This is a genomic window from Streptomyces sp. NBC_01775 (assembly GCF_035917675.1).
Taxonomy (GTDB): Bacteria; Actinomycetota; Actinomycetes; order Streptomycetales; family Streptomycetaceae; genus Streptomyces.
The window spans coordinates 1,015,680-1,073,070 of record NZ_CP109104.1; the positions used below are offsets into that span (position 1 = coordinate 1,015,680).

46 protein-coding genes and 1 pseudogene (2 of these 47 only partly in view) are annotated in these 57,391 nt (G+C 72.7%); 20 read left to right on the forward strand and 27 right to left on the reverse strand.

Annotation, left to right across the window (positions count from 1 at the left end):
• The 5 genes from OHB04_RS04895 to OHB04_RS04915 form a co-directional block, all read left to right on the forward strand.
• Positions 1-93, forward strand: partial view of an ABC transporter substrate-binding protein gene (locus OHB04_RS04895; RefSeq protein ID WP_326806879.1) — the 3' end only. It extends 1,284 nt beyond the left edge of the window; only the last 93 of its 1,377 coding nucleotides appear in the window; its start codon lies off the left edge, out of view; its stop codon occupies positions 91-93.
• Positions 90-1,076 carry a carbohydrate ABC transporter permease gene (locus OHB04_RS04900; protein ID WP_326686445.1) on the forward strand — a complete coding sequence of 329 codons (987 nt, stop codon included), beginning with the start codon at positions 90-92 and terminating at the stop codon, positions 1,074-1,076. Before OHB04_RS04895 ends, OHB04_RS04900 begins: the two co-directional genes overlap by 4 nt.
• Entirely contained in the window at positions 1,073-1,984 is a 912-nt protein-coding gene (locus tag OHB04_RS04905; RefSeq protein WP_326686446.1) for a carbohydrate ABC transporter permease, read from the forward strand. Before OHB04_RS04900 ends, OHB04_RS04905 begins: the two co-directional genes overlap by 4 nt.
• Positions 1,981-2,970: a zinc-dependent alcohol dehydrogenase family protein gene (locus tag OHB04_RS04910; protein WP_326686447.1), complete on the forward strand. Its 990-nt coding sequence runs from the start codon at positions 1,981-1,983 to the stop codon at positions 2,968-2,970. Before OHB04_RS04905 ends, OHB04_RS04910 begins: the two co-directional genes overlap by 4 nt.
• A 97-nt stretch (positions 2,971-3,067) precedes the next feature.
• The gene (locus OHB04_RS04915) at positions 3,068-3,820 is read left to right on the forward strand and encodes an alpha/beta hydrolase (RefSeq protein WP_326806880.1); all 753 of its coding nucleotides are present in this window, start codon (positions 3,068-3,070) and stop codon (positions 3,818-3,820) included.
• A gap of 41 nt (positions 3,821-3,861) precedes the next feature.
• Here OHB04_RS04915 and OHB04_RS04920 read toward each other — a convergent pair whose 3' ends face one another.
• From OHB04_RS04920 to OHB04_RS04935, 4 genes are all read right to left on the reverse strand, one after another.
• Entirely contained in the window at positions 3,862-5,895 is a 2,034-nt protein-coding gene (locus tag OHB04_RS04920; protein ID WP_326686449.1) for a CocE/NonD family hydrolase, read from the reverse strand.
• Positions 5,896-5,979: 84 nt separating this feature from the next.
• Positions 5,980-7,287 (reverse strand): ATP-grasp domain-containing protein, encoded by a 1,308-nt coding sequence (locus OHB04_RS04925; RefSeq protein ID WP_326809402.1) that lies wholly within the window; start codon positions 7,285-7,287, stop codon positions 5,980-5,982.
• A gap of 357 nt (positions 7,288-7,644) precedes the next feature.
• A complete protein-coding gene (locus tag OHB04_RS04930; protein ID WP_326686450.1) occupies positions 7,645-8,724 on the reverse strand; it encodes a PLP-dependent cysteine synthase family protein in 1,080 nt (359 codons plus the stop codon).
• A gap of 11 nt (positions 8,725-8,735) precedes the next feature.
• Positions 8,736-9,416: a TetR/AcrR family transcriptional regulator gene (locus OHB04_RS04935; RefSeq protein WP_326806881.1), complete on the reverse strand. Its 681-nt coding sequence runs from the start codon at positions 9,414-9,416 to the stop codon at positions 8,736-8,738.
• 238 nt (positions 9,417-9,654) lie between these two features.
• Between OHB04_RS04935 and OHB04_RS04940 the strand changes: the two genes are divergently transcribed.
• Positions 9,655-11,172 carry an FAD-dependent monooxygenase gene (locus tag OHB04_RS04940; protein ID WP_326806882.1) on the forward strand — a complete coding sequence of 506 codons (1,518 nt, stop codon included), beginning with the start codon at positions 9,655-9,657 and terminating at the stop codon, positions 11,170-11,172.
• 74 nt (positions 11,173-11,246) lie between these two features.
• On the opposite strand, the gene OHB04_RS04945 is transcribed toward OHB04_RS04940, so the two are convergent.
• From OHB04_RS04945 to OHB04_RS04990, 9 genes are all read right to left on the reverse strand, one after another.
• Positions 11,247-12,461 carry an acyl-CoA dehydrogenase family protein gene (locus OHB04_RS04945; protein WP_326686453.1) on the reverse strand — a complete coding sequence of 405 codons (1,215 nt, stop codon included), beginning with the start codon at positions 12,459-12,461 and terminating at the stop codon, positions 11,247-11,249.
• A gap of 44 nt (positions 12,462-12,505) precedes the next feature.
• On the reverse strand, positions 12,506-13,663 hold the full coding sequence (locus OHB04_RS04950; protein ID WP_326692590.1) for a CaiB/BaiF CoA transferase family protein: 1,158 nt from the start codon (positions 13,661-13,663) through the stop codon (positions 12,506-12,508).
• A gap of 136 nt (positions 13,664-13,799) precedes the next feature.
• Positions 13,800-15,488, reverse strand: a complete 1,689-nt coding sequence (locus tag OHB04_RS04955) for an acyl-CoA dehydrogenase family protein (protein ID WP_326806884.1) — start codon at positions 15,486-15,488, stop codon at positions 13,800-13,802.
• Between the two features lie 79 nt (positions 15,489-15,567).
• Positions 15,568-16,974, reverse strand: coding sequence for an MFS transporter (locus OHB04_RS04960; protein ID WP_326806885.1), 1,407 nt, complete (start codon positions 16,972-16,974; stop codon positions 15,568-15,570).
• Between the two features lie 250 nt (positions 16,975-17,224).
• Positions 17,225-18,127 carry a LysR family transcriptional regulator gene (locus OHB04_RS04965; protein ID WP_326806886.1) on the reverse strand — a complete coding sequence of 301 codons (903 nt, stop codon included), beginning with the start codon at positions 18,125-18,127 and terminating at the stop codon, positions 17,225-17,227.
• Between the two features lie 417 nt (positions 18,128-18,544).
• Positions 18,545-18,838, reverse strand: coding sequence for a hypothetical protein (locus tag OHB04_RS04975; protein ID WP_326686457.1), 294 nt, complete (start codon positions 18,836-18,838; stop codon positions 18,545-18,547).
• A gap of 236 nt (positions 18,839-19,074) precedes the next feature.
• On the reverse strand, positions 19,075-19,395 hold the full coding sequence (locus OHB04_RS04980) for a DUF7677 family protein (RefSeq protein WP_326686458.1): 321 nt from the start codon (positions 19,393-19,395) through the stop codon (positions 19,075-19,077).
• Positions 19,396-19,545: 150 nt separating this feature from the next.
• Entirely contained in the window at positions 19,546-20,631 is a 1,086-nt protein-coding gene (locus OHB04_RS04985) for a phage baseplate protein (protein ID WP_326686459.1), read from the reverse strand.
• A gap of 113 nt (positions 20,632-20,744) precedes the next feature.
• On the reverse strand, positions 20,745-21,419 hold the full coding sequence (locus tag OHB04_RS04990; RefSeq protein ID WP_326806887.1) for a TetR/AcrR family transcriptional regulator: 675 nt from the start codon (positions 21,417-21,419) through the stop codon (positions 20,745-20,747).
• Positions 21,420-21,503: 84 nt separating this feature from the next.
• Here OHB04_RS04990 and OHB04_RS04995 point away from each other — a divergent pair, with 84 nt between their 5' ends.
• Positions 21,504-22,676, forward strand: coding sequence for an FAD-dependent monooxygenase (locus OHB04_RS04995; RefSeq protein ID WP_326806888.1), 1,173 nt, complete (start codon positions 21,504-21,506; stop codon positions 22,674-22,676).
• Positions 22,677-22,728: 52 nt separating this feature from the next.
• On the opposite strand, the gene OHB04_RS05000 is transcribed toward OHB04_RS04995, so the two are convergent.
• Positions 22,729-23,571: an MOSC domain-containing protein gene (locus tag OHB04_RS05000; protein WP_326686462.1), complete on the reverse strand. Its 843-nt coding sequence runs from the start codon at positions 23,569-23,571 to the stop codon at positions 22,729-22,731.
• A gap of 208 nt (positions 23,572-23,779) precedes the next feature.
• Here OHB04_RS05000 and thiI point away from each other — a divergent pair, with 208 nt between their 5' ends.
• A complete protein-coding gene (gene thiI, locus OHB04_RS05005; protein ID WP_326692591.1) occupies positions 23,780-24,961 on the forward strand; it encodes a tRNA uracil 4-sulfurtransferase ThiI in 1,182 nt (393 codons plus the stop codon).
• On the opposite strand, the gene OHB04_RS05010 is transcribed toward thiI, so the two are convergent.
• The 3 genes from OHB04_RS05010 to OHB04_RS05020 all read right to left on the reverse strand — a co-directional run bounded on the left by OHB04_RS05010 (position 24,951) and on the right by OHB04_RS05020 (position 26,457).
• Positions 24,951-25,766 carry an SAM-dependent methyltransferase gene (locus tag OHB04_RS05010; protein ID WP_326686463.1) on the reverse strand — a complete coding sequence of 272 codons (816 nt, stop codon included), beginning with the start codon at positions 25,764-25,766 and terminating at the stop codon, positions 24,951-24,953. The genes thiI and OHB04_RS05010 overlap by 11 nt on opposite strands.
• A gap of 142 nt (positions 25,767-25,908) precedes the next feature.
• Positions 25,909-26,238 carry an ANTAR domain-containing protein gene (locus tag OHB04_RS05015; RefSeq protein WP_326686464.1) on the reverse strand — a complete coding sequence of 110 codons (330 nt, stop codon included), beginning with the start codon at positions 26,236-26,238 and terminating at the stop codon, positions 25,909-25,911.
• Between the two features lie 90 nt (positions 26,239-26,328).
• Positions 26,329-26,457 carry a hypothetical protein gene (locus OHB04_RS05020; protein WP_326806889.1) on the reverse strand — a complete coding sequence of 43 codons (129 nt, stop codon included), beginning with the start codon at positions 26,455-26,457 and terminating at the stop codon, positions 26,329-26,331.
• A gap of 143 nt (positions 26,458-26,600) precedes the next feature.
• Here OHB04_RS05020 and OHB04_RS05025 point away from each other — a divergent pair, with 143 nt between their 5' ends.
• Positions 26,601-27,767, forward strand: coding sequence for a PP2C family protein-serine/threonine phosphatase (locus tag OHB04_RS05025; protein ID WP_326686465.1), 1,167 nt, complete (start codon positions 26,601-26,603; stop codon positions 27,765-27,767).
• Between the two features lie 97 nt (positions 27,768-27,864).
• Here OHB04_RS05025 and OHB04_RS05030 read toward each other — a convergent pair whose 3' ends face one another.
• Complete coding sequence (locus OHB04_RS05030) at positions 27,865-28,371, reverse strand: MarR family winged helix-turn-helix transcriptional regulator (protein ID WP_326686466.1); 507 nt, start codon at positions 28,369-28,371, stop codon at positions 27,865-27,867.
• A 309-nt stretch (positions 28,372-28,680) separates the two neighbouring features.
• On the opposite strand from OHB04_RS05030, the gene OHB04_RS05035 reads away from it, so the two are divergent.
• From OHB04_RS05035 to OHB04_RS05060, 6 genes are all read left to right on the forward strand, one after another.
• Entirely contained in the window at positions 28,681-29,760 is a 1,080-nt protein-coding gene (locus tag OHB04_RS05035; protein WP_326686467.1) for a methyltransferase, read from the forward strand.
• 472 nt (positions 29,761-30,232) lie between these two features.
• A complete protein-coding gene (locus OHB04_RS05040) occupies positions 30,233-31,339 on the forward strand; it encodes an enoyl-CoA hydratase/isomerase family protein (RefSeq protein ID WP_326686468.1) in 1,107 nt (368 codons plus the stop codon).
• 157 nt (positions 31,340-31,496) lie between these two features.
• On the forward strand, positions 31,497-34,268 hold the full coding sequence (lanKC, locus tag OHB04_RS05045) for a class III lanthionine synthetase LanKC (protein ID WP_326806891.1): 2,772 nt from the start codon (positions 31,497-31,499) through the stop codon (positions 34,266-34,268).
• A gap of 47 nt (positions 34,269-34,315) precedes the next feature.
• Positions 34,316-34,438 carry a SapB/AmfS family lanthipeptide gene (locus tag OHB04_RS05050; protein WP_016471140.1) on the forward strand — a complete coding sequence of 41 codons (123 nt, stop codon included), beginning with the start codon at positions 34,316-34,318 and terminating at the stop codon, positions 34,436-34,438.
• A 64-nt stretch (positions 34,439-34,502) separates the two neighbouring features.
• On the forward strand, positions 34,503-36,293 hold the full coding sequence (locus tag OHB04_RS05055) for an ABC transporter ATP-binding protein (RefSeq protein ID WP_326806892.1): 1,791 nt from the start codon (positions 34,503-34,505) through the stop codon (positions 36,291-36,293).
• Positions 36,286-38,181, forward strand: a complete 1,896-nt coding sequence (locus OHB04_RS05060) for an ATP-binding cassette domain-containing protein (protein WP_442814781.1) — start codon at positions 36,286-36,288, stop codon at positions 38,179-38,181. The genes OHB04_RS05055 and OHB04_RS05060 overlap by 8 nt, the downstream gene beginning before the upstream one ends.
• A 15-nt stretch (positions 38,182-38,196) precedes the next feature.
• Here the strand turns inward: OHB04_RS05060 and OHB04_RS05065 are convergent, their stop codons facing one another.
• The 3 genes from OHB04_RS05065 to OHB04_RS05075 all read right to left on the reverse strand — a co-directional run bounded on the left by OHB04_RS05065 (position 38,197) and on the right by OHB04_RS05075 (position 40,876).
• Entirely contained in the window at positions 38,197-38,808 is a 612-nt protein-coding gene (locus OHB04_RS05065; protein ID WP_326686471.1) for a response regulator transcription factor, read from the reverse strand.
• Positions 38,809-39,003: 195 nt separating this feature from the next.
• Positions 39,004-39,615, reverse strand: coding sequence for a DUF2165 domain-containing protein (locus tag OHB04_RS05070; protein WP_326686472.1), 612 nt, complete (start codon positions 39,613-39,615; stop codon positions 39,004-39,006).
• Between the two features lie 22 nt (positions 39,616-39,637).
• On the reverse strand, positions 39,638-40,876 hold the full coding sequence (locus OHB04_RS05075) for an MFS transporter (RefSeq protein ID WP_326686473.1): 1,239 nt from the start codon (positions 40,874-40,876) through the stop codon (positions 39,638-39,640).
• A gap of 54 nt (positions 40,877-40,930) precedes the next feature.
• Here OHB04_RS05075 and OHB04_RS05080 point away from each other — a divergent pair.
• Positions 40,931-41,671: pseudogene (locus OHB04_RS05080) on the forward strand (AraC family transcriptional regulator); the annotation flags it as partial.
• A gap of 309 nt (positions 41,672-41,980) precedes the next feature.
• Here OHB04_RS05080 and OHB04_RS05085 read toward each other — a convergent pair.
• From OHB04_RS05085 to OHB04_RS05100, 4 genes are all read right to left on the reverse strand, one after another.
• Positions 41,981-42,640, reverse strand: a complete 660-nt coding sequence (locus OHB04_RS05085; protein WP_326686475.1) for a DUF5709 domain-containing protein — start codon at positions 42,638-42,640, stop codon at positions 41,981-41,983.
• Positions 42,641-42,812: 172 nt separating this feature from the next.
• The gene (gene ligD, locus OHB04_RS05090) at positions 42,813-43,829 is read right to left on the reverse strand and encodes a non-homologous end-joining DNA ligase (RefSeq protein ID WP_326692592.1); all 1,017 of its coding nucleotides are present in this window, start codon (positions 43,827-43,829) and stop codon (positions 42,813-42,815) included.
• Positions 43,826-44,434: a DNA polymerase ligase N-terminal domain-containing protein gene (locus OHB04_RS05095; protein WP_326686476.1), complete on the reverse strand. Its 609-nt coding sequence runs from the start codon at positions 44,432-44,434 to the stop codon at positions 43,826-43,828. The genes ligD and OHB04_RS05095 overlap by 4 nt, the downstream gene beginning before the upstream one ends.
• A gap of 223 nt (positions 44,435-44,657) precedes the next feature.
• A complete protein-coding gene (locus tag OHB04_RS05100) occupies positions 44,658-45,263 on the reverse strand; it encodes a hypothetical protein (protein WP_326686477.1) in 606 nt (201 codons plus the stop codon).
• Positions 45,264-45,498: 235 nt separating this feature from the next.
• On the opposite strand from OHB04_RS05100, the gene OHB04_RS05105 reads away from it, so the two are divergent.
• On the forward strand, positions 45,499-46,578 hold the full coding sequence (locus OHB04_RS05105; protein WP_326806893.1) for an NUDIX hydrolase: 1,080 nt from the start codon (positions 45,499-45,501) through the stop codon (positions 46,576-46,578).
• Between the two features lie 131 nt (positions 46,579-46,709).
• Here OHB04_RS05105 and OHB04_RS05110 read toward each other — a convergent pair whose 3' ends face one another.
• Together OHB04_RS05110 and OHB04_RS05115 are read right to left on the reverse strand one after the other, a co-directional pair.
• The gene (locus OHB04_RS05110; protein ID WP_326806894.1) at positions 46,710-47,477 is read right to left on the reverse strand and encodes a thioesterase II family protein; all 768 of its coding nucleotides are present in this window, start codon (positions 47,475-47,477) and stop codon (positions 46,710-46,712) included.
• The gene (locus OHB04_RS05115; protein ID WP_326806895.1) at positions 47,474-53,395 is read right to left on the reverse strand and encodes a type I polyketide synthase; all 5,922 of its coding nucleotides are present in this window, start codon (positions 53,393-53,395) and stop codon (positions 47,474-47,476) included. Before OHB04_RS05115 ends, OHB04_RS05110 begins: the two co-directional genes overlap by 4 nt.
• A 169-nt stretch (positions 53,396-53,564) precedes the next feature.
• On the opposite strand from OHB04_RS05115, the gene OHB04_RS05120 reads away from it, so the two are divergent.
• The 3 genes from OHB04_RS05120 to OHB04_RS05130 form a co-directional block, all read left to right on the forward strand.
• Positions 53,565-54,338, forward strand: a complete 774-nt coding sequence (locus tag OHB04_RS05120; RefSeq protein ID WP_326686481.1) for a VOC family protein — start codon at positions 53,565-53,567, stop codon at positions 54,336-54,338.
• A gap of 219 nt (positions 54,339-54,557) precedes the next feature.
• Complete coding sequence (locus OHB04_RS05125) at positions 54,558-55,301, forward strand: MIP/aquaporin family protein (protein ID WP_326686482.1); 744 nt, start codon at positions 54,558-54,560, stop codon at positions 55,299-55,301.
• Positions 55,302-55,515: 214 nt separating this feature from the next.
• Positions 55,516-57,391, forward strand: the 5' portion of a protein-coding gene (locus OHB04_RS05130) for a bifunctional metallophosphatase/5'-nucleotidase (protein ID WP_326806896.1). Its footprint extends 5 nt past the window's final position; only the first 1,876 of its 1,881 coding nucleotides appear in the window; it begins with the start codon at positions 55,516-55,518; its stop codon lies off the right edge, out of view.

Consider the following 57,391-nt stretch of genomic DNA (forward strand, 5'->3'; position numbering starts at 1 on the left):
ATCGCGGGCCGCCAGTCCGTCGACTCGGCCCTGCGCAAGTCCCAGGAACTGGCACAGGAAGTCTCCGACGACTACAAGGGGCGAGGCCAATGAGTACCCCGACGACCACTCCGGCCGCCGGCCCCACCGGAGCCCCGAAACCGCGCTCCGCACCCGACGCCGGAAGCCCGGCACCGGCGAGAAAGGGCCCGCCGGGCAAGCTGCGGGCCTGGGTGACGCGCGCACCGCTGCTGCCCGCCCTGGTGTTCATGATCGTGGTCACCCAGCTGCCGTTCGTGGCCACGCTGGTGATCTCCTTCTTCAACTGGAACGCGCTCTACCCCGAGGCCCGCAGCTTCGACGGCTTCGCCAACTACGTAGAGGTGCTGGGCGACGCCGACCTGCGTGACTCGGTACTGACGACCGCGCTGCTGACCGCCACCGTGGTGCTCGCCAGCCTCGTTCTCGGGCTGGCGCTGGCGCTGCTGCTGGACCGCAGCTTCCGGGGCCGCGGCCTGGTGCGGACCATGTTGATCGCCCCGTTCCTGCTGGTGCCGGTGGCGGCTGCGCTGCTGTGGAAGCACGTGCTGTACAACCCCGAGTACGGGCTTCTCAACGGCATGCTGACCTGGATCTTCGGGGACGACGGGCCACAGCCGGACTGGGTCGCGGAGATGCCGCTGGGCGCCGTGGAGGTCTCGCTGGTCTGGCAGTGGACGCCGTTCATGATGCTGATCCTGCTCGCGGGGCTGCAAAGCCGTCCGGCCGACTCCATCGAGGCCGCCAAGATCGACGGCGCCGGAGCATGGCAGATCTTCCGCTACCTCACGCTGCCGCACCTGCGCCGCTACCTGGAGCTGGGCGCGCTGCTCGGCTCGATCTACATCGTCCAGAACTTCGACGCCGTCTTCACCATCACCTCCGGCGGCCTGGGCACCGCCAACCTGCCGTACACGATCTACCAGGCGTTCTACCAGGGCCACGAATACGGCCTGGCCTCCGCCGCCGGTGTGCTGGTCGTGATCGGCTCCCTCATCATCGCCACCTTCGCCCTGCGGGTGGTCTCATCCCTCTTCCGTGAGGAGTCCCGCGTATGAGCGCCACGACCGGAGCGCCCCCGGCGGCAGGGAGTGTACGCACCACCCGGGCGGCGCGGGCCGAGAGCTCGCAGGCCCCCAAGAGCGTGCGCCGCAAGAACGCGGCCCTGGGCCTGCTGGCCTGGGTGCTGGGCATCGTCTTCGTCCTGCCGATGCTCTGGATGGTGCTGACCTCGCTGCACAGTGAGTCGGACGCCGCCACCAACCCGCCCTCGGTGGGCGCCTCGCTGACCCTGGACAGCTACCGCGAGTTCTTCGGCGGGGGCGGCGGCGCCAGCCCCTGGCCGGCGCTCGCCAACTCGCTGACCGCCTCGGTCGTCTCCACAGTGTGTGTGCTGGTACTGGCCCTCCCGGCGGCATACGCGCTGTCGATCCGGCCGGTGCGCAAGTGGACCGACGTGATGTTCTTCTTCTTGTCGACGAAGATGCTGCCCATCGTCGCCGGGCTGCTTCCGATCTACCTGTTCGCCAAGAACACCGGCCTCCTCGACAACGTGTGGCTGCTGGTCATTCTCTACACCTCGATGAACCTGCCGATCGCCGTGTGGATGATGCAGTCCTTCCTCGCCGAGGTGCCTCCCGCGCTGATCGAGGCCGCGCAGATCGACGGCGCCCGGCTGCCCACCGTGCTCACCCGGGTCGTCGCGCCCATCGCAGCACCGGGAATCGCCGCCACCGCGCTGATCTGCTTCATCTTCAGCTGGAACGAGATGCTCTTCGCGCGCGTGCTGACCGGGGTCGTCGCCCAGACGGCACCTGTCTTCCTGACCGGTTTCATCACCAGCCAGGGCCTGTTCCTGGCCAAGGTGTGTGCCGCGTCGCTCGTGATCTCCCTGCCGGTGCTCGCCGCGGGGTTCGCCGCCCAGGACAAGCTGGTCCAGGGCCTGTCGCTAGGAGCTGTCAAATGAAGGCCGCACTCGTCGAGTCCGTGGGCAAGGTCTCTCTCACGACCGTTCCCGACCCCACCCCCGGACCCCGCGACGTGGTGGTGCGGGTGGCGGCGTGCGGGCTGTGCGGTACGGACCTGCACATCCTCCAGGGGGAGTTCGCGCCCTCGCTGCCCTTGGTGCCCGGCCATGAGTTCGCCGGAGAGGTGGTGGCGCTCGGCAGCGAGGTCACCGAACTCGCCGAGGGCGACCAGGTCGCCGTGGACCCCTCGCTGTACTGCTACGAGTGCCGCCACTGCCGCAACGGTCACAACAACATGTGCGACCGCTGGGCGGCCATCGGCGTCACGCGGGCGGGCGGCGCCGCCGAGTTCGCGGTCGCGCCCGTCGCCAACTGCGTGAAGCTGCCCGAGCACATCAGGACGCAGGACGCCGCGCTGATCGAGCCGCTGTCCTGCGCGGTGCGCGGCTACGACGTGCTCAAGAGCCAGCTCGGCTCCCACGTGCTGATCTACGGCTCGGGGACGATGGGCCTGATGATGCTGGAGCTGGCCAAGCGCACGGGCGCCGCCGGCGTGGACATCCTCGACCTCAACCCCGAGCGGCTGGCCACCGCCAAGCAGCTGGGGTGCGGCGGCGCCGCCGCGAGCGCCGACGAGCTGGACCGGCCCCAGGGCTGGGACCTGGTGGTGGACGCGACCGGCAACGCGGCGGCCATCCAGGACGGGCTGGGCCGCGTCGCCAAGGCGGGCACCTTCCTCCAGTTCGGCGTCTCGGACTACGCGACGACCGCGACCATCGAGCCGTACCGCATCTACAACCAGGAGATCACCATCACCGGCTCGATGGCCGTGCTGCACAGCTACGAGCGCGCCGCCGAGCTGTTCGCGGCCGGGGTGCTGGACCCGGAGGTGTTCATCTCCGACCGCATGCCGCTGGACGCCTACCCCGAGGCGCTGGGCCGCTTCGCCGACGGCAAGGGCCGCAAGATCGTGGTGGTGCCCTGACCGAGCCCTCACCGAGCCCTCACCGGAAACGGTGAGCAGCACCGCGCCGCCAGGGGCCCCCGGCCCTGGCGGCGCGGGTGCGTGAGTGAATGGGGGGATGAGCGAGATGTTGTCCTTCACCTGTGAGCACGACGGCGAGCTGCTGAGCGGCATCGAGAGCGGCACGGGCCCCGTCGCCGTCCTTCTGCTGCACGGCGCGGGGAACGGGAACAAGGAGCCACTGGTTCCGCTGGTGCGGGAGTTCGCTGCGGCCGGCACCCGCTCTCTCGCCTTCGACTTCTCCGGGCACGGACAGAGCACGGGCGAGCTGCGGGAGTTGAGCTTGCGGCGGCGCCTGGAGCAGGCCGTCGCCGTGGTCGAGCAGCGGGTGCCGCACGAAGTCCCGCTGGTGCTGGCGGGGTTCAGCATGAGCGGGCAGACGCTCGCGGACCTGGCGGGGCACTTCGGGCCGCGGGTGCGCGCGCTCGGGCTGTGCGCACCCGGCGTGTACGCCGCCGAGGCGTGGGAGGTGCCGTTCGGGGACGGCGACGGCGCGTTCAGCGAGATCATCCGCCGCCCGGACAGCTGGCGCGCGGCCCCGGCGCTGGAGGTGCTGCGCGGCTACGAGGGGCACGCGGTGCTGGCCGTTCCCGGCCACGACACGGTGATCCCGCCCGAGGTGACCGAGGGTATCGCGGGCGCGCTCGCGGCCCGCGCCCGTCTGCACCGGCTCGACTTCCCCGAGGCGGGGCACCGGTTGGGCGCGTGGTTCACCGACCACGCGCAGGACCGGCAGCGCTTCGTGCGGGCCGTCCTGGCGGGCGTTGACGGCGTGGCGGGCGTGGCGGGCGTGGCGGGCGAACAGGGCTAGCGAAGCGGCCGGGCGGGGCCGGCCCCCGCCCGGCCGGTGCCCTACAGGCAGTCCCGGGGCAGGGACTCGTTCCACGTACGGGAGAAGACGCGGCGGCCCGACTCGTGGGCGTCCAGCGTGGCGTGCACATGGAACTCGCTCTCGGTGCACGTCAACAGCGTGCGCGTGACCGTCTGCGCCTCCCACCCGTCGCGCCGGAAGGTCATGGTCCAGGTGGACTCGCCGCCGGCCGAGGTGAAGTCGTCGGCGACCGCCGTGTAGCGCTCGTAGGCGCGACGGCCGACATCGAGGGCGATGTCCTCGAAGCGCTCCATGCCCCGGTCCTTGACGATCTCCAGCTCGAAGTTGTAACCGATCAGGTCGCGCTTGACCTCCCAGCGTTCCTCGGGCGGCGAGAGCGCGGTGGTGGCCAGCGGCGGGGCGCCCTCGGCCTCCCCGAACGGCCGGTGAGCCGCCTCCCCCGCCTCGTCGGCCGTGCGCAGGGGCAGGGTGAGTGTGCTGGAGTTCTCATACACGCTCAGCAGCACCGGCTTGGGCGGCGGCCAGGCCAGGGGCCAGTACGAGGTGGACAGCGAGAGGCGGACGCGGTGGCCGGGCGGGAACGCCTGGGCCACGCCGTTGAGCTGGACGGTGGCCCGGTAGCGGCGTCCCGGCTCCAGGAGTTCGGGGGTGTCGGTGCCCGCGTGGTGGGTGAGGTTCAGCAGGCCGTAGGTGACCCGCGTGGCGGCTCCGTCCGGTGCGACGTCGGACAGCCGCGCGGCGACCTGTGCCACGGGCTCGCTGACCGAGAGGTCGAGCTGGACGCTGGGCGAGCCGAGGATCTCCACGCGCTCGGTGAGCGGTTCGGTCTCGAAGACGAGGGAGCCCCCGTCCTCCTCGCGCTGGTCGTAGGGCAGGTCGGGGGGCGCGTTGTAGGAGGCCCACTTGCCGCCGAACTGGCCCACCGACAGCGGCGAGCGCACCGTCAGCGCCTCCCCCGCTCCTGATGCGTCGCCCTCGTCGGTGGCGGGGCCGATGCGGTACTGCGCCAGCGGATAGGTCGCCTCCCGCACGTGCGGTGAGGGCCACTCCGGCTCGACGACCCACCTCCCGGGCCGCTCCTCGTACGAGGTGGACGGGGGCACGCTGTCCTGCATCCAGGTGCTCAGCATCGGCCCGTCCATGACGCCGTTGTCGGCGCCCTTGAGCCAGTGGTCCCACCAGCGGACGAGTTCCTGGAGGTAGCCGATCGCGGGCCCGGGCTCGCCCAGGTGCGGGAACTTGTGGGACCACGGGCCGATCAGTCCCTTGCGGGGCACGTCCAGGTGGGCGAGCAGCCGGGTGACGGCGTTGGAATACCCGTCGGCCCAGCCGCTGGAGGCCAGCACGGGACAGCGCACGTCCTGGTAGTTCTCGCACACGGAGGCGTGCCGCCAGTAGGAGTCGCGCCGCTGGTGGCGCAGCCACTCCAGCACCCACGGCTCGGTCTGCTCCAGCCGCTCGTGCCACATCCCGCGCCACCGGTCGCCGACGACGGCCGGGTCGGGCGGGCAGGTGGCGTAGGCGAACATGGTGCCCGCCTCGGCGAGGTTGTCCGACAGCAGCGTGCCGCCCATGTAGTGCATGTCGTCGGCGTACCGGTCGTCCGTGAAGGAAGCGATGGCGATCGCCCGCAGGCTCTCCGGCCGTCGCGCCGCGACCTGGAGTGCGGCGAAGCCGCCCCACGAGATGCCCATCATCCCGGTGTTGCCGTCGCACCAGGGCCGGGAGGCGAGCCAGTCGAGGACGTCCTCGGCGTCGCGCTGCTCCTGCTCCAGGTACTCGTCCTCCAGCACACCGTCCGAATCACCGGTGCCGCGCAGGTCGACGCGGGCGCACACATAGCCGTGCCCCGCCAGGTACGGGTGGTGGATGGAGTCGCGCACGGAGGTCAGGTCGCGCTGGCGGTAGGGGATGTACTCCAGGACGGCGGGGAGCGGCTCCTGGTCCGAGCAGACGGGGCGCCACAGCCGTCCCGAGAGCCGGGTGCCGTCCGGCAGGGGCACGGTGATCTGCTCTTCCTTGATGTCATAGGGCAGGTTGTTCACGCTGCGCATAGGCGCTGACTCCGCTCCTCTCCTGTCTCCGCGGTCCGGCCCCTTCTGCTTCCGGACCCCGTTCCCGACTGTCTCAGGCCCGGCTCACGCTCGCTGGTCCTGCCGCGCGGCGGAGTCGGGTGCCGTGGCGTCGGATGCCGCGCTGTCGGGCGTCGTGGCGTGGAGGCCGAGGGCCGCGACGGCGCGGTCGTACTTGTCGCGCAGTTCGTCGTCGTCCGCGCCGGCGGTGAAGATGTGGGCGATCTCGAAGCTGTAGCTGTCCTGCTGCGAGAGCTGCCGCAGCCGCTGGCCCTCCTCGGGGACGACGTCGATGCGCACTCCGGGTATTTCCTTCTCCACGGCGGCGATCTCCTCCTCGGTGGGCACCTGACGGACCACGCCGTCGGTGAACCAGCGGTGGTACCACTTGGCCGCGTACAGATAGGGCCCGGCGCGGTGCGGGAGGTCGGGGTCCCGGCCGAGGGCGAGAGCGAACATGCAGTGGTGGTTGGGGACGCCGTCGACGAACTCGAACAGCTCGGCGTGCGACTGGGAGTGCCGGGGGTTGATTTCCAGCAGGTTGATCTCGTCGCGCCCCGGGTCGTAGAAGAACTCGATGCTGAAGGTCGCCGCGTCCATGCCGATCTGCCGGATGACCCGCTCGGAGACCTCGGTCAGCCGCTGCTGGACCGGCGCGGGGAGGCTGCTGGGGTACTGGTGGCGCAGGAAGGAGGACGAGTCGGGGTAGGTGATCGAGTCGAGCACCCCGTAGACACTGACCCGGCCCTGGTGGACGTAGCCCTCGACGGCGCACTGGAGGCCGGACAGCGATTCCTCCGCCAGGCACACCATGCCGCCGACACCCTCCATCTCGGGCGGCAGCTCGACCAGGTCGAGGATGTACTCGAAGGGCCTGCCGACCCGGGCGATGCCCTCGCGGATCTCGGCGACGGCCGCGCGGAACTCCTCCAGGTTCTCGACCCCGTAGGCCAGTTCGGACGAGTAGGACAAGGCGGGCTTGAGCCACATGGGGAAGCGGACACCCTCGGGCGGCTCCGGCTCGGCCGCCTCCAGGTCCACCCTCCCGAAGCGCGGCAGCTCCTCGATGACCTTCTCCTGCTCCAGCCGGCTCCAGTACTTGTGCTCGCACTTGACCACCGACTCCAAGCCGGTGCTGCGCGTGCCGTACCGCTCCGCCAGGATCGGGATCATGGTGCTGACGGGGAAGTCCCAGTAGCCGACGATCGCGTCGACGGGGCCGTCGAAGGCGTCGAGCACGCCACGCGCCCGCTCCAGCAGGCCGGGCACGGACACCTCGTCCTCCTGGAGCTCTTCGGGGCTCAGCAACGGGTGGAAGCGGTAGCGGTTCGCGTCGGGCACGGCCTCCAGGGTGGCGCGGTTGGCGTCGTCCATACCGAGGACGAAGATGTTCTGCACGGTCTCCGCGGTCTTGGACGCGGTCTCGGATTCCGCGGTCTCGGATCCGGTGGTCTCGGTTGCGGGCACGGGTCCTCTTCACGTCGGGGTCGGGTGCCACGGGCGGAGCCCGGGGCGGCCGGGACGGCCGGGCGGCCTCGGCTGCGGGAGGCGGGTTGCCCCTCAGCGCTGCGGGAAAACCCGCTGTCCCGGGAACGTTCACCAGGCGCTCTGTGACCGGCCCTTGCGCGCGCCCCCTTCGCGGAGGACCAGCGGATTCCCGACGCCTTCCCGCTGGGCCGCGACGACGGCCAAGAACGCGTGCACGCCCGGCTCCCCGTTACGGATGAGCCCTCAACCAGGCCATTCTCCCGACTCGGCGAACCGGTCGAGCACCGTTTCGTACGGCATCGGGTCGAGCCCCTTGGCGGCGAGCCACTCGCCGTCGAGGTACGTACCCCGGTACGCCTCGGCGTGGTCGCCGCTCAAGGCGACCACGCTCCCCCGCCGCTCGGCCCGGCGCATCCGGGCCACCAGGTGGCACACCCCCCACAGCCCGGTGCCGGCCGCCGGGCCGCACTCGATCCCGGGGTGCCGGTGCAGCCGTCGCATGGCAGCGACGGAGGCGCCGTCCGGCACCGGGATCACCAGGTCGATCAGATCGGGCACGAAACCGGGTTCGGTGCGCGGGCGGCCGATCCCGGGAATGCGGGAGGGCATCCCGGTCGCATAGTCGTCACAGCCGCTCGCCCAGGCCGGGAAGTACGCGGAGTTCTCCGGGTCCACCACCGCCAGCCGCGTCGAGAGTCCCCGCCGCCGCAGATACCGTCCGATCCCCGCCGAGGTCGCCCCGGTCCCGGCCCCTGTCACGATCCACGCGGGGTCCGGGAACCGCTCCTCGCGCAGTCCGGCGAAGACCTCCTCGGCCACGGTGCCCTCGCCGTCCGCCCGGCCCGCCTCGACCGCGCCCGCGAAGTGGTCGAGGAAGTAACCCCCGCTGCGCCCCGCGAGGTCCCGCGCCTCGTCCTGGACCGCCGCCGGCGGCAGCTCCCCGAAGCGCCACCGACCTCCGTACTCCCCGATCCGGGCGAGTGCGGAGGGCGGCGTCGACGATGGCAGGACCGTTGTGAACCCCAGCCCGACAAGCCGCGCGAAGTACGCCCCGGCGACGGCCACCGCCCCGCTGGTGGCGGCCACCACCTCGGTCCCCTCCGTGAGGGTGCCCCCGGCGATCGCCTCGCGGAACATCGTGCGCACCAGCCGGTGCTTCACGCTCCCCGTCGGCTGCGCCGACTCGTCCTTCAGATAAATGTCGATCTCCGGAAACGCCGGAAAGCGCAGCGGAACCAGGGGAGTCGGCCCGCTGCGCCGGGCGTCGAGGGCTAGCCGCCGGATCGCCTCCGCTGCCCAGGGCCGGGCGGATGAGTCAGCCATGGCACAGGACCCTAAGCGGTGCTGCCCGGACTGCCCACCGGGCGGGTCCCCTGCCCCGGTTCGGCCTCCCTGCCGGACACCGCCGTCGGCTGCCCGGCCTCCGGGTCTTCGTGGAGCAGCGCGTGGATGGAGGCGGTGAGGTCCACGATGAGGCGTTCCGCGCTCATCTCCGCCAGGGCGCCGGCCCGGATGACGTAGCGGCTGAAGGTGACTCCGACGAGCAGCGCGGCGAGGAACGGGACCCGGTGCTCCAGCGCGTGCTCGCCCAGGAGCCGACGGTAGATCGCGTTGGTCCGTTCCTGCATGGCCACGTAGAGCTCTCCGGCGGCGCCTTCGTCCTCCGCGGCACCGCGTACGAGCGCGACGAACGTGTCGGTGCCCTCGGGCGCCTCCAGGCGGCGCACGAATTCCCGGGCGATGCGCGCGGACAGGGGCTCGGGAGAGTCCTCGGCCAGTTCGTCGACGGACCGGGTGCCGGGGACGGCGGTGAGGAACAGGTTCTCCTTGCTGCCGAAGTGGCGCAGCACCAGCCCGTGTGTCACGCCCGCACGGTGGGCGATGTCCCGCAGGGTGGCCCGGCTGTAGCCGCGCTCGGCGAAGGCGCGGGCCGCCGCGTCGAGGATGGCCCGACGGTGCAGCTCCGGATCGCGGACGCGGCGCGGCCGGTCGGCAGGGGTGTCGGCGGTGGGCATGCGCCGACCCTAGTGCCCCTCCCGGCAGCCTTCGCCCGGTCACGCCGCCCGGCACGCACGCTCCTTGACGAGCAGCCTTGGCCCGGTCGCGGCACCAGCCGCTCCGGTCACCGGCGCACCGGTGGTCGATCGCGCACGGGAGAGGGCCTCTCGGCGGCCGGGTAGCATAGCTAATGACCACTGGTCACTAGTAGCTGTGCTCATCTCCGTGCCTCTCTCCACCGGGAGTTGAACCGTCATGTCCGCAACGCGTCAGGCACCGCCCCAGGGCTCCTCGGACCATCAGGTCGTGATCGCGGGAGCCGGACCGGTCGGTCTCTGGCTGGCCCATGAACTCGCCCTCGCCGGCGTCTCCGTCCTCGTGCTGGAGCGGGAGGAGCGACGCAGCCCGCACTCCAAGGCCCTGGGCATCCAGCCGCGCACCGTCGAGGTGCTGGCGATGCGGAACCGCCACCGGGACACCCTCGCCGCCGGCCGGCCCCTGCCCAACTGGCACTTCGGCATGCTGGAGTCCCGTGTCGACTTCAGTTCGCTGCCGACCCCTTTCCCGTTCCTGCTGGCCCAGCCGCAGACGGTCACCGAGGAGCTGCTGGAGCGCTACGCCACCGAGTTGGGCGCGATCGTCCGGCGGGGCCACGAGGTCATCTCACTGGTCCAGGACGACTCGTCGGTCACCGTCCGGGTGGGCGGCCCCGATGGCGCGTACGAGGTGAGCGCGCCATACGTGGTCGGCACGGACGGCGCCCGCAGCACCGTGCGCCGGGAGGCCGGCATCGACTTCCCCGGGTCCGGCACCTCGGCCTACGGCTTCCTCGGCGAGGTGGTTCTCGACAACCCGCCGCGGAACCCCGGCTTCGCCGCCCTTTCCGAGGCCGGCCGCCTCCTGGTCGTCCCACTGCCGGACGGCAGGTTCCGCGTCACCGGATACGATCCGGCCGACCAGCGGCACGACGTGCCCATGACGCTGGACGGACTGCGCGATGCCTCGCTGCGGATCGCCGGCACCGACTTCGGCATGCGCTCACCCTCCTGGCTGTCCCGGTTCGGCAACGCGACCCGGCTGGCCGCCGCCTACCGGAGCCGCCGGGTGCTGCTGGCCGGGGACGCGGCCCACATCCACTGGCCGGCCGGGGGCGTCGGCCTGAACGTCGGGCTCCAGGACGCCATGAACCTCGGCTGGAAGCTGGCCGCCGTGCTCCAGGGGCGGGCCGCCGCGGAGCTGCTGGACACCTACCACGCCGAACGCCACCCGGTCGGCGCCGAGCTGGCCGAGCACACCAAGGCCCAGGGCGCCCTGATCAGCGGGCTGACCCCGGAGGTCACCGCACTGCGCGGCCTGCTGAACGAGGCCATCGCCTCGGAGCCCGCGTTCGCGCGGCTGCTGGCCGGAAAGCTCTCCGGACTCGACACCGTCTACCGGCCCGCCGACGCGGACGCACACCCCCTGACCGGCGGCCGTGCCCACGACCCGGAGGGCGAGGGCGTCTTTCCGCTGCTGCACGACGGCCGCGCGGTGCTCCTGACCATGGGCGGCGAACCGGTGGACAGCGAGGTGGCCGAACGGGCGGCGGCGGCCGGCATCTCCGTCCACCCGAGCCGGCTCGCCAGGACTGGTGGACCCGCGTGGTCCGGCGTCACGGCGGCGCTGATCCGCCCCGACGGGCGCGTGTGGTGGGCGACCGAACAGCCGTGTTCCGGGGCGGGATTCGCGGCCGAGGTGGGCAAGGCACTCGACGGGCTGCCGGCGGTCTTCTGACGTCCGGTGCGCGGGAGTCCCGCTCCGTGGGGTGCGCGGGAGTCCCCGTTCCGTGCGGTGCGCGGGAGTCCCGCTCAGCGGCCGTCGGCTCTGAAGGCCGAGTGGCCGGTCAGGGCCTGGCCGAGGGCGAGGGTGTGCATCTCGCCGGTGCCCTCGTAGGTGAGGACGGACTCCAGGTTGTTCATGTGCCGGATGACGGGATATTCCAGGGAGATGCCGTTGGCGCCGAGCAGCGTGCGCGCCGTACGGCAGATCTCCAGGGCCTCGCGCACGTTGTTGAGTTTGCCGAAGCTGATCTGGGCCGGGTGCAGCGCGCCCTCGTCCTTGAGCTGGGCGAGGCGCAGCGCCACGAGGGTGGCCTTGTGCAGTTCGAGCGCCATGTCGGCGAGCTTTTGCTGGGTGAGCTGGAAGGCGGCGAGCGGGCTGCCGAACTGCTCGCGCTCGCACACGTAGTCGCGCGCCGTCTGCCAGGCGGAGCGCGCGGCGCCGGTGACGCCCCACACGATGCCGAAGCGGGCCTCGCCCAGGCAGGTGAGCGGCCCGGACAGGCCACGGGCCGCCGGCAGCAGCGCTTCGGGCCCGAGCCGTACGCCGTCGAGCACCAGCTCGCTGGTGACACTGGCGCGCAGCGACATCTTGTGCTTGATCTCCGGTGCGGAGAAGCCGGGAGTGCCGGCGGGGACGAGGAAGCCGCGTACGCCGTCGTCGGTGCGCGCCCAGACGACGGCGAGGTCGGCGACGGAGCCGTTGGTGATCCACATCTTCCGCCCGTCGAGGATCCAGTCGGCGCCGTCGCGGCGGGCGCGGGTCCGCATCGAGGCGGGGTCCGAGCCGTGGTCGGGTTCGGTCAGGCCGAAGCAGCCGATGGCCTCACCGGCCGCCATGCGCGGCAGCCATGCGCGCTTCTGCTCTTCTGAGCCGAAGCGGTGGATCGCGAACATCGCCAAGGAGCCCTGGACGGAGACGAAGGAGCGCAGGCCCGAGTCGCAGCTCTCCAGCTCCCGGCAGGCGATGCCGTAGCTGAGCGCGGAGGTCCCGGCGCATCCGTAGCCGGTCAGATGCATACCGAGCAGGCCCAGCTTGCCGAACTCACGGGCGAGTTCGCGCAGCCGGGGCAGCTTGCCGTCCTCGTACCAGCGGGCGATGTGCGGCTGTGCATGGTCGGCCAGGCAGGCGCGAACGGTGTCACGGACCGCGCGGTCCTCGTCGGAGAGAGTGCCCTCGATACCGAGCGGGTCGAGGGGGTCGATCGGGGCGAGCGGGGCGGGCCCGCCGGTGCGGGTGGACATGGGGTGCTCCTGAAAGAGGCGGGGCGGGGGTACGGGAGGGTCGGCTAACGGCCGAGGAGCGCGGCGATCTCTGCCTCGTCGTAGCCCAGTTCGGCCAGGACCTCCGCGCTGTGCTGGCCGAGGGTGGGCGGGGCCGAGCGCACCGGAGGGCGCCGGCCGCGGAAGCTGGCGGGGAAGGCGACCTGGCTGAGGGGGCCGGCATCGGGGTGGTCGGTCGTGGCGACGATGCCGAGGGCCTCGGTCTGCGGGCAGTCGTAGACCTCGTCGAGGGAGCGGATCGGGGTCGCCGGGACGCCCGCGGCCTTCAGCGTCGTACACCAGTGCCCGACGGTTTCCTCGCGCAGTACGGCCTCCAGTGCGGCGTTGAGCTCGTCGCGGTGTTCGACGCGGGCGCGGTTGGTGGCGAAGCGGGGGTCCTCGGCGAGGGGCGCGAGGCCGAGTACGCCGCACAGCCGCCGCCACAGCCCGTCGTTGCCGACGGCGATCACGAAGTGGCCGTCGGAGGCTGGATAGGCCTGGTACGGCACGAGGCTGGGGTGGCCGGAGCCGAGGCGGGCCGGCCGCTCGCCGGTGGCGAAGTATCCGGTGGCCCAGTTGATGTGCAGCGCGAGCTGCGACTCGTACAGCGAGGTGGTCACATACTGTCCGCGCCCGGTGCGCTCGCGCTCGACCAGCGCGGCCAGCAACCCGATGGTGCCGAACAGCGCGGCGCCGAGGTCGCCCATGGCGTACCCGGCCTTCACGGGCGGCCCGTCCGGTTCGCCGGTGAGCGACATCAGCCCGGCGGCGGCCTGCGCGACCATGTCGTAGCCGGGCTCGTCGCGCAGCGGCCCGGTCTCGCCGAAGGCGGAGATGTGCAGCAGCACGAGGCGGGGGTAGCGCTCGCTGAGCTGCTCGTAGCCGAAGATCTCGGCGAGCGAGCTGCCGGGGCGGAAGTTCTCGACCAGCACGTCGGCGTCGGCGAGCATCCGGTGCACGGCCTCCTGTCCCTGCGGGGACTTGAGGTCGAGGGTGACGGAGCGCTTGTTGCGGTTGGCGGCCAGGTAGTACGTGGCGTCCGGGCCGTTGAACGGGGGTCCCCACTGCCGGGTCGGGTCGCCGCCTTCGGGATGTTCGACCTTGATGACGTCGGCGCCGAGGTCGGCGAGGCTCATGGTCGTATAGGGCCCGGCCAGAATCTTGGACAGGTCGACCACCCGCATTCCGGCGAGCGGCGCGGGCCGGTCGAGCGGCACGGGGCCTCCGGGCGCGGTCTCGGAGCGGGTGTCGCCGTCGGGGCGGATGCCGCCGTCGGAGCGGACGTCTTTGTCGGGAGAGGTGTCGCCGTCGGAAGGGGTGTCAGGAGACATGCGCCGCCTCCTCGTCGAGGTGGCCGCCGTCCGCCAGCTCGGCCAGGTGGGCGAGCGCGTGGGGCGGCAGGGCGTGCGGGGCGTCCAGGCGGGCGAGCCAGGTGTGGGCGACCAGTGCCTTCCGCCGGCCGCGTCCGGTGGCCGCCTCGTGCTCGGCCTGTTCCAGCAGCAGCGTGCCCATGACGGTGCGGGCGAGGTCGTCGGCGTACGCCGCGACGCCCGACTGCTGTGCCTCCTCGGGGAGTTCGAGGAGCAGATCGCCCTCCTCTCGCAGCCGCGCCCAGCGGCCGGCCAGCGAAGCGGCGGCCTTCAGGGTGAGGCCGCCGAGGCGGTGCACATAGGTGTCGGCAAGGGTGTGGTGCGCGGTCTCGCGGCGCATGCAGCGCAGGACGTCGAGCGCGATGACGTTGGAGGAACCCTCCCAGATGGAGCCGAGGTGGGCGTCGCGCAGCAGCCGGGGGTTGACCCAGTCCTCGATGTACCCGTTGCCGCCGCGGATCTCCATGGCCTCGGCGGTCACCTGCCGGGCCCGCTTGCACACGTGGAACTTGGCCAGCGGCGTCAGCATCCGGATCAGTTCGCGGGCCGCGCCGTCTCCGGCGTCCGCCTCGTCCAGCCGCGCGGCGCCCTCCAGGACGAGGCCGAGCGCGGCCTCGGCGTCCAGGAGCAGCGGCAGCAAGGTGGCGCGCATCAGCGGCTGGTCGAACAGCGGCTTGCCGAAGACCTCGCGGGCCCGGGTGTGCTGGACCGATTCACGTACGGCGCGGCGCATGAGCGCTGCCGAGCGCATGGCGTTGGAGAGCCGGGAGACGTTGAGCATCTCGGCCATCTGCGGGAATCCCCTGGCCAGTTGACCAACGGGGCGGGCGTAGGCGTCCTGGAGGGTGACCTCGCCGCTGGCCATGGAGCGGGCGCCGAGCTTGTCCTTGAGCCGGTCGATACGGATGGCGTTGCGGCTGCCGTCGGGGCGCAGCCTGGGCACCATGAACATGCCCAGTCCCCTGGTGCCCTCGCCCTGCCCTGGGACGCGGGCGAGGGTGAGGATGACGTCGGCCGTGACGTTGGAGGCGAACCACTTGTGGCCGGTGAGGGTGTAGTGGCCGCCGTGGTCGGTGGCGGTGGTCTCCGTCTTGCCGACGTCGGTGCCGCCCTGCCGTTCGGTCATGAACATCGCGCCGGTGGCGCGGGTGCCCGGCTCGGTGGAGGTGAGCGCGGCGATCTCCTCGGAGAATCCGTCCGGGTCGAACAGCCGCAGGACGCGCGCCGCCGAGTCGGTCATCGACAGCGGGCAGGCCAGGCCGAACTCGGACTGGACGAACAGATAGGACAGCGCGTACTTCACGGTGTGCGGGACGGGGGTGGGCCAGCCGAGCACACCCGGCCGGTGCGACATGGCGGCCAGCCCGAATCTTTCGTAGGCCAGCTCTTCCATGCGGGCGAAGGCGGGGTGGTGGTCGACCTCGTCGATGCGCCGCCCGTCGGGCGCGTACTGCCGCAGACGGGGCGGATGGGCGTCGGCGACGGCGGCCAGCGTGTCGAGTTCACCGGCCGCGACGGCACCGAGCTCGTCGAGCACGGGCTCGGCCCGCGCGCGGTCCTCGTCGGACAGCAAGCGCTCCAGCAGCGGGCGCAGCGCGGGTTCGCCGTCGGCGGGGCCGACGTGGTTGATGTCCTGCATGTGGTGCTGTCTCTCTGTCGGCGGGGCGGGATGGGGCGGAGTGAGGCGGGGTCGGGGTTCCGGGCACGGGTCCGGAGGGTTACGTCGAGGCCGGCGAGTTCCGCGAGGCACCTGGCCCGGCGTCCTTGGACGCGGCCTCCGTGGACGCGGCCTCCCCGGGCGCGGTGTCCGGCGTCTCCGCGCTCGCCGTGGCGTCGTCGCCCCCGGTGCGGGCGAGCAGCGGCAGGACCCCGACGAGCGTGATCCCCACATAGCCGAGGCCGAGCGCGACCACCGGCCAGATCGAGCCGGTGCGGTCGAGGAGGAACTGCGAGCACAGCGGCGCGGTTCCGGCGAAGAGCGTGGTGCACAGCTGGTAGCACAGGGACATGCCCGTGTAGCGGATCTCGACGGGGAAGACCCGGGCGAGGATCCCGGCGAGCGCCGCGTAGTACATGGCGTGTGGGAAGGTGGCGAGCGCCATGCCCAGCACCGCGAGCCAGTACGAGCCGGTGCCGATCAGCACGAACATCAGCGGCAGCAGCACGAATTCGGGCAGGAGCATCCACCACACCGCTCTGCTCAGCGGCCACTTGGCGGCCAGTACGGCGCCGAAGGGCTGGACGAGCGTCTGGACGACGAGCGCCACGGAGATGACCGTCAGGAAGGAGGAGCGGTCGAAGCCGAGGTCGGAGGTCGCCCAGGACAGCGCGAAGGTGGTCTTGACGTAGGTGATGGCCACGCCCGCCGTACCGGCCAGCACGCCGAGGAACACCAGGAGCGGGTAGCGGCCCAGGACATCCTTGACGGGCAGCTTGGAGACCCGCTTGCTCTCCAGCGCCCGCCGCATCTCCGGGGTCTCCCCCAGCCGCAGCCGGATGAAGAGCCCGACCGCGACGAGTACGGCGGAGGCGAGGAAGGGCACCCGCCAGCCCCAGGACTCGAAGGCCGCGTCGTCGAGCTGGGCGATGGCCAGGAAGGAGAGGGTCGCCAGGAGATTGCCGACCGGTGAGCCCTGCTGTGCGAAGGCGCCGTACAGCAGCTTCCTGCGGGGCGGCGCGTATTCGGTCGCGATGAGGACGGCGCCGCCCCACTCACCGCCCATGGCGACGCCCTGGACCATCCGCAACAAGATGAGCAGCACCGGCGCGGCGGCACCGATCTGCGCGTATCCGGGGAGCAGCCCGACGCAGAAGGTGGCCGCGCCCATCATGGTGAGGGTGGTGACGAGCGCCTTCTTGCGGCCGTAGCGGTCGCCGAAGTGGCCGAATATCAGCCCGCCGAGGGGGCGCGCGAGGAAGCCGACCCAGAAGGTGGCGAAGGCCGCGAGGGTGCCGACGGCGGGCGAGGCCCCGGTGAAGAAGATCTTGCCGAGGACCAGCGCCGAGGCCGAGCCGTAGATGTAGAAGTCGAACCACTCGATGGTGGTGCCGACGAACGCGGTGATCCCGGCCTTCCGTGCCTCCTTGGCACCTGGCGGGGGTGGTGGGGATGCTGGCTGCTGCATGGCGAGTCCTCTCGTGGCGAGCGGGTCCCGCTACGGGAGGCACCATCGGGGCCGGTCCACGCGCCGCTGCGAGACGCGGATCACTCTGGCAGCCGGTATTAAGCACTGTCCAAGATTGATTTCGAGGTGCAGTGAGACGTTGTGCGTCGTAATCGCGAGGCGAGCGATGTGAAGCGTCCGGCGGGCGGCGTGCGACGTAAGGGGGGCGGCGGCCTGCGGTGTGAAAGAGCGGTCTGCGGGGCCGCCGCGCTCAGCTCGGATGCCCTGCCGGGGTCGGCAGCACGCGCTCGGCGACGCGCAGCACGGAGCGCAGTGCGGCGGAGTCGTTGCCGGCTCGCCAGGCCAGCGCGATCCGCAGCGGCGAGACCTGCCCGGCCAGCGGCCTGAACTGGACGTGTTCCAGGCGGATGTCGCGGGCCGACTCGACCACCAGCGCGACCCCCACCCCGGCGCCGACGAGGGCCAGCAGGCTGTAGGAGTCGGGGGCCTCCTGGGTGATCCTGGGCGCGAAGCCCGCCTCGTGGCACGCCTGCACCACCGCGTCGCGTACGGCGGAGCCGCGGGTGGCGGGGAAGGTCACGAACCGCTCCTGAGCCAGCTCGGCCAGCTCCACGCTCTCCCGTTCCACCAGCGGGTGGGTGTCGGGCAGGGCGAGGAACAGGTGCTCGACCCGCACGGCCCTGGTGTGAATGCCGCGCCGCGCGGGGAGGGCCACGAAGCCCAGGTCAAGCGTCCCGTCGGTGATCCTCCCCAGCGCCTCCCCCGAGTAGGTCTGGCCCTCCAGCACCAGCTCGATGCCGGGGAGTTCGGAGGTGACGGCGCGGGCCAGCACCGGCAGCGCCGCATAGCTGCTGGCCCCCGCGAAGCCGACGGAGACCCTGCCCACCTCGCCCGCTCCCGCAGCGCGCACGGTCCGGCGTATGACGGCGGCCTCGGCGAGCAGGTGCCGCGCCGGTTCGAGGAGGGCCTGCCCGGCCGAGGTCAGCCGCACCGACCGGGTCGTACGGTCGAACAGCGTGACGCCCAGATCGCGCTCCAGCAATCGGATCTGCTGGCTCAGCGGCGACTGGGCCATGTGCAGCCGCTCGGCGGCGCGCCCGAAGTGCAGCTCCTCCGCGACGGCGACGAATCCGGAGAGATGACGTAGTTCCACCCCCCGACGATCTCAGCCGCCGCCGCCCGGCCTCAACGCGCCGTCTCCAGCAGCGCGGCGGCGCAGTCCTCGGCCAACTCCTCCGCGTGCGCCGGCAGCCCGCCGCCGTACCGGCCGCCGTCCCGCAGATGACGGCGTACGAGGGACAGGGGCAGGTCGACCAGGGCCAGGGTGATCCGTTCGACGGCCTGCGGGTCCCGGGCAGCCCAGCTCTCCGGCCAGGTGGTGCGCCCGGCCCGGCGCGGCGGCCACTGACGGGCCGACGGCCGGTCGCTGACGGGCCGTCGGTGACCGGCGAACGGTCGGCCCCCGGCCCGCCGCGGCCACGGGCCGGAGCCGGGGCGCGGGGTGCCGGGGGCCGAGGAGGGCCGGGGGCGGGGGCCGAGAGCGACGGCCCCCGGGCCCGCCGTCCAGCGGTCAGATACGCCCGTGGGTCAGCCGGGTCAGGGGGCCCGTCTTGCGGGAGGCGCTCTTGCGGCCCAGGGCGAAGGCACCGGCGAACAGTGCGATCAGACTGCCGCCCGCACCCGCCGCGATCTTCTTGCGTGCCTTCACAAGAGCCAGCCCCGCCGTGGCCTTGGTGCCGACGGCCTCGGCGGCCTTGGCCGCCCGCTTCGCACCGTCACCGGCGTCCACCACGGCGCTCCGCGCCTTGGACGCGGCGCCTCCGGTCGTACCGTTTGCCTTCGCGTTCTTCACAGAGTCAGCCATGCGGCCACGGGTTGCCCATCGTCCCGTCCCGAAACCCGCCCGCGTGCCGCCGCTCGACGCCCAACTCCACGTTGACCGTTGCTCACGTTCCGTCGACCCACTCCGACCCGTCGACCGGTCGCCGCCCCGGGTACAAGCACGGTTTCCGGGCCACGGGAGAGGTGCAGCCGCTCCGTGGCGAGGAGGGCACCGAGGAGTTCGCCATGGTCCGGGACCTGGCCGCGGCGCTGTGGCCGTCACGGGCCGTGGAGTTCGGTCTCCCAGGGAGCGAGCGGCGGGTCGGGGCGGTAGCCGGGGTCGCAGTGGGCGCGGAGCCACTGGGCGGCCCGGTGTTCGGCCTCGTCGGCGTTGAGGACGGTGCCGTCCTCGTCCGTGCGCAGGACGTTGGCGAAGACCGCGAAGGCCTGTTCCAGGGGCGAGCCGAAGGTCATGAGACCGGCGCGGTAGTCGATACCGTCGAGGACGTCGTCGGCGAGGGTGCCGTTGGCCAGGTAGAAGGCGAAGAAGCGGAGCGCGGCGCGTACATCGGTGGGCAGGGCGTTCCCGGGCTGGTGCATGTCGCCATCTTGAGGGCCGCCGACGGCGCGCGTCACGGGCGGCCGGGCGACGCGCGTCACGGCCGGAACCCGGTGCACCCGTGGCCGTGGGGCCCTTCACCGCAGGACACCACGGTGTCGGGCCACCGCGAGGTGCTCACGCGAGGGGGCTCAGCGGCCCTCGAAGCCGAGCCTGAGCACCTCCGGGCTGCGCCTGAGATCGGTGGTGTAGACGGAGAAGAGCCGTACGCCCTCCTCGCCGCAGGCGAAGCCCACGCACAGCCGGGGGCACGGATGCTGGAGCACGGCCAGTCCCTCCGGCTCGAACAGGCCGCCCCCGGAAGCCGGGGCGGGGCGCACCCGCTGGACGGTCCGGCCCGTGCCCAGGTGCACACAGGTCAGCAGCGGCTCGGCGGACGGGCCGTTCTCGCTACAGGTGAGCTGGTAGGCGTAGTTGCCGTAGACGGCCATGCCCTGGTGGTACAAGTGGCCGTCGGGCATGGGCTGGACGAAGTCGGTCAGCGCCTGGAAGTTCCCGGCCCGGAAGCGGTCCAGGTCGTAGAGCGCGAACCGGTAGGCGCCCGAGCGCCGGTAGCGCAGCAGCAGACGGCGCGCGTACGGGTCGAGCGCGACCTGGTTCTTCGTGCTGCCGGGGCGGGGCCGGAAGGTGTCCAGCGCGCCGTCGTGGTGCTCCAGCACCGCGCCGGGACGGAAGCGGAAGCGGGCCAGCCCTCTGCCGTTCCCGGTGGAGGAGCTGGCGTCCCACTCGGTCCACAGCGCGGGTCTGCCGGGGTGGCGCGTCTCCACGCCCATGGTGCCGCCGTGTCCGAAGCCTCTGAGGTACATGTGGCCGAGCGGCTCGCCCGTCATCGACAGCGCGTTCATGCACAGGTCACCGCGCCGCAGCCGCTCGCCGTGCGAGAGCGGGCCCTCCTCGTCCGGGAGCTGGATGCCGCCCTCCATCACCTGGAGCGCGTACATCCGGGCCCGCCGCTCGTCGAAGGCGAAGGACTGGATGGCCGTCCTGTGCCACAGCCGCCGGTCCAGCAGCGGCCCTTGGCGGGGCTCCGGCATGGCCCAGCTCCCCTGTTCCGGGCCGGGGGACGCGGCGGCGGCCTGCGAGGGGGCGGGACCCGGCGAAGCGGCAGCCGGCCTGCGGGCGGCGGCGAGCGCCGTCGGCACCAGTGCTCCAGCGGCTGCGGCGCCGTACTCCAGCACGCGTCTGCGGCGGATCGGCGCGCGGTGGTGGTCCGCCATGGCAACCCGTCCTTCCTGTCGGCGCTCCACACTCCTCGCACGACAGGGATCACCGGCGACGCGCCGCCGGTACCGGAAATGGAGCATTTTTCATACGAATGTGCCCGGCCTGCTCAGCCGCCTTGCGGACCTTGTACGGCAGCGGTGACCAGGGACGCGATCTCCTCCTCCGACACCTGGCCGCCACCCACCAGCCGGTCGAACACCAGCCCGTCGACGCAGGCCAGCAGCGTGAGGGTGCGGGCGCCGGGGTCGGCGACACCCTGCCGGGCCAGAAAGTCGCGCATCACGTCGCGAGCCGCGTTCTCACGCGGGGTGAGGATCTCGCGCAGCTCCGGATGGCGGACACTCTCCACGGCGCAGGCGTAACGCGCCAGGGTCCGCTCCCGCCCCTGCCCGGTGAGCCGCCGGCGGGTGAAGGCGGCCAGCGCTCCGGTCAGCTCCGCCACGCTCCGTGGCGGCGGTACCCGCTCCCCCTCGGCCTGCAACTCCGCCTGGTCGAGCACCACGAGCCGCCGCACCAGCGCGGTCAGCAGGGCCTGGCGGGTGCGGAAGTAGGCCGAGGTGGTGCCCGCCGGGAGGCCGGCGCGGGCGTCCACCGCACGGTGGGTCAGGCCTCGCATCCCCGCGTCGGCGAGCACGGCGACCGCCGCGTCCGCGAGGACCGTACGGCGGTCGAGGGTGGCAGGGCGGTCCGGAGCGGCGGGGCGGGCAGGGGTGTCGCCGTGCCCGGCCGTCGCACGGCCCGGGGCGGTGCGGTCCGGCGCTGTGTTCCGGTCGGATGTCACCACCCCTTTCTACACCCGTAGAAGAGGAGAGTAGACTCCTCCTTCTACAGATGTAGAAGACCGGCGGCGACAGGGAGGTCCCGTATGGGTGGCAGCGCGGTGGTGGCCGGCGGCGGGATCGGCGGACTGGCGGCGGCGCTCGGGCTGCGGCGGATCGGCTGGGAGGTCACCGTCATCGAGCGCGCGCGGGTCCTCGACGACGCGGGCGCCGGCATCTCGCTGGCGGCCAACGGCATGCGCGCGCTGGAAGAGCTCGGCGTGGGCGCCCCCGTCCAGGAGGCGGGACGGCGCCAGTACACCGGTGGCACACGCACCCCCGACGGGCGCTGGCTGGCGCGGATGGACGGCGTCGCGCTGGAGCGGAAGCTGGGCACGCCCATCGTCGGCATCCCGCGCGCCACGCTGCACCAACTGCTGCGTGAAGCGCTGCCGTCCGGCTGTGTGCGCGTCGGCGCCGAGATGACCTCCCTCGACGACTCGGACCCGGCCAGGCCCCGCGTCGGGTGCGAGGGCCCCTCCGCCGCGGCAGCCTATGAGGCGGACCTCGTCGTGGGCGCCGACGGCATCAACAGCCGACTGCGGACGGCGATGTTTCCCAGCTACCCCGGCCCCGTCCACAGCGGCTCGACGGTGCTGCGGGCGGTGACGGAGCGCCCCGTGGAGGGGCCGTACGGCGACTTCGAGCTGACGTGGGGCCCGGGCACCGAGTTCGGCCACATCCGGTTCGCGGACGGCCGGGCCGAGTGGCACGCGGTGCTCAACTCCCCGGCCGGGGTGCGGTACGCGGACCCGCTGGAGCGGATGCGCCGCCGGTTCCAGGGGTGGCACCAGCCGGTTCCCGCGCTGCTGGCGGCGACCCGCGCCGAGGACGTCCTCCACCACGACGTCGGCGAACTGGCCGCTCCCCTGCCGTCGTACGTGCGCGGCCGCGTCGCCCTGCTCGGCGACGCGGCCCACGCCATGTCCCCGCACCTGGGCCAGGGCGCCTGCCAGGCGCTGGAGGACGCGGTCACCCTGGCCGCGGCGCTGGCGACGGAGCGCGACACCGCATCCGCGCTGCTCCGCTACGACACGGAGCGCCGCCCGCGCAGCCAGTCGGTGGCGAGAGCCGCTCGGCAGGCGGGCCGCATGGGCCAGCAGCTCAGCCATCCGCTGGCTGTCACCGCGCGCAACGCGGCCCTGCGGCTGGTCCCTGCGGGCGCCGCGGTCCGCGCGGTCCTGCGGCACGCCGCGTGGACCCCGCCCCGGCTGACCTGACCCGGCCCAGGACAGGCCCCACCGGCCGGCCTCGCCGCATTCCGGGCCCCCGCTACAGCTCGGAGTCCGCCCAGGCGGTGACCTCCGCCTTGTCGCCGACCGCGAGGGCCCCGGTGCGCAGGACGGCGAACTTGCTGCCGAAGGCGACGCCGCCGCCGGTGGCGCGCCGGTAGCGGGCGAGCGCACGCAGCGGCTCGGGGCCGGACTTGACCCCCGTCCGCTGCTCGACGGTGGTGACCACGCAGCGGATGGCGAGCTTGGCGTAGCCCAGTTCGGCGTCTCCGAAGGTCACCCGCCGCACCCGGTCCTCGGCGTGGGGCTCCTCCTCCCAGCCGTCGACCACGATGTTCGGACGGAAGCGGTTCATGGGCATCGGAGCCTCCCCGGCCGCGGCCAGCCGGTCGTTCAGATCCCGCAGGGAGGCGAGGGAGAGCATGTGGACGGCGCAGCTGTCCGCGTAGCCGGAGGTGCCGGGCACCTGGCCGTCCGTCACACGGTCGTGCTCGGGCGGGACGCGCACCAGCCTGCTGGGCGCGCCGAGCAGGTCGGAGAACCATGCGGCGGCCTCGTCGCCCTGGTCGACACCGGAGTACGGATTCCCGAACATCTCCACCTCCCGCCGGGGGCCCGAGGCGGCCAGGGGGATGTGGGCCGAGCCGTGTCCCGGCGCGCTCAGCGTCAGCCGCTCTTCCCCGCCGGCGCCGTGCGGGGCGACCTCGGGCCGTACGAGGGCCAGCTCCGGGTCGCGCCGCTGCGTGCGGCCCGCGCCGTCGGGCGTGATCACCATGAAGGCGCGGTCGTGCGCGAGTCCGGCGCGGGTCAGTTCCGCTTCGCGCACGCGGGCGGCTCCACAGCCCTTCACCGGGTAGTAGGCCAACTCGACGACCTCAGCCATGCGTTCCTCCGCTGCTCCTGGTGCCCGACGGAAACGGTCCGGGCTTCGCATCCTGCCATCACAGGGGGTGGCATAGCCTGGGCGGGAGAAGGAGACGCACGTGACCACCGAAGGGCCCGGCCCCATCATCGAACCGCCCCAGTCGCCCGACCCGTCCCCCTCGCTCTCGCCGCCGCACCAGCGCGGGCGGGACGACGCGCAGGAGTGCGTGCTGCTCAAGCACGGGGAGGTCTTCTTGCGCGGGCACAACCGCGCGCGCTTCGAGGACCTGCTGCACAACAATCTGCGGGAGGCGCTGGACGTCCTCCCCGGCCCGACGTGGACCGAGCGGGGCCGCAGCGTCACGCTCGTCGGCGGGCAGGTGCCGCAGGAGGAGCTCGTCGAGTGCGTACGGCGGGTGATCGGCTTCAACGTCGTGCAGCCCGCGCTGCGCACCCGCAGCACGGAGGAGGACATCGGCGCCCTCGCGGTCCGGGTCCTGCGCCGGGTGCGCGCCGAGCGGGGTGCGGTCACCTTCGCGGTGCGTGCCCGGCGCAGGGACAAGTCCTTCCCGCTGACCTCCTCCGTCCTCTCCGCGGCCATCGGCACCCGGGTGCAGCGCGAGACGGGGCTGCCGGTGGACCTGTCCTCGCCCGGTGTCGAGCTGGCGGTCGAGGTCGACCGGCGAGGCACCTGTCTGTCGTGGTCGCGACTGCCCGGCCAGGGCGGGCTTCCGGTGGGCTCCAGCGGCCGGGCGCTGGCGCTGCTGTCGGGCGGCTACGACTCGCCGGTGGCCGCCCACCGTGCCATGCGCCGGGGGCTGGCCTGCGACTTCGTGCACTTCACCGGTGCTCCGTACACGGACGCGGCCTCCGTCTACAAGGCGTACGCGCTGGCCAGGGAACTGAACCGCTTCCAGCCGGGCGGCACGCTGCATGTCGTCCCCCTGGGCAAGGCGCAAAAGCAGCTCGCGGTGGCGGGCGCCGGGCGGCTACAGGTCGTGGCGCAGCGGCGGCTGATGGCGCGGACCGCGAGCGTGCTGGCCGGACGGCTGGGCGCCGAGGCCCTGGTGACCGGGGACAGCCTCGGCCAGGTCGCCAGCCAGACGGTGGCGAACCTGGCGGCGGTGGACGAGGCGGCCTCCCTGCCGCTGCTGCGCCCGCTGCTGGGCTGGGAGAAGCAGGAGATCATCGACGCGGCCCGGGCGCTGGGCACCGCCGCTGTCTCCGTGCTCCCCGACGAGGACTGCTGCTCGCTGCTCATGCCGCGTCAGGTCAGCACGAAGGCCAGGGTGCCCGATGTGCGGCGTGTCGAGCGGCGGCTGGAGCTGGACGACCTCGTCGAGGAGCTGCTGGCGGGCGCCTGGTCGCTGAGCCCCGGCGGGGAGGACGACCCGGGACCTACGGCTTGATGCCGAGCCCCGCCCACACGCCGACCTCGGAACTCTCGACCATGCCGGGCAGCTGGGGTCCGTCGTCCAGCTCGGGCCGCCAGTCGCAGCTGGCGACGAGCCCGGGCTCGACCATCGTGAGCCCGTCGAAGTAGCGCCGGACGTCCTCGCGGGGCCGGAGGCGGCACACGAGACCGCGCGCCACGTAGGAGTCGGCCAGCCGCTGCATATCCGGATCCAGGTCGGCGGTGCCGTGCGAGAGCGCCAGGGCGCTGCCGCTGGGCAGCTCCTCCAGGAGGCGTTCGACGATGGCGTCCGGCGAGTCGGAGTCGGGCACGAAGTGGAGCAGCGCGATCAGGGAGAGGGCGATCGGCTGGTCGAAGTCGAGGGTCTTGCGGGCGTGTTCGAGGATGAGGTCCGGCTCGCGTACATCGGCCTCGATGTAGTCGGTGGCGCCCTCGGGGGTCCCGGTCATCAGGGCGCGTGCGTGGGCGAGCACGATCGGGTCGTTGTCGGAGTAGACGATCCGCGCGTCCACGTGCTCCGCCTGGGCGATCTGGTGGAGGTTGGGCGAGGTGGGGATTCCGGTACCGATGTCGAGGAACTGGCGCATCCCCATGTCCCGGCCGAGGTGGCGGACCACCCGGTGCATGAAGGCCCGGTTGTGCCGGGCGGCGACCATGGCGTTGGGGTAGGCGCGGAGTGATTCGCCGGCCAGCTTGCGGTCGACGCTGTAATTCGTCTTGCCGCCGAGAAAATAGTCATAGAGGCGAGCGCTGTGCGGGCGGACGCCCAGCCCTTCGGGAACCACGGTCTCATCGCTCATACGCTCTCCCGGACGTGGGTGATGTGCCGGTCCAATGTGCCAGACAGGTGTGCCAACCACTCTCGTACAAAGTGGAGTTGGACGCCACGCCCCGCCGGGACTTCACGCCCCTTTGTGCGCCCCCTGCCGCCGCCCGGCGGATTCAGCCGCTTCCGGACGCGGCATCCGTGGCCTTGCCCGTAGCGCCCGTGACCCTGCCGCGGGACGCCAGCAGGGCGGAGCGCAGCCAGGGAGGCATGGGCTGCGCGTGGGCGCTGTCGGCCACCGTCGCGGCCACGATGTGCAGCTTGGTGTTGGTCTGCTGGGAGGTGTCCACGAGGATGTTCCAGGCGATGTCGGCCGAGCAGTGCCAGGAGGCCATCAGGACGCCCCTGGCCTGGTCGATCACGGGGCGGGTCTCCATGGCCCTGTGCAGCTGTTCGACTTCCCGCCGGAGGCGGAGCACCTCCTCGCACCGCGCGTGGGCGTCCACGCCCAGGCACCCGTCCGGGCACCTGTCTGTATTCTCCGCGGGCGATTTCTTACCGGCGGAGGTGTAGACCCCCGGTTCACTGGTCACTCGTCAGATCATCTCCGCCGGTTCGGTCCAGGAGCCGGCGTGGTAGCGCCCCGGACCTGTCCTAGGCGGGCCGGGCGCGTGTCCGTCGATGGCGCCGCCCCAGCCCGGGGGCGGCGCCGCGAGTGGATTCATGAGATCCTCCGGAAGACAATTGTTGTCGGACGACATGTGTCTCCCTGCCCCCTCGACGCTGACGCACACCTGTGAGCTGCGAAACACCGGAGGGGCTACCGCGCCCCTCGTCCGTACGGAGCATCAGGAAGAATCAGAGGACCGTGGACAAACTCATCGCTCTTGAGCGCGCCCTGCGCACCGCACCCCCGCATACGCTGCTGGACCTCACCACTGAGACGCTGCGGGAGTACGACGCGTCGAACGTCGAACTGCGCATGATCGACTACGGGCTGACAACTCTCCAGAGCGTGCATCCGAGCGCTTCCGAGGGCCCTGTGCGCGTCGCCGCGTACAACACCCCCGAGGGACGGGCCTTCGGCGCACAGGAGCCGGTGCTCGTACCCGACGAACCGCGCGGCACTGTGAACGTACACCTGCCGGTGACCGTACGAGGCGATCGGATGGGGGTATTCTCCGCCACCTTTCCCCAGTCCGTGTGCGACCCGGAGCTGCTGGCCTCCCTCACCCAGGTCTGCGAGGCGCTCGGCCACGAGATCCAGGTCGCCGAGCGGGACACGGACCTGTTCCTGCTGGCCCGGCGTACGACCCGACTGACCCTCGCGGCCGAGATGCAATGGCAGCTGCTGCCCGGGCGCTCCTGCGCGCGCCCCGAGTTCGCGCTGGGCGCCCACCTGGAGCCCGCCTACGCCATCTTCGGCGACAGCTTCGACTGGTCGGTGACGGAAGAAGCGCTGACCCTGACCGTCCTCAACGGGATGAACGAGGGCATAGAGGCCGCCTTGCTGACCCACCTGGCGGTCAACGCGCTGCGCAACGCGCGACGGGCCGGGCTCGACCTGGTCGGCCAGGCGACCCTCGCCGACCAGGCGATCTACGCGCAGTACCGGGGAGAGGCCCACCTGTCCGTGCTGCTGTTGCGCTTCGACCTGGCGACCGGCGACGTCGAGGCGATCGACGCCGGCTCGCCCCGGGCCTGGCGCATGCACGACGGCGGCGCCGTCGAGCGGGTCTCCTTCGAGGCGCAGCTGCCCCTGGGCATGTTCGAGGACACGCCCTATCTCGCCGAGCACTTCCGCGTCACGCCCGGAGACCGGCTGCTCATCGGCAGTGACGGCGTGTACGAGACGGCGTCGCCCGACGGGGTGCCCTACGGGGAGCGCGCGCTGGCCCGCACGCTCGGCGCCACCAAGCTGCTGCCGCCCTCACAGGTGCCGCGCGCGGTGCTGCGCGAGCTGGCCGAGTACCGCGATACGGCGCCGGTGCTGGACGACGCGCTCGCGGTCTGCCTGGACTGGTACGGCCGCTAGGGAGTGTTCGGATGCCGGACCCGGCGGGCTCATGGCCGGGCCCGCCGGCCCCGGCTTCAGCCGCGGCTCCCGCTCCGGTCACCGTCGGCTCCCGCTCTCAGGCGGGTCTGACGGCGGTGTCATCCGCCGCCAGGGGAAAAGAAGACGAGCGGGTCTCCGCAGCGTCGAGAAAGCCCCTGAGCCCCTTCAACAGCGCGTCCCGTTCCCGCTGCGGCATCGAGGAGAGGACGGCGAACAGTGCCTGCTCCCGCTGCTCGCGGAGGCTGCTGAGATAGCTGCGGCCCCGAGCGGTCAGATGCAGCTCCAGCTCCCGCCTGCTGGTGGGGCTGGGCACGCGCTCCACGAAGCCGATGGCCTCCAGGCGGTCGCACAGTCGGCTGACCGAGGAGGGCGCCGAGCCCAGCGCCTCACCGAGAGCACGCAGATTGATGCCCTCATCCCGGTCGACGCAGTACAGAACCCGAAGCTGGGACGGGGAGACGGGGGCCGGGGAGACGGCTTCTCTGCCGCGCTCCCAGAGCACCTCGAGCAGCTCGATGACCTCGCCTGCCGTCCGTGCGGCGTCATGGGGGTTACGACCGGGGGGCGTGGGGTTCACTCCCATGTCAGTGACACTCCATCTCGGCAACGGTCCCTGGTGAGGTGCGGCCACCGGCCCACCACGGCGTCCGCCCCCCGTCAAGCCTATCCCTGCTCACCGCTCACCGGGTCAGTGCGGTGCGGCCACTTTCAAGGATCGCGGCGAATGGTCCGCCTTTCTGGACGCTGTGGTGCGTGTGACCGGTGCCGTCATGCTCCGGGGCCTCTGGTGCGGAATTAGAAGATCGCAGGGATCGGTAAAGGCGCCGGGGCTACGGTGATTTGAGTTCTCTTCGTGGCCACGGGGGGACAACGCCGCTGCGAGGAGGCTGGAATGACAGCGCGGGAGAGGGAGCAGGCCGCGGGCGAGGCTCAGGAGGCCAGGAACCGGCTCGTTCACCTGGTGTTCGGACACATGGCCGCGCGCACGGTGCGGGCCGCCGTCGAGTTCGGCATCGTCGACATCATCGGCGTCGACGGGGAGGGCACGGCGCAGGAGATCGCAGAGCGGTGCGGCACCCTCCCTCAGCCCACTCACCGGCTGCTGCGCGCGCTGGCCGGGCTCGGGCTGCTCACCGAGACCCGGCCGGGGAGCTTCACGGTCACCCCGACCGGCGCGCTGCTGAGCGAGAAGGACGAGAACTCCTTCGGCGCCTTCGTGCGGATGTTCCTCGACCCCGCGATGCTCCAGGCCTGGGACCAACTGGATGAGAGCATACGGACCGGGAAAACCGCTTTCGACACGGTCTTCGGCACCGACTTCTTCTCCTACCTGGACAAGCACCCCGACCTGTCGGCACGGTTCAACTCCGCCATGAGCCAGGGCACGCGGTCGATCACGGCGGCCCTGCCCTCGCTCTACGATTTCGCGCGCTTCACCACGGCCGTGGACATCGGAGGCGGCGACGGCACCTTGCTGTCGGCGGTGCTGAAGGGGACGCCGGCGCTGCGGGGCGTCGTGTACGACACGGCCGGCGGGCTCGCCCAGGCGAAGGCGACGTTCGAGCGGGAAGGGGTGGCCGACCGCGCCACCACCGCCGTCGGGAACTTCTTCGCCGCCGCGCCCCGGGGCGGCGACCTCTACCTGATCAAGAGCGTGCTCCACGACTGGAACGACGAGCAGTGCGTACGGATCCTGGGGCACATCCGGGACGCGATCCCCGACGAGGGGCGGCTGCTGATCGTGGAGCCCGTGATGCCGACGACCGCCGAGGCGCAGGGTGCCGGCGTGCCGTATCTGAGCGACCTGAACATGCTGGTGAACGTCGGCGGCAGGGAGCGTACGCGGGAGGACTTCGCCGAGCTGTGCCGCGCGGCGGGCTTCTCGGCGCCCTCCTTCACGCCGATCGGCCCGTCCGGCGGCTACTTCGCGATCGAGGCGGCCCCCGTCCCGGCTGCCACGCCGGGCTTCTAGTGCCGTGACCGGCAATGTTTGCCCGGAAGGAGCGTCGTCCGGCCCGTCGTGCAGGGACCCGAAGAGGCAGACCGGGGTGAGGCCGTGGTCCCATAAGGAGGCCGCCGCCTGGAGATGGGCGACCATCCGCCGCGGCGGGTGGTCCGCCGTCGCGCTGTGGCCTCTGTCGTCCAGGAACTGCCAGGAGTTCTGCGGGGTCATGGTGCGCAGTACCTCTCTCGCCGCGTCTTGATGTGTCGGACGGTGCGCCGTTCCCCCGGGGCAGCGGATGCGGCCGGACGCTGCCGCTGGAACGCCGTTCGCGGCACGAGCAGGCATTCCGCTGCGGGGCCGCTCAAGTCCTGCCCCTTGCCCGGCGGCCCTATCCGCCGCCGGGCCCCGTGTGCGCGGCGAGTACGGTGGCGGGAAGATCGTCCGCGCTGCCGCACCCTCCGTGGCGGGGCGCGCCGTCCCGGAAGGAGCGCACCCGCACATGTCCCGCACCGTCGGCCCCGGCCACGATCCCGCGAACGCGACCGACGAGGCCCCCGTCCTGGTGAGCGGGGACGGGCGGGTGGGCCGTATCCGGCTCAACCGGCCGCGTGCCCTCAACGCCCTCACCCACACCATGGTCCGTCTCGTCGCCCAGGCGCTGGACACCTGGGAGCGGGACGAGCGGGTGGCGGCCGTCGTGATCAGCGGCTCCGGCGGGCGCGGACTGTGCGCGGGCGGCGACATCCGGGGCATCCACGAGGACGTACGGCGGGGTGGCGGCCAGGAGTCGGCCGGCTTCTGGGCGGACGAGTACCGCCTCAACGCCCGTATCGCCCGCTACCCCAAGCCGTATGTGGCGCTCATGGACGGCGTGGTCATGGGTGGCGGCGTGGGGATCTCGGCGCACGGCGACGTCCGGGTCGTCACCGAGCGCGCGCTGGTGGCCATGCCGGAGACCGGCATCGGCTTCGTCCCCGACGTCGGCGGGACGTGGCTGCTGTCCCGGGCACCCGGCGAACTCGGCACCCACCTGGCGCTGACGGCCGCTCCGGTGGGCGCGGGAGACGCGCTGCTTTGCGGGCTCGCCGACCACCATGTGCCGAGCGACGCGCTGGAGGCCTTCGCCGGAGCGCTGGCGGACCACACCCCCGCCGAGGCCCTCGCCCGCTTCGCCACACCGGCGCCCGCGGCCGAACTGGCCCAGCGGCGTGGGTGGATCGACGCGTGCTACGCGGCCGGGAGTGTGGAGGAGATCCTGGGCCGGCTGCGCGACCACGGCGGCCAGGAGGCCAAGGAGGCGGCCGAACTGATCGAGTCCAGGTCGCCCACCTCCCTCAAGGTCACGCTCGCCGCGCTGCGCCGGGCCCGTCGGCTGACCCGCCTCGAAGAGGCGCTGGACCAGGAGTACCGCACCTCGCTGGCGACCCTTCACTCGCACGACTTCGCGGAGGGCGTGCGGGCGCAGATCGTCGACAAGGACCGCAGCCCGCGCTGGTCCCCGGCCACGCTCGCCGAGGTGCCCAAGTGGGAGGTGGAGCGGCACTTCGCCCCGCTGGAGGCGGGTGAACTGGGCCTCGGCTCCGAGAATCCGGGCGCGGATTCCTGATCCTTTCCGGGCCGATTCCGCGCTGATACAGGGCCGATCCGACTGAATTCGACGGGGTTACCCGTGCGTTCCTCACGGTCTGTTGGTGACAGATCCGACTATCGCTGTCCCCCTGGGTGTAGCAGTCTTGTCCCGTGCTTCCCAGGAAAGGGGAACGATGGACAAGCGGTACGAGATATTCTGCCTTGCCGACAGATATTTCTATGACACACCCGACCGTTTGTCCGATTCAGTGGATCATGCGGGAGAGCCCGCCGGATTTCCCGTGGCGCGACGCCCGGTACCGGCGGGGTGGCGCCAGACCCGCTCCGGAGACTGGCTGGAACTGAGGCCGCTGGAAGGTGAGTTCCCCCTCCAGGGCTGGAAGATCCACGCTTCGGCCTGCCTGGACAACGCGGACACCGTCGGAACCGCCGTGTGGGACTACTGCGTGCCGCGCGGAATCCCCTTCAAATTCGTCCCCGAACGCACCCAGCTCTACCTGCGCAATGCGAAATACGCGGGACGCGGCACCAGCGGAAAATTCGCCACCGTCTATCCGGCGGACGACACTCAACTCGAAAGCATTTTGAACGAGTTGGGCGGCATACTGCACGGCCAGGAGGGCCCGTACATCCTCACCGATCTGCGCTGGCACAAAGGGCCGCTCTACGTCCGTTACGGCGGCTTCGCGCCACGCTTCTGTGTGGATGAGAAGGGCCAGCTCGTGCCCGCCGTCGAGGACGGCACGGGACGGCTGGTGCCCGACCGCAAGGACCCGGCCTTCCGGGTGCCGGACGGCGTGGAGCTGCCCGCCTGCCTGCGTCCCCACCTGGAGGCACGCTCCTCCACCAGCGTCGGCGAGCTGCCGTACCGCATCGAGCGGGCCCTGCACTTCTCCAACGGGGGCGGCGTCTACGGCGGTACGGACCTGCGCGACGGACAGCGCGTCGTCCTCAAGGAGGCCCGCCCGCACGCCGGACTCGCCGCCGACGGCGCCGACGCGGTGGCCCGGCTGGAGCGCGAGAAGGCCGCACTCGAGCAGCTCGCCGGGCTGCCGGTGGTGCCCGGCGTGCGCGACTGGTTCGAGCTGGACGGACACCGCTTCCTGGTCATGGACGAACTGCCCGGCCAGACGCTCAACGCCTTCTTCGCCAAGCGTCACCCGCTGCTCAGCTCCGACCCCGACCCGGATGCCGTCGCCCGCCACACCGAGTGGGCGCTGCGGATGCACCGGCTGGTCGAGGAGGCGGTCGAGGCGGTCCACGCGCGGGGCATCGTCTTCAACGACCTGCACATGTTCAACATCATGGTCGCGCCCGACGAACAGTCCGTCGCCCTCCTCGACTTCGAGGCGGCGGCGCCCGCCGTGGAGAACCCCCGGCAGATCGTCGCCCACCCCGGCTTCATCGCCCCGCGCGATCGTGAACGCTTCGACATCGACCGCTACGCGCTGGCCTGTCTGCGGCTCGCGCTCCTGATACCGATGACGACGCTGCTGGCCGTCGACCGGAGCAAGGCGGCGGACCTCGCCCGTATCGCCGCCGAGCAGTTCCCCGGCCTGCCCGAGGAGTGGCTGAGCGAGGCGGTCGCCACCATCGAGGGCCCGCACCAGGACCTCGGCGAAGGCCGGCAGCAGGGCCTCGGCGATGACCCGCGTCAGGACCTCGCCGAGGGCCCGCGGCAGACCCGTCCGCCTTCCTCGCCCGCGTCCGGCGGACCGCCCGTGGCGCCCGCCGACTGGCCGGCGGCGCGCGAGTCCATGGCCGCCGCGATCCTCGCCTCGGCCACGCCCCAGCGGGACGACCGGCTCTTCCCCGGTGACATCGCGCAGTTCGCCGACGGCGGCGGGATCGGCCTCGCGCACGGCGCCGCCGGGGTGCTCCACGCACTCGCCGAGACGGGCGCCGCCACCTGCCCGGAGGGCGAGGAGTGGCTGCTGCGCCACACCGAACCCCCGCCGCGCGGCACTCCGCTGGGCCTCTACGACGGCTTACCCGGCGTCTCCTGTGTGCTCGCCCGCTTCGGGCACACCAAACGGGCGCTTGAGCTGACCGAACGCGTGCTGGATGAGAAGTGGCAGCGCCTGGGCACCTCCTTGTACGGCGGGCTCGCCGGGCTGGGCCTGGCCCTGGACCAGCTCGCCGAGGACACCGGCGAACTCGGCCTGCGGGCCCACGCGTGGGAGGCGGCACACCTGCTGTCCCGGCGGCTCACCGCCGAACCCGGCGAAACCGCCGGCTCCCCGGGCGCGGGCGCCGCGCCCGTCCCCCGCAGAGCGGGGCTGCTGCACGGCGCGAGCGGCGCCGCGCTGTTCTACCTGCGGCTGTACGAGCGCCGGGGCGACCCCGCGCTGCTCGATCTGGCGGAAAGCGCGCTGGGCCGCGATCTGGCGCTCTGCGTCCGCGACAGCTCGGGGACCTTGCAGGTGGACGAGGGCAGCCGCACCATGCCCTACCTGGGTGCGGGCAGCGTCGGCATCGCGGCGGTGCTCGACGACTTCCTCGTACACCGCCCGGACCACGCCGCGTTCGCCCAGGCCCGGCTCGACATCCTGCCCGCGGCGCGCATGCGGTACTACGCACAGCCCGGGCTCTTCCAGGGCCGCGCCGGGATGCTGCTCCACCTCAGCAGGACCACGGCACCCGGCGTCACCGAGGACGACCGCGCGGCGCAGCTCGACGGGCTCGGCTGGTACGGCATGGCCTACCAGGGCGCGCTGGCCTTCCCCGGCGACCAGATGATGCGGCTGTCGATGGACCTCGCCACCGGGACCGCCGGCTGTCTGCTCGCCGCGGGTGCCGCGGCGGCGGTCCGCGACGCACGTCCGCTGCCGGGCCTGCCCTTCATGCCGCCACCACGGGCGAGTTCGCCCTCCCAGCCGCCGCACGGCGGCACACAGACCGGCCTCCGGGGCGGGGGCCGTACCGAAGCACCACCGTCCCTGTAACAGCACAACCCACATCCCGCTCACACACCGAACGGAAGGACACCACCATGGCACTTCTCGACCTTCAGACGATGGAGCCCGAGGAGCGGACCGGCGGCGGCGACGACAGCAGCGCGAGCCTCCTGCTCTGCGACAAGCACAGCTCTCACAGCACGCTGCTCTGTCTGTAACCAAGTGAAGCAGGCACCCGGTGCTCCCGGGCGGGGCGCAAGCCCCGCCCGCGAGCACCACCCCGTGGGAGAGCGAGAGCACGACAAGGCGGCGGACCCCGCGGCACACAGCGCGGCGGCCGACCGTCTGCTGCTTGTCGAGGGCCGGCGCCAATGGCGGCGCACCACAGCCCTCTTCCTGTGCGCCACGGCCTCCTCGGGCGCGGCGCTCGCGCTGCCCGCGGTCCTCGGCCGCACCCTGGACCTGCTGCTCGCCGACGCCGACGCGGGCGGCTGGCTCGCGCTGTGCGCGGCCCTGACCTGTGCGCTGGTGGCGCTGGACGCCGCCGATACGGTGCTCACCGGCACCCTCAACTCCCGTACGACAGCCCGGCTGCGCTCCCGTCTGACGGGCCACCTGCTGGCCCTCGGCCCCGCGCGCGCCGGCCGCTTCACCCACGGCGACCTGGTCACCCGCTGCACGGGGAACGCGGCCCATGCCGGTACCGGGCCCACGACGGCGGCCTCCGCGCTCGCAGCGCTGGTGACCCCGCTGGGCGGCCTCGTCGCGCTCGCGCTGCTCGACTGGCGGCTGGCGGCCGTCTTCCTCGCGGGCACGCCGCTGCTGGCACTGCTGCTGCGCGCCTTCTCCCGTACGTCGACCGACTGCGTGACCCGCTACCAGGAGGCGCAGGCCCGCATCGCCGGACGGCTGGTGGAGGCGCTGGGCGGGGCGCGCACCCTCGCGGCGGGCGGCATCGTGGAGCGCGAACGGGCCCGCGTGCTGGGCCCGTTGCCCTCGCTGAGCGCGCAGGGCCACCGGACCTGGCAGGTGCAGGGCCGCGCGACGGCGCAGGCGGCCGTGCTGGTGCCGCTGCTCCAGGTGGCCGTCATCGCGGTCGGCGGAGTGCTGCTGTCCTCGGGCGCGCTGAGCGTGGGCGGGCTCGTCGCCTCGGCCCGCTACGCCGTGCTCGCGGCGGGCGTCGGTACCCTGGTGGGGCAGCTCAACGGCCTGGTACGCGGCAGGACGGCGGCCCGCAGGCTGGCCGAGGTGCTGGAGGTGCCCGGGATCTCACATGGGCACCTGACGCTGCCGGAGCCCCAGCCTCCGGTGCGCCGGGCACGGCCCGCACCCCAGGGCCGGCTGGAGCTGCGCGGCGTGTGCGCCTCCTACGACGGCCGCGCGGTGCTGCGCGGGGTGGACCTGACCGTGCCCGCCGGGGCGACCGTCGCCGTGGTGGGGCGCTCGGGCTCGGGCAAGTCGCTGCTGGCGGCCCTCGCGGGACGGCTCGCCGAGCCGGAAGCGGGCAGTGTGCTGCTGGACGGCACCGATCTGGCCCTGCTGGAGCGTACGGAGCTTCGGCGGGCCGTCGGCTTCGCCTTCGAGCGGCCGGTGCTCTTCGGCGGCACCGTCGCCGACGCCATCGCCGCGGGACTCCCACCGGACACCGGCCGGCCGCGCTCCCGGGTGCGCGAGGCGGCGCGCGCCGCCTGCGCCGACAGCTTCGTCCGCACCCTGCCACGCGGGTACGACACCCCCTGTGCCGAGGCGCCGCTGTCCGGCGGCGAGGTGCAACGCCTGGGCCTGGCACGGGCGTTCGCGCACGGGGGACGGCTGCTGGTCCTGGACGACGCGACCTCCAGCCTGGACACGGTCACCGAGCTGAAGGTGTCCCAGGCGCTGTGGGGGGAGGCCGCGCGCTCCCGCACCCGGCTGGTGGTCGCGCACCGCGCCTCCTCCGCGGCCCGCGCCGAGCTGACGGCGTGGCTGGAGGACGGCCGGATTCGCGCACTGGCGCCGCACGCCGAACTGTGGCATGTACCCGACTACCGGGCCCTGTTCGGATCAGGGCCCGCGAGGTCCCAGGATGGGTAGGTACGACGGGATGGGCAGGCACGACGGCAGGCAGGGACTGGTACAGGCAGGTGTGCGCTTCCTCGTACGGCGGCCCCGCGTGCTGTGGGCACTCGCCGGCTGGTCCGTGCTGGAGGCGGCGCACACCTTCGCACTCGGGTTCGCACTGGCCCGCGCGCTGGACGACGGCTTCCTCAAGGGCCGCCCCGATGTCGGGCTCTGGTGGCTGGCGGGGGCCGGACTCGGCCTGCTCGCGGGTGCGCTGGGCACGGCGCGGGTCTACCGCCAGGTGGCGGCGCTGGCCGAGCCGCTCCGTGACGATCTGGTGCGCCGCGTCGTGGGACGGGCGCTGTACGACGCCGTCACCCTCACCGGCTCGCCGCACACGCCGGACGCGGGCGGCGCCGGGGGGCCGGGCGGCGCGGGAGCCGTCTCGCGCCTGACCCATCAGGTGGAGATCGCCCGGGACAGCTTCGCCGGGCTGGTGATGGTCTCCCGCTCGTTCGTGTTCACCCTGGCAGGAGCGCTGGCGGGGCTGTTCTCGCTCGCGCCCGTCCTGCTGGCCGTCGTCCTGCCTCCGCTGACGGCCGGGCTGGCGATCTTCGCGTGCACGCTGCGCCCGCTGGCCCGCAGACAGCGGGACTTCCTGGTCGCGGACGAGGAACTGGCCCACGAGGTGGGACGTACGGCCGGCGCGCTGCGGGATGTGACCGCCTGCGGCGCAGAGGACGAGGTACGGCGGGAGGCCGAAGCCCGCATCGCCGCCGAGCGGCGGGCCGCCGACGCGCTCGCCCGCTGGGGCGTGACGCGCGCACTGGCCCTGGGGGTGGGCGGCCGGCTGCCCGTGGTGCTCCTGCTGGTGCTGACGCCGTGGCTGCTCACGCGCGGGGTGACGGCCGGCGCCCTGGCGGGCGCGCTGACCTATCTGACCCAGGCGCTGCTGCCCGCCCTCCAGAGCCTGGTGCACGGGCTGGGCGGAGCGGGTGCGCGGCTGGCCGTGGTGATCGGCCGACTGCGCGCGAGCCCGCCCCCGTGGTCGCCTCCATCGCCGGACCCCGTGCTCCCCCGTCCCGCCCGCAGGGCCGGGACGCCGTCGCCCGCACTGGAGTTGCGGGGGCTGAGCTTCGCCTACGGCCCGGCGGCCGAGCCCGTGCTGAGCGAGCTGGATCTGGTGGTGCCGGCCGGGGAGCACCTGGCGGTGGTGGGGCCGAGCGGAGCGGGCAAGTCCACGCTGGCCCTCCTCGCCGCGGGGCTGCTGACGCCCTCCGGCGGCAGCGCCTGGGCCCACGGCCGGCCCGTGGCTCCGCCTCCGGCAGCCGGTGACGTACGGGCGGGGGGCCTGGAGCGGGTGCTGATCCCGCAGGAGGCATATGTGTTCACGGGCAGCGTGCGCGAGAACCTCAGCTGTCTGCTGCCGGGACGCGAGGGAACAGGACGAGGGGAACCCGGAAGAGGGGAGACGGGACGCGTGCGGAACGGTTCGCCGCTCGTCGCCGGAGCCGCCGACGACGCCGCGCTGTGGCGGGCCGCCGGGAGGGTCGGCGCCGGGGAACTGGTGCGGCGGCTCGGCGGGCCCGGCGGGACGGTGGATCCGGTGGCGCTCTCCGCGGGGGAGCGCCAGTTGCTGGCACTGGCGCGCGCGTGCCTGACCCCCGCACCGCTGGTGGTGCTGGACGAGGCGACCAGCCATCTGGACCCGGCGGCCGAGGAATTCGCGGAACGCGCCTTCGCCCGGCGGGAGGGCACGCTGGTGGTGATCGCGCACCGCGTCAGCTCGGCGCTGCGGGCCGACCGGGTGCTGGTGCTGGACGGGCCCCGCACCTGCTGCGGGACCCACGCCGACCTCCTGCGCCGCTCGCCGCTCTACCGCGACCTCACGGCCGGTTGGGCGCCGCACCAGCGCGCCTAGGGTCTTTCGTTTGGATCACAGCCAGCCGGCGCCCTGCGAGATCCGAATGGCGTCCACGCGGTTCCGGGCCCCGGTCTTGCGGGTGATGGCGGACATGTAGTTGCGCACGGTGCCCGTCGAGAGCCCTAATCGGCGCGCTATCTCCGGGACGGAGGCGCCTTCGGCCGCGGCCGAGAGCACCGTCAGCTCCCGTCTGCTCAGCGGCACTTCGGATGCCCGCAGCAGGGTCCCGGCCAGCGCGTTGTCGACGAAGCGCTCTCCCTTGGCGACGCGCCGGATGCCGGTGACGAGCTGCTCGGGCAGCGCGTCCTTGCACACGAACCCCTGCACTCCCGCGTCCAGCGCCCGGCGCAGCGCCCCCGGGCAGTTCTGACTGACCAGCACGAGCAGCCGCTGCGCCCCGCGCTTGGCGCCCGGCGCCCGGGAGAGCCCCGCCAGCTCGTCCAGCGGGGATCGCCCGGTCACATCGGCGTCGACCACGCATACGTCGGCGGTCAGCGCGCGCGTCATGCGCACCGCTTCCCGCCACGGCGCGGACTCGATGGCCATGTCCGGCTCTTTTCCGACCAGTGCCGCCAACGCACATCTGATGATTCGCACGTCGTGCACCAACAGCACACGGATCACTTCAAGTCCCCCAAATGCCCGATGTCAACTCATGACAGGCCCCGCTCCATACATACAAGCTCAGACGAAGGAAAAGACGGGGAGTTTCGGCCACGCATCGACACGAGTGGTATGCGCTGTGTTAGGGGGCCACACCACCGGTCATGAGGGAACACCGCGTACACCGGGAGCGCGTTCTGCCGCGATGAGCACCTCTCAACCCGGCGGACCAGGCACGGAAGTGGATCCGGCAAGGCGCCCCCCGGCGGACACGATCAGGCTGAGGACGAGAGCGAACAGCACGGTCACGGTGTTCTGGAACGCCGGATCCATGCCGTTCCACTTGTCGTTGAGATACATCGCGAACCAGTTGCCCCCGATCACCGTGAAGCCGAGGAAGAAGATCAGCAGCCCCACCAGTCCCCCGGCGAGGACGGAGCGCTGCGCCCGGTCCCAGGCGGCGGGCCGGGCTCTTCGCAGCAGTCCGCACACTCCGCCGTGGAGCAGCAGCGCGCCCGCCGCCGTCTCGCCCGCGATGATGACGGCATAGACCACAGCCGCGAACCAGGTGGCGTGAATCTCACGCCACTCGAAGCCGTTGCCCTCCGGCATGCCGTCGCCGGAGAGCACACCCTTGACGAACTCCCAGTTGCTGCCGGGATTGGTGAGGTTGTCGAAGGCGACGAGCAGGAAGTACAGCGCGGACATCACCGTCACGCAGGAGCTCACGACCCGCGCGTGGCGCCACAGCCCTGCCGTGTCCTCCTGCTTCGGCTGCCCCTCCTGCTCCATCCGCCCCTGCTGCTCCGGCCGTTCGGGTACTGGCATCGCAATTCCCTTCCGTTTTCGGTCAGCTCTTCTTGTACACGACTCCGTCCGCGAGCGAGGGCGGAGTGCTTCCCGAGGTCTGCCCGGTGACGGCCTCCGGCATATCCGGCTCCTTCAGACCGCGCAGCAGCAGCCGGCCGAGGGCGGGCAAGGCGATCAGCGGCGCGAGAGCGGTCTGGAGGGTCGTGGCGTCGGCGAGGGCGCCGATGAGCGGGCTGACCAGGCCCCCGATGCTGACGGTCAGGCCCAGGGTCACGCCGCCGGCGGTACCCACCCGCCGGGGCAAGTAGTCCTGGCCGAGGGTGACATGGAGGGAGAAGGGCACGTACAGCCCGGCCGAGGTGAGCGCGACGCACACGTACAGCAGCGGCCCGGGGACGAAGACCACTCCGGCGACGGCCAAGGCGGTCAGGGCGTAGGACCACTGGACGACGGGGACCCGGCCCCAGCGGGCGGCGAACATGCCCCCGGCCACGGTGCCCACCGCGCCGCCGAGGTAGAGCACGAACAGCGCCACCGTGCCGGAGACTTCGCCGCCGCCGGTGCGCTGGCGCACGTACAGCGCGATGAACGCGCTGAGGCCGACGAAGACCACCGAGCGGCACACGATGGCTCCCGACAGCTTGCCGAAGGACGCCCAGTCGTCCCTGCCCACGGTCCGGCCCGTGCCCGCCGCCGTGGCCGCGGCGGGAGCCCGCACCCCCCGCAGCGCGGCCACGCACAGCGCCGCACCCGCGAGGGCCGGGACGAGCAGCAGGGGGGAGGCGCGCAGTCCGCCGGTCGCGACGACGCCAGAGACCAGCAACGGGGCCGCGGCGAAGCCGAGGTTGCCGCCGAGGGAGAACCAGCTCATCGCGGTGTGGCTGCCCCCGGCGGCCCGGCGCGCCACACGTGCGGCCTCCGGGTGATACGCCGCGACGCCGATCCCGGACACCGCGGCGAGGGCGAGAGTGAGGGCGTACGAGCCGCCGACCCCGGCCAGAGCCACTCCGGCGCCGCCCACCAGCGTGCTCACCGGCAGCAGCCACGGCATGGCCCACTTGTCGGTGAGGGCGCCGAACAGCGGCTGCACAACCGAGGAGAGAAGGGAGGCGGCCAGGACCACGCCGGAGGCGGCGGCGTAGGTGTAGGCGCGCTCGGAGACGAAGAAGGGCACCAGGGCCGCCACCGCGCCCTGGTAGATGTCCACGCAGGCGTGCCCCAGGGACAGCAGCGTGAGAGGTCGGATGCGCGAGGCCGGGCTCGCCGGGTTCGTTGGCACCCGCTCATCGTCGCGACGGCACCGGCTGGCGCGCTTCCGTTAAAGTGCCAAATCATGCCGGACATCCGCCACACCCCCGAGGCACCCACGAGCGTCAAGGCGCTGGCTCCGGGCGAGAGCATCGAGCCGCACCGGCACGACGAGCACCAGCTCATCTACGCGGGCTCCGGCCTCCTGGCCATCACCACGGCGGCGGGCACCTGGTTCGCGCCCGGCACGCGTGCCATCTGGGTGCCCGCCGGGTGCGTGCACGCGCACCGCGCCCACGGCCACCTCGCCCTGCACCTGCTGGGCCTGCCCGCAGGCGTCAACCCCCTGAACCTCGCGGCGCCCACCGTCCTCGCCGTCAGCCCCCTGCTGCGCGAACTGATCCTCGCCTGCACCAGGGGCCCGCACGACGACAGCCCGGAGCGGCGCCGCCTGCGAACGGTCCTCCTGGACCAGCTGCGCGCCTCACCCCAGCAGCCCTTCCAGCTCCCCTCCCCCACCGACCCCCGCCTCGTGACCGTCTGCGGCCTCCTGCACCGCGACCCCGCCGACCCGCGCACCCTGGCGGCCCTGGCCACTGCGGCGGGCGCCGGTGAGCGCACCCTCAGCCGCCTGTTCCGCCGCGAGCTGGGCATGACCTTCCCCCAGTGGCGCACCCAGCTGCGCCTCTACCACGCCCTGCGCATGCTGGCGGAGGACACACCGGTGACCACGGTCGCCCACCGCTGCGGCTGGGCCTCCCCCAGCGCCTTCATCGACGTCTTCCGCCAAGCCCTCGGCCACACCCCCGGCACACACAACCACCGCCCCCTCAGCCACGACCGGAGAAAAGAACACTCCCGCAGGGAACCACCGGCCTACCCGGGGGCCTCAACCCCGCCGCGGAGCACTTTCATACGGGGCTCCGGAGTTCGCGGCGGGGGGTCCTAGGGGGCGGAGCCCTCTAGCGGGGGGGGCCGTTGGGTGGGGGTCCCCCCGGACGGAGTCTGGGGGAGGAGCCGCCCCAACGCCCGGCCGGCGAGGCCAAGGGGGTTTGGGGGCGAAGCCCCCAACAACGGCGCGGCACCACGGGGTTTGGGGCAAAGCCCCCAACAACGGCCCGGCACCAGAGGACAGCTACGCAGCGCCCTCGTCCACCTCCCGCACAGCCTCCTCCTCAGCCGAGAGCCCCCCAACCCCCGTCTCCCGCGCGTACACATCCTGCCGCCGCGGCGGCATAGGCTCCACATCCTCGTGCAGCCGCCCCGCCGGTTCGCTAGGAGGCCCGGAAACCGCATCCGCCACCGTCTCCTCCGGCGCCTCCTCGGCAAGCCGCTCGTCCAACGACTCCCCCTCGCGCAACTCGGCAGGCGTCGGCGCCGCCAGCGTGGGGGCGGTGGGGCTGTCGCCGGGCACCGGCTGCTGCTGCGGGTCGCTGGAGCGCTGCTGCTCGGGGGTGCCGTCCTGGAGGTCGGGGATGCCCTCGTCCTCGGGGTCGCCGCCCGGGTCGGAGGGCACCGTCCGCTCACTCGCGTCCTCCGCGTAGGGGGTCAGGAACGAGGTGTCGGGACCTCCTTCGTCCGCTCCCCGCGTGAGGGGCGGCGGGTCCACCTCCACGGGCGGGCTCCAAGGACCCCGCTCCACGCGCTCGCCCGGCTCGACGCCCTCCACGGGGCCCTCGCCGATCTCGGCGGCGTCGTCGGTGCTGACCGTGTCCCCGACGGCACGGAGGTCGTCCCCGGCGGCACGGAGGTCCTCGGCGCCTCCGGTGCGCCCGTCGCCGGTGTCTCCCGTCATGATGGGCCTCCTCTCGCTCCAGCCCCCGGGTACCCATGGGGCCCGTGATTCATGGGTCCCGTGGTGCCCGGCATGGCGGAGAGGAACCAGGCTTCCGGCCGTCCGGGCACAACGCCCAGCGCCGTTGGTCAACTCGTGCTCGGCGTGCTTGAGCGCCGCACTCGGCTCGTGCTCAGCGCCGTTCCCTGGGCACCTCGCGGACCACCTCGTGCGGCTTCTTGTCGTCGCGCAGGCCCAGGAACCGGGGGTGGCGCAGCATGCCGTCGCGGGTCCATTCGGTGAAGCCGATCTGGGCGACGAGGCGGGGCTCCACCCAGTGCGCGCCACGCTCACGCACCGGATCGGCGAACGGGGAGCGGCGGGTCTCCAGCTCGTCCAGCCCAGCGCGCAGCGCGAACAGCGTGGCGCGGTCGTACCCGGTGCCGACCTTGCCCGCGTAGCGCAGCGCGCCGTCCTCGTAGTGGCCGAGCAGCAGCGCGCCGAAGCCGCCCCGGGCGCTCCTCGGATCGGTGAAGCCGCCGATGACGAACTCCTGGCCGTGCTCGCACTTGAGCTTGAGCCAGCTGGGAGAGCGGCGTGCGAGATAGCGCCCGTCGGCGCGCTTGGCGATCAGCCCCTCCCAGCCGCGTGCGCACGCCTCGTCGAGCTGCCGCTGCCCGCCCTGGTTGCGGTGCTGGGTGAAGCGCAGCGGGGCGTGGAAGTCCAGCGCCTTGCGCAGCAGGGACTTGCGGGTGCGCAGCGGGAGGCGGGTGAGGTCCTGGCCGTCGAGCCGCAGCAGGTCGAAGACGTAGTAGGTGACGGCTACGCCGCTGGCTCTCGCCTGGCGCTCCGTGCTCAGCTGCATGCGCTGCTGGAGCCGGGAGAAGTCGGTGCGTCCGTCAGAGAAGGCGACGATCTCGCCGTCGACGGTGAAGTCGGCGCGGCTCTGTGCGGCGAGCGCCTCCACGATCTCCGGGTAGGTCTCGTTCACGCGGCGCCCGGTGCGCGACAGCAGCCGCTCGCGGCCTTCCTCGCGCACGCCGAGCGCCCGTACGCCGTCCAGCTTGCGTTCGAAGATCCAGTTGTCGCCGAAGTCGCGTCTGTCGCTCGCCTCGGCGCGCATCGGCTTCTCCGCCAGCTCGGCGCCCGATGGCGCCTCCCGGAGCAGGGCGCGCTGGTGTGCGGGCAGCCCGTCGAGCAGGTCGCTCATGACGACCGGTGCCATTCCGCGTCGCTGTCCTCGGCCACCCGCTTGAGGGAGCGGTTGCTCAGCGCCGAGCGGACACGCCAGGGGTCGGGGGTGCCGCGCGAGGAGGCGTGGCTGTCGTTCTCCTTGACCAGCAGCCAGGCCTCGCGCTCGCCGTCGTCCCCGCTGCGGAACCGGGTCAGGGCCCAGTCTCCGCGCAGCTTGCCGTCGTGCAGCCGGAAGGAGATGTGCCCCTTCTCCAGGGCCTTGCCGAAGTCCTTCGACAGCGGCTCGTAGCTGCCCTCGTCCCAGACAATGACGGACCCGGCGCCGTACTCGCCGCGCGGGATGACGCCCTCGAAGGTGCGGTAGTCCAGCGGGTGGTCCTCGGTGGGCATCGCCAGCCGCTTGACCTTGGGGTCCATCGACGGGCCCTTGGGTACCGACCACGACTTGAGCACCCCGTCCCACTCCAGCCGGAAGTCGAAGTGCAGGCTCGTCGCGTCGTGGATCTGCACCACGTAGCGCGGCTCGTCACTGTGCGGCCCGCTCTCGCCCTGGGGCTCGGCGGTCCGGTCGAAGCGCCGCTTGCCCCGGTACGTCCTCAGCGTGTCCCTCTCGCCACTCACGTCCACTCCTCACCACGCCTACGCTCCCCGCGTTCCCACTGTCCCCCGGCTTATACGGGCCCGCAGGCGAGCCAGGGGCGGCCCGGTGACGGGCGAGGCGGTGACGGGCGGGGACGGGGGCGGGGCGGGGCCGGGCGCCGGGAATCGGCGGAGTGGAGGGGCGGGCCCTACGGGGTCGCGACCCAGGAGCGGTGCCGTGCCGTGCGGCCGGCCCGGCGAGAGCTCAGGTGACGGGGCCGAGCTGGTCGGACCAGGAGGTCAGGGGAAGGGTCAGGGGTGGCGGATTGACCGCGCCGGGGCCGATGACGTGCGTACCCAGCCTGCCGCCGAGCCGCACCAGGCGGCCGTCGTCCTCCCGGAAGTGCACGGCACCGTCCCCGCGCTGCACGGCGGACACGGCCTCCGCGAGAAATCCCAGCTCACCGGTGTCCTGGTCGGACCACTCGTACTCCCGCCACAGGTACTGGTCGACCCACAGCGTGGCGACGTCGTCGAAGTAGACGGCGATCATGCTGGAGGCGTTGCCGGGGCCGATGAGCACACAGAACTCGTCGGTGATCAGCGGTGCCAGCGGGTAGCCCGGCACGGCCTTCGCCGCTTCGGTGAAGATCTGCACCACGGGGTGCGGGGACCCGGCCGGAGCGCCGCCGCTGCCCGCCGAGCCCAGCGGAGATCCGGCACCGGGAGGGGTGCCGGCGTCGAGGTCGAGGGGGACAGCGCCCTCCACCGGACCGGGCAGCCGCTTCCTTCCCGCGGTACGGGCTGTACGCGCCGCACGGGATGTACGGGCCGCACGCGCATCGTCGTCGCTCACCTGTTCGCTCGCCATCGCGTTCCCCTCGTCTCGTCCTCCGGTCCCGCACCGGGTTCCACACCTCGCCCGGCACACCCGCCGACCGTATGCGGGATACGTCCACCGGGCGGCCACGGCGCGCGCGGTGCGTACCGATGCCGCTCCGGGGGACCAGCGGCGTGCCCAATTCCGCAGCGGACGAGTTGACTTCACGGGAGGCCGGCGCGCCGCCCCACCACCGCCTCCCGACGCCCGGCACGAGGAGACCCCGTTGAAGCCCGCACCGTCCGTCCAGTCCGCGCCCCGTACCTCCGTACCCGCTCAGCAGGACCCCGATGACGACCTGGCCGTATACCTCGCGGCGCACCCCTCCCCGGCCGCCGCCGTGGACGCCCTCATCAGGGACGAGCGGGGCCGTCTCCTGCTTGTCGACCCCGTCTACAAGGACGGCTGGGACCTGCCGGGCGGCATGGTGGACGACGAAGGGCTCGTGGACGGCCTGCTGCGCGAGCTCCACGAGGAGCTGCGCCCGGCCGCCGTCCGCGTCGGCAGGCTGCTGGCCGTCGACAACGTTCCCGCGACGGTCTACGGGCGGGCGATGACCGCCTGCGTGTACGCCGTCCACCTCCCGCTTCCGGTGAGCGCGGCGGACCTGACGCTCCAGCAGGACGAGCTGCGCGCGGCGGAGTTCGTACCGGAGGACGAGGCCCTGGCCCGCCTCCCCGAACGGCTGCGTCGGCGCACGGCGGCAGCGCTCGCCGCCGAACACGGCGCGCACACGGCCCACCTCCACGACGGCCACCCGGCCCCCCAGTCCCCCCACGACCGCCAGGCCACCCTCCCGTCCCCGGCGGTCGCCGCCATGGCCCTGGCGGTGGACGAGGCCGGGCGCGTACTGGTCGTGCCGGCCGGCTCGCCCGGCGACGAGACGGCCCAGGCCGTGGACGCGGGCTCGGACACAGGCTCGGACGCGGGCGGGCCGGGTGGCGGGGGCGGGTGGCGGTTGCCGCAGGGCCGGGTGCGGGCCGGGGAGCGGACCCGGTGGGCGGCGGGGCGGACATTGGGAGAGGTGGCGGGGGTGGGGGAGGTGGCGGTGGGGCGGCTGCTGGCCGTCGTCGAGCGGGCGGCGCCCCCGCGCGGACGAGCTCGGGTCACCCATGTGTACGAGGCCCGGGCGGCATCCGACAGGCGGGCTGCGGCGCGCTGGCTGTCACCTGCGACCGCGGCGGCCCGTCTCTCTCCCCACGAAGTACAGCTGCTGCACTGCGCCCTGGAGGCCCGCGCCTACGGCACGGTCGCCCATCTGGAACTGGACGCCGCGCCCGGGCCGGCGGCACCGTCCGCTCCGTGAACGCGTGCTGCGAGTGCGGCGGGGGGCGCGGCGCGTTCACACGGGTGGGACGAGGGTGAAGTAGTGGTCTGCCAGGGCTCGGTCCCGGCCGGAGGGCGACGGCCGGGGCGTAGCCAGTGCCCCTCCCGGCACTAGCCGAGGGCCGAGCGCAGCAGTCCCACGATCTCCTCGGTGCGCTCGTTGACGAAGAAGTGCCCGCCGGGGAGGGGCCGGAAGGTGAACGGGCCGCTGGTGAGCTCGCGCCAGCCGCGCACCGAAACCGGCGGGATGCTGGTGTCCGCCAGCCCGGCCAGCGCCGTCACCGGGCAGCCGAGCAGCGGTTCGGGAGCGGGCGCGTAGGTCTCGACGAGGGTGAAGTCGGCGCGCAGGGCAGCCGCGGCCAGCTCGACGGCGGCCGGGTCGTCGAACAGCTCCACCGGCACCTGCCCGTAGAGCCCGAGCATCGTCATGAAGGCCGCGCGCGGCAGGTCGTGCAGGGGCCCGCGGCCACTGGGCACATGGGGCGGGCGCTGGGCCGCCACCGTCAGCCCCCGCGCGGGCAGCCCCGCCGCCTCCAGCCGGCGTGCCCCCTCGAAGGCGACGGCGGCGCCCAGGCTGTGCCCGAACAGGGCGTAGCCGCCCGGCGCGGCGCGCGCCTGCTCCCACAGGACCGGAAACAGCGCCTCCATCAGGCTGTCCATGTCGCGGTACGGGGCAGTCGTGGCCCTGCCCTCCCGGCCGGGAAGCTGGATCGGTACGACGTCGATCTCCGGCGCCAGCAGCCGCTGCCAGGGACGGTAGACGGAGGCGCCCTGACCCGCGCACGGAAAGCACAGGAGCCGCACCCCCGCCCGCCCCCCGGAGTCGGGGGGCGGGAAGGGGATCCAGGGGGTGCGGCTCTGCGGTGTGGCGGTGCTCATGCGCTGATGATCCCCGCGATGGCCCGGACCGTCGGGTTCTCGATGAGGGTGGCGATCGGCAGGTCGGTGTCGAACTCCCGGCGGACGCGGGCCGCCAGTTGCACCCCGACCAGCGAGTTGCCGCCCAGCGCGAAGAAGTCGTCGTCCACGCCGATGTCGTCGATGCCCAGCGCCTCGGACCACAGCCGGGTGAGCCGCTCATGGGCGGTGCCCGTCCCCTGGCCCTCGCTGCCCGGGGAAGCGGAGGGGCCGGAGGGTGCCTGCGCGTGCCCCTTGTCGTCGCTCCGCCGCCCCGCGCGGGACGGCTGCCGCGTGGCGGACGGCTGTCCCGCCTCGGCGATCACGTTCTGGGTGAGCCGCTCGACGGAGCGCAGCCGTGCGTGGATCCCTTCAGGTACGACCACGATCTGCGGGCCCAGCCGGTCGCTGAGGATGTGCCAGAGCGCCTGGACGCCCTCCTCGGGCCGGATCGCGAACGCCCCGCCGAGTCCTTGCCCGCCGGGGGCCTCCTCGCGCTCGGCTGTGTGCCCCTCTCCGGAGGCAACGCTTTCTTCGGCGGCACCCAGCTCGGCGGCAGCGCCCTCTTCGGACGCGGACGCCGCGGCCGACCACTCCTCGACGATGCGTTGCAGCGCGCTGCGGAACTTCTCCGGGTCCCAGACGCGCACGGTGTAGCCGACGACATCGGCGACCTCGCGGCCCTCGTCGTCGGTGACCGTGATGTCGAAGGTCACCATGTTCTGATGGGCTCCGCGCCGCCGCGCGTACGCGTACACCGTCGGCGGCAGCGGGCCGCGCACCGTGATGCCGGCGATCGAGAACGGCAGATAGCTCTCTCCCGTCGGACCCAGCTCGGGGAGGTAGACGGCGTTGGAGGTCGCGGCGTCGAACAGGGCGGGATGCAGCGGGTAGGTGGACAGGTCGGAGACGAAGGGCGCGGGCATCTCGATCCGGGCGAGCGCCGAGGAATCGTCGCGGCGGATCTCCGCCATGTTCGCCCAGCGCGGCCCGAAGTCGATCAGCCCCACCTCGGGGAAGAAGGACTCGGTGTCCGGCTTGACGACGGGGAAGCACTCGCGCAGCACCTCCAGGTCCTGCACCTGCGGGCTGTCCAGAGGCGCGGCGCGCAGCTGGCCGGTCGCGTGCTCGGTCCACTCCCCGTCGGCCCCCGCGCTGGCGATGCTGAAGCGGAAGCCGCCGCGCTCCGGCACCAGCGTCGTGCGCAGCGTGCGGCGTCGGGCCAGGGGGAGGACGTGGAGGAAGGTGACGTCGGTCAGCAGCAGGGCTCCCTCCGCCCCGTCCGCCCCGAGCGTGTCCGCCAGCGCGTCGGCGCCCGCCGCGCGCGCCATTTCCAGGTAGGCCGTCGCGGGCCACAGCGGCGTCCCGGCGACCTGGTGCTCACCGCTGGCCCAGTGGGTGTCGCCGTCCGCCACCGTGCGGTAGACCAGCGCCCCTTCGGGACCGTCGGCGCGCTCCCCCAGCAACGGGTGCACGACGGAGGCCGCCGCATGCCCGTCGCTCGGCGCGAGGCCGTTGTTCGCCATGTGCCCGTTGCTCGGCGCATGACCGTTGCTCGGCGCATGACCGTTGCTCGGCGCATGACCGTTGCTCAGGGAGTGGCCGTTGCTCGGCGCATGGCCGTTGTTCAGCGCGGTCAGGGCACCGTTGACCGGCGCACCGGCCTGCGCGTCGGCCGGGCTGTGGCCGTTCGCGGGAGCCGGTCCGTCGGCGGGGGTCACCAGGGAGACGGCCGCCGCCGGGGCGGCGCCGGTTTGCAGGGCGCGGAACGCGGCGGGGGCGAGAGCGTCCGCCTTGGCCGCCATGCCGACCTCCGCCCAGGCGTCCCAGTTGACGGAGACGGTGAGGCCGGGACCGTCGGTCGAACGGGCGTGCGCGTAGGCGTCCATGAAGGCATTGGCCGCGGCGTAGTCGGTCTGGCCGAGGTTGCCCGCGACCGAGACGATCGAGGAGAAGAGCACCATCAGCTCCACCCGCTCCCCCAGCAGCCGGTCCAGTACGAGCGTCCCGTCGACCTTCGCCGACATCACGCGCTCCGCCTCGGCGCGGCTCTTGAGGGCGAGCAGCCCGCCGCCGGGCACGCCCGCCGTGTGGAAGACCCCGTCGAACGGGCCGAACTCCCGCTCGCCGCGCTCCACCACCGAGCGCATCGCGGCCTCGTCCGCCACATCCGCACGGCAGACCAGCACCTCGGCGCCGTATCCCTCGATACGCCGCAGCCGCCGCACGGTGTCCAGCACACTCGCGCCCGGCCCGGCCCCGGCACCCGCACTCTCCTGGTCCAGCAGCCGGTCCCACTCCTCGCGGGGCGGGAACGCCGAGCGGGCCGTCAGCACCAGCCGGGCGCGCACGGCCTTGGCCAGGGCCTCGGCGACGGTCAGCCCGATGCCGCCGAGCCCTCCGGTGACCAGATAGGTGCCGCGCTCGCACAGCGGCCCCGCGCCGTCCAGGGTGCGCGGCTCGGGCACCTGGGTGTAGCTCAGCAGCCAGCGTCTGCGGCCCCGCATCGCGACCCAGCGGTCCCCGCAGGCCGCGAAGGCGGGCGCCGGCCCGTCCGCCCTGGCCAGCTCCTCCAACAGGCCCCGGGTGCTGTGGTCCTCGCTCACATCGACGCAGCGGACCGCGATCTCGGGCAGTTCCTTGGCCATGACGTCGCAGACGCCGGTGACCGCGGCCCGCGCCGGTTCGATCCGCTCGGCTCCGGTGACCGAGCGGGTGCGGGAGGCGACGACGTCCCAGCGCATGCCGGTGTCCGCGAGGGCGCTGTGCTCGGCGCATGCCTGGGCGAGGAAGAGGACGCTGTAGAAGCCCAGGTCCAGCCAGCCGGAGGTGTCCCCGGCGCCGGCGAAGCCGTCCGGCGGGCCGGTCAGCCAGCCGTGCAGGACGCGTTGGGGCGTCAGCCCGTCGGCGGCGAGCGAGCCGGCCAGCGCGTCGTAGTCCTCCCGCTTTCCGGGGCGCAGCACATAGCGGCTGCCGGTCAGCCGCTCGAAGCTCTCGCCCGGCTCGACGGTCACGACCTGCCCACCCCCGGCCCGCAGCGCGTTGATGACCGGGTCCAGGCCGTCGCCCCGCCGGAAGAACAGCCAGGTGGCGGCCAGTGGGGCCGTGCCGGGGGGCGGGCAGGTGTCCTCGCGCCACTCGGGGCGGAACAGGGCCCGCTCGATGGGCCGTCGGCCCTCTTCTTCCTCCGGCTCCGGCTGACGGGACGCCTGCTGGGGCTCCTGCGGCGGAACGGGGTCGAGCCAGTGGACCGTGCGCTGGAAGGGGTAGGTGGGCAGCACGACCCGCTGCCGGTCCTCGCCCCAGTAGGCGCTCCGGTCCAGCGGGGCGCCCGCCGTCCACAGCGCCGCCACGGCGCGGGCCAGGCACAGCGGGCCGTCCTCGGTGCCCTGGGGCATCGGCATGCTCGGCACGACGGTGCGCGACCGGTCCCCGGAGGCGACGGCCTGGGCCCGCGTCAGGCCGGTGAGCACCTGTCCGGGCCCGGCCTCGACGAACAGCAGGTCCGCGTCCTCCAGCAGCAGCGCGACGCTGGGCGCGTAGCGGACGGGCGCGCGCAGGTGGCCGGCCCAGTAGGCGGGGTCGACGGCCTGCTCCTCGGTGATCCATTCGCCGCTGACGTTGGAGACGAACGGAAGGGTGGGGGCGTGGAGTTCGACCTTCGCCAGCTCGGCGGCGAAGGCTTCCAGCGCGGGCTCCATCATGGCCGAGTGGAAGGCGTGCGAGGTGTGCAGCCGGTGTCCGCGCACGCCCCGTTCGGCGAGCGTCGCCTCGGCGGCGTCGACGGCCTCGTCCGGGCCGGAGACGACGGTGAGGCGCGCGCCGTTGTAGGCGGCCACGTCTGTCCCGGGCAGCCCGGTGACCTCGTCGGCGGGCACGGGGACGGCCAGCATGCTGCCGCCCGGCAGCTCCTGGACGAGCGCGCCGCGGCGCGCCACGAGGTGTACCGCGTCGGGCAGCGTGAAGACCCCGGCGAGGCAGGCGGCGACGTACTCGCCGACGCTGTGCCCGACCATCGCCCGCGGTGTGAGGCCCCAGCTCATCAGGAGCCGTGCCATGGCGTACTCGACGGTGAACAGGGCGGGCTGGGCCATGCTGGTGCGGGTCAGCCGCCGTACGGCCTCCGGACCGTCCTGGGCGAAGACGGCCTCGCGCAGGTCGCTCTCCAGCAGCGGGCGGGCCAGGTCGGCGCACTCGTCGAAGGCTGCGCGGAAGACGGGCTCTTGTGCGTAGAGCCGCTTGCCCATGCCCAGGTGCTGTGAGCCCTGCCCCGGGAAGAGGAAGGCGACGGGGGCCGTGTCGGCGGGTACGGAGCGGGCGGCGGACGCGGGGATGCGGGCGGCGCGCAGCGCTGCTGCCGCGCCCTCCTCGCCGGGGACGACGGCGGCGCGGTGCCGGAAGAGAGGGCGGCCCCGGCCGAGCGTCGCCGCGACGTCGTCGAGCCGGTCTTCGGGGTGCGCCTCCAGGTGGTCGGCGAGCCTGCCGACCACCTGGGCGAGCGCCTCGGGCGTACGGGCCGACAGGGGCAGGACCACGGGACGCCCGCGCACGGCTCGTTCGTCGCCTCTTGGGGAGGCCGCCGGGGCCGGGGGTCTCTGCTCGACGACGATGTGCGCGTTGGTGCCGCCCACGCCGAAGGAGCTGACGGCGGCGAGGCGGGTGGGCTGGTGCGCGGGCCAGTCGGCCAGCTCGGTGTTGACGTAGAAGGGGCCGCCCTCGAAGTCGATCCCGGGGTTCGGGGTGGTGTAGTTGATGCTCGGGGGGATGCGGCCGGTCTTGATCGCCAGCACGGTCTTGATGAGGCCGATGACGCCCGCGGCGGGGCCGAGGTGCCCGACGTTGCCCTTGACCGAGCCGATCGGGCAGCTGCGGACGCCGCTCATGCCCAGGTCGCGGTAGGCGCGGGTGAGGGCGTTGACCTCGATCGGGTCGCCGACCCGGGTGCCCGTGCCGTGCGCCTCGACATAGCCGACGCGCTCGGGGTCGAGGCCGGCGGCCGTCATGGTGCGCCGGATGAGCATGGCCTGGCCCTCGACGCTGGGCGCTGTGAACCCGGCCTTGAGGGCGCCGTCGTTGTTGATGGCGGAGGCCCGGACGACGGCGTGGATGTGATCGCCAGCGGCCAGCGCGTCGGCGTAGCGCTTGAGGACGACGGTGCCGACGCCGGTGCCGAAGATGGTGCCGTCGGCCTCGGCGTCGAAGGGGCGGACGCGGCCGGTGAGCGAGAACATGCCGCCCTCAAAGGCGTGGTAGCCCGTCTTGCGCGGCAGCTCGACCTGGACGCCGCCGGCGACGGCCGCGTCGCACTCGCCGGCGCGCAGCGCCTGGCACGCCATGTGCACGGCGACCAGCGAGGTGGAGCAGGCGGTGACGACGTTGACGCTGGGGCCGGTCAGCCCGAGCACGTGGGAGACGGAGGTGGTGAGGTAGTCGGTCTCGTTGGCGACGGCGACGCCGACGTCGCCGAGAAAGGCGAACGCCTCGGGGTGGGAGTTGAGGTTCCACTCCCGGTAGAGGTTGGGCGCGCCGCCCCCGTAGACGCCGACGGCTCCGGGGCAGTGGAAGGGGTCGTAGCCGGCGTGTTCGAGCGCGGTGTAGACGGACTCCAGGAAGAGCCGGTGCTGGGGGTCGCGTACCTGGGCTTCGCGGGGCGTCAGGCCGAAGAAGGCGGCGTCGAATTCAGCCAGATCCTCAAGGACCGGTTTCACCCTTACGAAGTGAGGATCACTCAGGACGGAATCCGGAATTCCGGCCTCGCGCAGCTCCTCCTCGGAGAAGCGGGAGACCGATTCGACCCCGCCCGTGAGGTTGGCCCAGAACGTGTCCGGATCGGCACTGCCGGGGACCCGGAGTGACATTCCGACGAGAGCGATGAGGTCCTTTTCATCCGTGTATTTCACGCTGGACCCCTTTGGAACTGAACTGCGCACTGTGCGGCCCCCTCGACTAAGGTTCGTACATAGTCCGTCGCCCCCAACACCGGTGTCTAGGCGTTAATTTGAACGTTGACGTACAGTCACCACTCACCCGGCCGGCCGACGGCCCGCCCGCTCGTGGAGGAGTGTCCCGGTGCCCGAACCCCTGTCGTACGCGCCCGGAGCGCCGTGCTGGACGAACCTGCACACCCCCGATCCGGGCACCGCCGAGCGCTTCTACACAGCCGTGTTCGGATGGGAGTACGAGCACGTGGGCCCGTCCTCCGACCGCTACACATACGCCACTTCACGCCGTCACATGGTGGCTGGTATCACCCCTGACACCGATGCGGACACAGCGAGCTGGATCCTCTCCTTCGCCACGGACAGCGCCGACGCGGTGGCCGGACGGGTGGTCCGGGCGGGCGGCGAAGTGCGGGAGGGGCCCGCCGACGTGGGCGTGCTGGGCCGCAGCGTGAGCGCGCTGGACAGCTGCGGCGCACACGTCGGGTTCTGGCAGCCGCGCGCACACATGGGCGCCGGCCTGTTCAACGAGACCTCGGCGCTGTGCTGGGCCGAGCTGGCCGTGCACGACACCCAGGTCGCCGACGCCTTCTACCGGGCGGTGCTGGGGCTGCGCGCGGGACGGCACGCCGCGGCGGGCGAGGAGCACTACGCGGCCTTCCACCTGGAAAGCGGCGAGGCGGTGGCGGGCCGGACCCTGCTCCCGCCGGACCGGGAGGGAGCGGAGCCGTTCTGGATGCCCTATTTCGGGGTGCACGACGCTCAAGATGCCGTGGATACCGCGGTGCGCGAGAAGGCGTCGGTGCTCCACTCCGGGACCAACTCGGCAGGCCAGGGGCTGGCCGTACTCGCCGATCCGTCCGGCGCCGTCTTCGCGGTGCTCGAACTCCCCGCCACCGGCTGAGCGCTCCCGCCCCTCTCCCACCGGAACCCGCCCTCCCCTTTTCCGGGTGGTTTCCTCCTTCACACGCCCAGTATCTGGCAATTCCCTCCGGGGCCCCGCATCGCAATTCCATGAATTCTTCTCCCGGGCAGTGGAGCGGCCCGTGCCGAGGAAGTAACGTGCGCGCCCATCGCCGTCGCGTGAACGGCGTGTTGAGCCGCGACGTTGTGGAGGTTACGGATGAGCGCGGGCTCGATCTTCTTGTGGGAACTACTCGGCACGGCGGTACTCATCATGCTGGGTACCGGTGTGGTCGCGAACAACGTGCTGCGCAAGACGAACGGCAACGACACCGGCACCCTGTTCGTCAACATAGGCTGGGGTTTCGCCGTCTTCACGGGGGCGAGCCTGGCCGCACCCAGCGGCGCGCATCTCAACCCCGCCATCACCCTCGCCCTGGCCGTCGCCGACAAAACGGACTGGGCCGATGTGCCCATATATTTCCTGGCGCAGATGCTGGGCGGCATCCTCGGCGCCGTGCTGTGCTGGGCCACTTACAAGCTCCAGTTCGACGACCACGACGACCCTGGCGGCACCCTGGGCGTGTTCTCGACGGTGCCCACCATTCCGAACAAGCTCTGGAACACGGTCACCGAGACGCTGGGCACCTTCGTCCTCGTCGCCTTCGTCCTGTTCTCCCCCGTCTACAAGCAAGACGGCGGAGTCCCCAATTTCGGTAACTCCGCGCTCGGTTACGCGGGAGTCGCCTTCGTCGTGCTGGTGATCGGCACCTCGCTGGGCGGGCCCACCGGCTACGCCATCAACCCGGCCCGCGACCTCGGACCCCGCCTGGCGTACGCGTTCATCCTGCCGATCAAGGGCAAGGGCCCGGCCCAGTGGGCCTACTCCTGGGTGCCGGTCGTCGGCCCCATGCTCGGCGGGGTGCTGGCGGCGCTGCTGTATCTGGCCTACCCGAGCGCCTGAACCGGTGCCCGACCCGAGTGCCTGAGCCGGTGCCCGGCCCGGGCGCTGACCCGGATGCCGACCCGGCGACCGCCTCCATGCACTCCTACGAGTGGATCAGGGCGATGCGCCACCGGCACAGTCGTTACGGGAGCTTTGATCAGCCCGTAATGATCGCCGACAGCCGCGCGGCGCGCCGTCGCCGCGCGGCTCAGCACTCGGGAAAGGCACCACCGTGCAAGGAGCACCACAGCGCGCCCGCGCCCGTGGTCACACCCGCCGACGCCTCGCCGTGGCCGGCGCGGGAGCGGTTCTCGTTCTCGTACCGGCCCTGACGGCGGCCTCGGCAGCGCCGCCGTCCGGTCCGGCACCGGGCGGCGACACCACCCCCGTCCAACTCCTCGCCCTCAACGACCTGCACGGCAACCTCGACGCCGTCGAGGGCCCGGCCGGCGCCGTCTACCGCGACGGGCCCGGCGGCGAGCCCGAGCGGGTCCAGGCGGGCGGAATCACCCGGCTCGCCACGCTGCTCGACCGGGCCAGGGACGGGGCGAAGGGCACCAGGTCGCTGACCGTCGGCGCCGGCGACATGATCGGCGGCAGTCCGCTGCTGTCGGCCGCCTACCACGACGAGCCGACCGTCGAGGCCCTGGAGAGCGTGGGCCTGGACGTCTCCTCCGTCGGCAACCACGAGTTCGACGAGGGGCCGCGCGAGCTGCTCCGGATGGCCCATGGCGGCTGCCACCCGAAGGACGGCTGCGCCGACCCCGAGAAGCCCTACGACGGCGCGGACTTCCCCTACCTGGCCGCCAACGTGCTGCCGCGCGAGGGCACCGCCCCGACGGCACCCTCCCAGGCCGGAAAGTCCCCCTCCCGTGCCAGGAAGGCCCCGGCCCCCAAGGCGCGCAAGCCGATCCTGCCGCCGTACTGGATCAAGAAGCTGCCCAGCGGTGAGCGCATCGGCTTCATCGGCCTGACCACCAAGGACACCCCCTCGGCCGTCAGCGCCTCGATGATCCGCGATCTGGTCTTCGAGGACGAGGTGCGCACCATCGACCGCTACGCGGACGAACTGGACCGCAAGGGCGTCAAGGCCGTGGTGGCGCTGGTCCACGAGGGCGCCGAGCCGCCGGGCAGGACCTATGACGCCGACTGTGACAAGGACGGTCCGGCCAGCGGTCTGAAGGGCCGTATCAAAGGCATCGCGTCCCAAGCGTCGCCGAAGGTGGACATGTTCGTCACCGGGCACTCGCACGAGGCGTACGTGTGCACCGTCAACGACCCGGCCGGAAAGCCCAGGCTGGTCACCCAGGCGGCCTCGTTCGGCCGCACCTTCACCGACCTGCGCTTCGACCTCGACCGCTCCACGGGCGACCTGGTGCGCTCCTCGGCCTCGGCGCGCAACCACATCGTCGGCCTCGACACCCCCAAGCAGCAGCGGACCGACCGGATCGTGGAGAAGTGGCGGGAGCGCTCGGCGAAGCTGGCCGACGAGCCGGTCGGCCACATCTCCGACGACATCCCGGGGCGCGGCTCCGACCAGCCCGAGACCCCGCTGGGCGACCTGATCACCGACACCCAGGCCGAGGCCACCCGCGGCGAGGGCGCGCAGCTGGCGCTGCTCAACTGGGGCGGCATGCGCTCCGACCTGGTGTACCGAGCCTCCGGCAAGGAGGGCGACGGCGTGGTGACCTACGGCGAGGCATTCCAGGTACAGCCGTTCGACAACCCGCTGGTGACGATGACGCTGACCGGCACACAGCTCATCGAAGTACTGCGCCAGCAGTTCTCCGGGGCCAACGCGGGCTATCCGCAGGTGCTCCAGCTCTCCGACGCGCTGCGCTTCGACGCCGACATGTCCCGTGCGGGAGCGGACCGGCTGCTGACCGACACCGTCCGGGTCGACGGCAAACCGGTTGACGCGTCCGCCTCCTACCGGGTGACGGTCAACGACTTCCTGGCCGAGGGCGGCAACGGCTTCACGGTGTTCAAGGAGGGAACCCACCGCGAGAGCACGACGACCGACCTCGCGGCTTTCACCGACTATCTCAGGAACCACTCCTCCGCCGAAAAGCCGATCGCCCCGCCGAAGGCCGACCGCATCACCTGGC

Excerpts from the sequence above, each read along its gene's own strand:
- OHB04_RS04900 (WP_326686445.1), top strand. The coding sequence starts at position 90 with ATGAGTACCCCGACGACCACTCCGGCCGCCGGCCCCACCGGAGCCCCG.
- OHB04_RS04905 (WP_326686446.1), top strand. The coding sequence starts at position 1,073 with ATGAGCGCCACGACCGGAGCGCCCCCGGCGGCAGGGAGTGTACGCACC.
- OHB04_RS04910 (WP_326686447.1), top strand. The coding sequence starts at position 1,981 with ATGAAGGCCGCACTCGTCGAGTCCGTGGGCAAGGTCTCTCTCACGACC.
- OHB04_RS04915 (WP_326806880.1), top strand. The coding sequence starts at position 3,068 with ATGAGCGAGATGTTGTCCTTCACCTGTGAGCACGACGGCGAGCTGCTG.
- OHB04_RS04920 (WP_326686449.1), bottom strand. The coding sequence starts at position 5,895 with ATGCGCAGCGTGAACAACCTGCCCTATGACATCAAGGAAGAGCAGATC.
- OHB04_RS04925 (WP_326809402.1), bottom strand. The coding sequence starts at position 7,287 with ATGGACGACGCCAACCGCGCCACCCTGGAGGCCGTGCCCGACGCGAAC.
- OHB04_RS04930 (WP_326686450.1), bottom strand. The coding sequence starts at position 8,724 with ATGGCTGACTCATCCGCCCGGCCCTGGGCAGCGGAGGCGATCCGGCGG.
- OHB04_RS04935 (WP_326806881.1), bottom strand. The coding sequence starts at position 9,416 with ATGCCCACCGCCGACACCCCTGCCGACCGGCCGCGCCGCGTCCGCGAT.
- OHB04_RS04940 (WP_326806882.1), top strand. The coding sequence starts at position 9,655 with ATGTCCGCAACGCGTCAGGCACCGCCCCAGGGCTCCTCGGACCATCAG.
- OHB04_RS04945 (WP_326686453.1), bottom strand. The coding sequence starts at position 12,461 with ATGTCCACCCGCACCGGCGGGCCCGCCCCGCTCGCCCCGATCGACCCC.
- OHB04_RS04950 (WP_326692590.1), bottom strand. The coding sequence starts at position 13,663 with ATGCGGGTGGTCGACCTGTCCAAGATTCTGGCCGGGCCCTATACGACC.
- OHB04_RS04955 (WP_326806884.1), bottom strand. The coding sequence starts at position 15,488 with ATGCAGGACATCAACCACGTCGGCCCCGCCGACGGCGAACCCGCGCTG.
- OHB04_RS04960 (WP_326806885.1), bottom strand. The coding sequence starts at position 16,974 with ATGCAGCAGCCAGCATCCCCACCACCCCCGCCAGGTGCCAAGGAGGCA.
- OHB04_RS04975 (WP_326686457.1), bottom strand. The coding sequence starts at position 18,838 with ATGGCTGACTCTGTGAAGAACGCGAAGGCAAACGGTACGACCGGAGGC.
- OHB04_RS04980 (WP_326686458.1), bottom strand. The coding sequence starts at position 19,395 with ATGCACCAGCCCGGGAACGCCCTGCCCACCGATGTACGCGCCGCGCTC.
- OHB04_RS04985 (WP_326686459.1), bottom strand. The coding sequence starts at position 20,631 with ATGGCGGACCACCACCGCGCGCCGATCCGCCGCAGACGCGTGCTGGAG.
- OHB04_RS04995 (WP_326806888.1), top strand. The coding sequence starts at position 21,504 with ATGGGTGGCAGCGCGGTGGTGGCCGGCGGCGGGATCGGCGGACTGGCG.
- OHB04_RS05000 (WP_326686462.1), bottom strand. The coding sequence starts at position 23,571 with ATGGCTGAGGTCGTCGAGTTGGCCTACTACCCGGTGAAGGGCTGTGGA.
- OHB04_RS05010 (WP_326686463.1), bottom strand. The coding sequence starts at position 25,766 with ATGAGCGATGAGACCGTGGTTCCCGAAGGGCTGGGCGTCCGCCCGCAC.
- OHB04_RS05020 (WP_326806889.1), bottom strand. The coding sequence starts at position 26,457 with ATGAATCCACTCGCGGCGCCGCCCCCGGGCTGGGGCGGCGCCATCGAC.
- OHB04_RS05030 (WP_326686466.1), bottom strand. The coding sequence starts at position 28,371 with ATGGGAGTGAACCCCACGCCCCCCGGTCGTAACCCCCATGACGCCGCA.
- OHB04_RS05035 (WP_326686467.1), top strand. The coding sequence starts at position 28,681 with ATGACAGCGCGGGAGAGGGAGCAGGCCGCGGGCGAGGCTCAGGAGGCC.
- OHB04_RS05040 (WP_326686468.1), top strand. The coding sequence starts at position 30,233 with ATGTCCCGCACCGTCGGCCCCGGCCACGATCCCGCGAACGCGACCGAC.
- lanKC (WP_326806891.1), top strand. The coding sequence starts at position 31,497 with ATGGACAAGCGGTACGAGATATTCTGCCTTGCCGACAGATATTTCTAT.
- OHB04_RS05050 (WP_016471140.1), top strand. The coding sequence starts at position 34,316 with ATGGCACTTCTCGACCTTCAGACGATGGAGCCCGAGGAGCGGACCGGC.
- OHB04_RS05060 (WP_442814781.1), top strand. The coding sequence starts at position 36,286 with ATGGGTAGGTACGACGGGATGGGCAGGCACGACGGCAGGCAGGGACTG.
- OHB04_RS05070 (WP_326686472.1), bottom strand. The coding sequence starts at position 39,615 with ATGCCAGTACCCGAACGGCCGGAGCAGCAGGGGCGGATGGAGCAGGAG.
- OHB04_RS05085 (WP_326686475.1), bottom strand. The coding sequence starts at position 42,640 with ATGACGGGAGACACCGGCGACGGGCGCACCGGAGGCGCCGAGGACCTC.
- ligD (WP_326692592.1), bottom strand. The coding sequence starts at position 43,829 with ATGAGCGACCTGCTCGACGGGCTGCCCGCACACCAGCGCGCCCTGCTC.
- OHB04_RS05100 (WP_326686477.1), bottom strand. The coding sequence starts at position 45,263 with ATGGCGAGCGAACAGGTGAGCGACGACGATGCGCGTGCGGCCCGTACA.
- OHB04_RS05110 (WP_326806894.1), bottom strand. The coding sequence starts at position 47,477 with ATGAGCACCGCCACACCGCAGAGCCGCACCCCCTGGATCCCCTTCCCG.
- OHB04_RS05125 (WP_326686482.1), top strand. The coding sequence starts at position 54,558 with ATGAGCGCGGGCTCGATCTTCTTGTGGGAACTACTCGGCACGGCGGTA.